Here is a 57,191-nt window from a genome sequence, read left to right on the forward strand (position 1 = left end):
CGGTCGGCTCGTCGAGGAAGAACAGCTCGGTGTAGCTGTTCGGCGCCATCAGCTCGCGCTTGCGCTCCTTGAAGGACAGCGCACAGGTGATCCACGGCTTGATCTTCCACGGGCTGACGATCTGCCGCTCGGCGTTGTGCAGTCGGCCGCGGTTGCCCATGAAGGTGCCGCGCGCGGAGACGGCATGCAGTTGGCTGTGGGGATCGACACGGTTTTGCAGGGGCATGACTAGCAAGTCCATTCAGTTGCGTTACGTTGTGGGCGAGCAAAGCGTTGGCGGTCCTGGTTGATGCGGGCGACCACATCGTGCAGACCATCACTCAACAGGCTTGCCTCGGTGTCCTGGCGCATTTGCACAAGCCAGGGCGAGTCGCCAGAAAAATGCCCCCAGAACTCGTGATCTGCCGCAAGCGGGTGCGGCTTGGCTTTCCGCAGCAACTCGGGGATCAGCCCCTGGCAGTGACTCAGCGTGTGCAGGCTCGCTGCTGGCATGACCGAGCGGCGCATGATTGCCCCATGGACATGCGCCAAGGCCAACATTTGCATCAAATGCAGCACGCCGGGAGGGTGACCGAAGTGCGAGCCCAGAGTCAGGTGGTAGTAGCGGCTCAGATAGTCGTCATCCACATCCAAAAACTCTTCGAGCACCACGGCGAAGTAGCCCGATGAGTCTGCCGTGATGACCGCGCTGTCGCTGGTGAGCAGATGCAGCTTGTAGCGGAGCCGCTGGTCAGCCTGTGAGGCATGCTCCCGAAACCACGCATGCAGCTTGCCGGGGTTCTTATAGCTGTCGATCAGCGTATGAGCTTGCTCGGAGATACCATCCAGCCAGTCTGGATTCAGGGCGAAAAAATCCGCCATCCAGTTTATGTGAGACGGCCTGATAACCCTCTTGAGCTCGTCGGCATTGGACAGCTCGAACTGCGTCGGCTGCAGATCGGCTGGCAACAGCCGGTTGATCTGCGTGCGCTCGATACCATGGGCCTCGAATGCCTGCAGGACACGTGCGGCCTGCAGGCGAACAGGATTGGCGCGATTCTGTAGCCAGCCGATTACTCGGAAAAGAGGGCCGAACAACGATTGGGCAATTTGCAGCAAATCCATGGGCGATCCTTGCGTCTGCAGGGTCCAGTAGTGGCTCAGGCGTTCTCTTTCGTCTTGCGTCCGCGCCTGGCTTTGAGTGCACTCGTACGCTGAGCCTGAATGCGTTCCAGCAGAACGCTGGCCGGTTCGTCGTTCGGGTCCTGCGGCACCAGTTCGCCGCGGAAGGCCTTGGCGAGGATGCTCCGGGTCAGGCGGTCGATGCGTGTTTTCGCCTCGTTGACCTTGGCTTCCAGCTGGTCGGCGAAGGCGAACAGTTGCTCGACGCGGCGGACGATTTCGGTTTGTTCGGCAGGCGGCGGAATATGAACAGGGATTTCGTTCATGTTTTTCTGATTCAGCTTCGGCTGGGCTGATCCGCTAACCCACGGCGTGATATCGAGAGTATTCAGGTAGATCGCCAAGTAAGCATTTGAATGCCCGGGTGGGCTGGCAATGACGTGGGCGTGATTGTTCACCCAGATCTGCCCTTTGGCGAGGAAGGCAATAGGTTTGGCACGAGTCAGAAGGTTCGCACCATCTTCACCAACCAGCACAAACTCGCCGTCGTGCGTATAGCCGTCAATGCTATCGATCTGCCCCGTCGCACCGAAATAGGGATACCCGCCCCTCCGAGACTCGCGCTCTTTGGCCGAGATAGGCTTGCGAGCACCATCATGGTTGATGGCGTAGCGCCCCAAAGGAACTACAGACCAGCCGGTAGGCAAGTCGGCACTGTCACACTGCAGCTCACCACCCGATTGGACTCCACGCCATTCCTCCGTCAACCGCCCGGAAACGGCGGCGGCGAGGACGGACTGGCGGAAGCGTTTGAGCAGCGCGGGGATGCCGTCGATGCGGGCTTTCAGGGTATTGACCTGGGCCAGCAGTTCGTCGAGCTTGGCGGCGATGCGGGTTTGTTCGGCGAGCGGCGGCAGCGGTATGCGAATTTCTCTCAGCGCTTGCTGGGAAATGTTGCGCATTGACAACTGATTGCCTGTAGCGAGATTTTCGATCTGCTTTCGGCCAGCCTGCGAACGCAGACAAACCAGCAGCCATGACTTGGCCTCGTCGGGAAGCACAAGGCGCAGAACCTTGTCGCTGAGGTAGAGACTCTTCGAGATCTTCTTGACTAAAACGCAGGAGCCAACAAGCTCAAGCGTGTTGGCCCGCGAAATCAGGAAGTCGCCGAGCTGAATCTTTTCTTCTGGCTTGAGGTGGCTCGAATCAAACAGCGTCTTGCTTTCCTGCTCATCGAACTCCCCCCAAGTAACCGCACTGATTTTTACCAGCCCATTTTCATCGCCCTGCGGTGGCCGCTCTTCGCACTTGACGCTCTTGCCTGTCTCGATGCGCTCGACAATGTCGCCAAGCGTGCAGGCAGCCCAGCCACTCGGCAACTCACTCATCCCCAGCCCCTTCTGCAACCACTTCCAACCCCATCACCTCCGCCAGCATGCGCTTCTGCGCTGTAGCCTCGTCCCCCGCGCCCAGCGCCTGCATCAGCGCATCCAGCTCGCGCAGCGCCTCGGTCAGTTCGGCCATGGCTTCGCCGGCAAGCACTTCCGGGGTGGGCAGGTCGGCGGCGTCGATGCTGCTGTCGTCCTTCAGCCAGCTGATGTCCAGCGAGTCGCCGCGCTCGGCGATCTCCTTGCGGGTGAAGCAGCGGAAGCGGCTGGCCTCGCCGATGCCCTCGACGTTCTCGGCGCGCAGGCTGTTGCCGTTGGGGTCCTCGCCGTAGGCGTCCTCGAAGGGCTTGAGATGCGCGGCGCCGAACGGGGTGCGCTTGCCGAAGCTGGGCATGTTGCTGCGCAGATCAAAAATCCACACGCGCTTGGTGCAGCCCTCTTCCTGCCGGGGATCGTCCGCCGTGCCCTTCTGGAAGAACAGCACGTTGGTCTTCACCCCCTGGGCGTAGAAGATGCCGGTGGGCAGGCGCAGGATAGTGTGCAGGTTGCACTTGTCCATCAGGTCGCGGCGCACTTCGGTGCCGACCCCGGCCTCGAACAGCACGTTGTCCGGCAGCACCACGGCGGCGCGTCCGCCAGGCTTGAGGCCACGGTAGATGTGCTGGAGGAAGGCCAGCTGCTTGTTGCTGGTGCGGTAGGTGAGGTCGTCGCGGGTCGGCCCACCGCCGCCCTTGGCGGTGCCGAAGGGCGGATTGGAGAGGATGACATCGACCTTCGGCAGCCCGGCGCCGGTCTGGCCGAGGGCGTTGCCCAGGTGCACCACGCCCTCGGCGTCGCCTTCCATGCCGTGCAGCAGGCAGTTCATCAGCGCCAGCCGGCGGGTGCCGGGCACCAGCTCGATGCCGACGTAGGCCTGGGTGCGCTGGAAGCGGCGGGCCTTGTCGTCGAGATCGTAGAGGTCGTCGGTGTGCTGCTTGATGTAGGCGTCGGCGGCGATCAGAAAGCCCGCGGTGCCGGCGGCCGGGTCCTGGATGGTCTCGCCCGGCTGCGGACGGATGCAGCGGATGATGCTGTCGATCAGCGGGCGCGGAGTGAAGTACTGGCCGGCGCCGGACTTGGTCTCGCTGGCGTTCTTCTCCAAGAGGCCTTCGTAGAGATCGCCGAGGCCGTCCTCGCGGGCACTGAACCAGTCGATGCCGTCGAGGCTTTTGATCAGTTGTTCGAGGTGGCGCGGCTCCTTGAGACGGGTCTGAGCGTCGGCGTAGATGGCGGCGATCAGCGGGTCGCTGTTCTGGCCGAGGTCGAGGAGCATCTGCCGGTAGTGGTTGAGCAGGTTGAGCCCGGACTTGCCGGCCAGATCCGGCCAGCGCGCGCCGGCGGGCAGCTTGTGGCCGAAGTCGTCGTTGTTCTGCACCTGCTCGTATTCCATCTTGATGAACAGCAACAGGACCAGCTCGGTGACGTAGTCGCTGTAGTTGATGCCGTCGTCGCGCAGGACGTCGCAGAGGTTCCAGAGTTTCTGGACGATGTCGGAATTGGTCATGGGGTACTCGTGGCCAAACAGGTGTTCGGAAAGCCGGCGTCAGTGTGGCGCCTGCCAGAAGGGGTCTTGCTGCCAGTCCTGCGGGAAGCCCATGGCGCGCAGGTCGACCTCGGGAAACTCGGCCAGCAGATCATGCAGGCGTCGGTCCCAGCTGGTGTGCGGGCTGACCTGACGCATCAGGTGGTTGAGGATGCACAGCACCGGGAACATGCGATTGTGCGCGCCGGGCCTGCGCAACTGTTCGGGCCAGGGGAAGGCGGGCTTCTTCGGCAGCTCGGGGCGAATGCCCAGCTCGCGGTTCCACAGCCGGGCATGGTGGGCGCAGATGTTGCGGACGGTGGTCAGGGTGTGCAGCCAGGATTCCAGCAGCGGTGCGACCAGACCGAGGCGCCTGGCGATGGCCTTGCGGTCGGCGTCATGCGCCAGCCCCGCATAGAGGTGGGACAGGTCGCCCAGCGTCAGCTCTTCCATCATCGCCCAGCCGGGCATCAGCTCAGGCTCGCGGTAGGTCAGCGGGTAGTGGCGGGCGTAGCTTTCCCGGGCGCGCTGCTGCTTGAGCTGGGCCTTGCGCTGCTCGTCGGGGAGCCGGTCGATGCGCCGGCAGTCCCGTTCGTAGTCGTGCAGGGCTCGCTGCTGCTTGTCACGCACGCTGCCGAGCAGACGCTGGTGGTCGTACTGGCGCTGGAAGCAGGCGGCCTGCAGATACCAGTGGGCGCCACGGTTCGGCCCCATGTGGTTGCTGATCGCGGCGCGGGCGGCCACTTCCACCCGCTCGATGGCGTCCATCGCCAGCAGGCGCAGGCGGCGGTCGAAGTCGTAGAGGCGGGTCAGGCTGCGAAAGCCGGTGCCGGAACGGAAGCCGTGCTGCGGATCGTCGGCGAGCTGGAAGGGCCGCATGTAGGGCGTCAGGCGGAAGAAGCTGACTGCCTCGAGGAAGTGGCGGGCGCGTGCTTCGTCCTGGATCTGCAGGCCGCGCGCCTTGAGCAGGGCGATCTGCCCGGCGATATCGATGGCGGGCTTGTCGAAGACCCTCATGCGACACAATCTCCAGGCATAAAAAACCCGCTCAATTTGTGCGTAGCTGCCGAAGCAGCCATAGGCATGGCGGGTGTATTGCGCGCAAGCCTATTCACAAGCGTCCGGTTTTGCAAGGACTCTGGCTCCATGTCGATGGGCGGGCGCTTCAGCTCGCCACCGGCCACAGGTTATCGTTCAGCGCTTCCAGCACCACGGCCAGGTGGCCGCCGAGGCGCTTGTCGAGCTGCCGGCTACCGCCGTCGTTCTTGAAGGCCTCGCCGATCTGCCTGTCGTCGATCACTACCTCATGCACCAGCTGCTTGGCGAGGCGCTCCAGCCACTTGCGCTGTACCGGCGTCCACGGCTGCAGGGCGTAGATCGTCTGCATGGCGTTAGCCACCCGCTGCTCGAACGGCAGCAGGGCTTCGCCGAGGGCGGCGCGGCGGATGAAGCCGATGATGCTGGCGGCGATTTCCTGGTTGGTCTGGTTGCGCCAGGCGCTCTGCAGGCTGGCTTCGCTGAAGCCGTGCCCATCCAGCAGCAGGCGCACCTCGCGCAGCTGTTCGCGGGTCAGGTCCTGCGGGCGGTTGACCACCACGCCGAGGGCCACCGACTGGTTGAGCTGGTTCCTGATGAAGTCGTTGAAGCTTTCCAGGTAGTCGACCGGCTTCTGGTTGGCGCCGTAGTTCTGTTCGCGCACCAGCAGCTCGTCGCTGTGGGTAGAAATGACCGGGTAGTTTTCCGAGCCGAGCAGCGCGTTGACCGCGGCGAGCTGGTCGAGCAGCTGGGCGTGCTGGCGGACGAACTGCGCAGCCTGCTGCGGACCGAGCTGGTGCAGGTGCTGGTGCAGCTTGTCCGGCGCCACGCCCCAGGCGTCTTCCAGTTCGGCGAGCTTGTGCTTGAGCGTCGGCTTGTCCTCGGCCTTATGGCTGGCCTTGCGCAGGATGCGCATGACCCGCTGGCTGAGCTGGTCGAGCACGTCGTGGGCATGGCTGCTGTCCGGCTGGCTGCCGGGAGCGTCGAGGCTGGCCGGGTTGATCAGCTCGTTGACCAGTTGCTCGAGGCTGACGTTGGGATCCTTGACCAGCGGCTTCATGGTGTCCACCGGCTCGAGGCTGGCGTAGAGGTCGACCGGGTCGTAGATGCGGAACACGGTCTTGCCGATTTCATCGCAGCGGCGGGTGGCGCGGCCCTTCATCTGTTCGTAGAGGATGCGCGAGCGCACCCGGCGCATGAACACCAGGTGGCAGATGCGCGGCACGTCGATGCCGGTGGTGAGCAGGTCGACGGTGATGGCGATGCTCGGGTAACGCTCGTTCTTGTACTGACGGATCAGCTGTTCGACCTTGTCGCTCTGCCCGGTGATGATCTGCACGGCGGCCTGGTTGTACTGCTCGCCGTGGACTTCCTTGAAGGCCTCGTCGAGCAGGTTCTTGACCCGCTCGGCGTGGGCCTGGTTGACGCAGAAGATCATCGCCTTCTCGTCGCCCAGCGGGTCGAGCTCCTGGGCCAGCTGCTCGCAGATCACCTGGTCGAAGCCGGGGGTGATGACCCGGCGGTTGAAGGATTCGATCTCGAAGTCGAGTTCGTCTTCCAGCTCCGCCACGTCCACCTCGCCGGTGGCGGTGTTGATGACGCTGACGCTGTCGCCCTTGGCGAAATGGATGCCGTTCTGGCTGAGCAGGGTCTTGTAGCGGATCGGCGGTTCGTGGTCGATCAGCCAGTCGTCGGCCACCGCCTCGCGGTAGCTGTAGGTGAACACCGGGGCGCCGAAGATCTCGCTGGTGTGCTTGGCCGGGGTGGCGGTGAGGCCGATGCGGCAGGCGTCGAAGTACTCCAGCACGCGGCGGTACTGGGACAGGTACTGGCTGTGGTCGCGCACGGCCAGCTCGCCCTCGGTCATCTCCTGGTCGAGGGTGTAACCGCGGTGCGCCTCGTCGACGATGATGCAGTCGAAGGCGTCGATGGGCGGCGGCTGGTCGGACTGGAAGATGCGCCGCACCATGGCCTGCACGGTGGCGACCTGGATGCGCGTTTCGGCCTCGGCGGCCATGTCGCCGAGCTGCTTGATGTCATAGATCTGCGCCAGGGTGTGGTTCTGCTCGAGGGCCGCCTCGTTGAAAGCGTCGAGGGCCTGCTGGCCGAGGGCGCTGCGGTCGACCAGGAACAGGATGCGGCGGAAGCGCTCGGCTTTCAGCAGCCGGTACATCAGGCCGATGATGGTGCGCGTCTTGCCGGTGCCGGTGGCCATGGCCAGCAGGCACTGGCGGCGGTTGGCGGCCAGCGCCTGCTCCACCGCTTTGATGGCGTTTTCCTGGTAGTCGCGCAGCCGCAGGTAGGCGAAGCCTTCCTGCTGGAGCCTGGCCTCGGCCTCGGCGCGGCTGCGCTTGAGCAGGTCGAGCAGGCCCTCGGGGGTGTGGAAGTCCTGCAGCGGGCGGCGCAGATTGGCCGGGCTGCGCAGGTCGCGGAACCAGATGCCGGACTGTTCGGCGAGCTGCTTGATGTACGGGCGGCCATTGCAGGCGAAGGCGAACGGCACGCGGAACTGGCCGCCCTGCCCGTCCGCCCAGCCGTCGCCCTCGCCGCTCAGCAGCCAGGCCGGCTGCAGCTCGCCCTGGAGCACGAACTGGCGGGCGTAGCGCTCGGCCTGATGGATGCGGTCGGCGATGTTGATGCGCTTGCGTTTGGCCTCGACGATGGCCACCGGGGTGAGGCCGGCGAACAGCACGTAGTCGGCCGCCTCGCCCGGCTTGCTGGTCGGCCACTCGGCGATGGCCTTGTGCTTGCCCTTTTCCGGGCGGGCGCCCTTGCGCCAGGTGAGGTCGAGCGAGTCGGCTTCCCAGCCGGCATCGTTGAGCTGCTGGTCGATGAGGATGCGGGTCAGGTCTTCGTTGAGGTCGAACTGGCTGCTGGCCTGCTGCGTCCTGTGCATGACCTGCTGGGCGGCCTGCGGCTGGCTCTCCAGCTGCTGGTGCAGCGCCTGCAGACGCTCCTCGAACTCGGCGCGGGTCCTGGCCAGCGCGGCCTCGTGCTCCAGGGCGAGCTGCTCGTAGGTGCGCGCCTCCTCGTCCATCTGCCCGGCGAGGCTGGCGTACTCGTCATTCTCCCGTGCCAGCAGCTCGGCCATCTGCTGGTTGCTCTCCAGCTGCTGACGGCTGTCGCCCAGCTCGGCGCGCAACTGCTCGATCTGCTCCTGCAGCTCGCGCAGCGGGGCGCTGGGGTCGGCGGGGGTGACGAAGGGGCCGGGCCTGAAGGCGCCACCGGCCTTGCCGAACGACTGGTGATACCAGATGGCCAGGGCGCGGGCGACCTTGAGCCCGTCCAGCGCCTCGCGGTGCTGGGTGCGGAATTCGTGGGTGGCCTTGTTGCCCTCGATGCGCAGGGTGTGGAACAGGTTGCGGATGTTGCCGTCGAGCTGGATCTCGCGGCTCAGGCGGTACAGCAGATCAGCCTGACTGAGGGTGGCATCGAACTCGATGCCGGCGCGTACCGCCAGATCCTGGGCCAGCGCCTCGCCGAGCTGGCGCAGCTTGATCAGCGTGGTGTTGGGATCGCTGGCGAATACGCGCTCGGCCGTGCTGGCGAGCTGGAAGAAGACTGGGTCGTGCTCCTTGAGGAAGGCGAAGTTACTGCTCTCTGCCATGCTCTATCCCTTGAAATCGTCCCCCGGCTATCCGGAGATGGTGGTGTCGTGGGGAGGATGATGCCAGACAGATGGCACCCGGGAGTACTCGAACAGAGCCGCAGGCTTGCGGCGTTGCGGGGGTCAATCGCTGGTACGCACGGAACCCGGACGATCGGCTCGTTGCCACCGACGCGGAAACCACCGAGTGCCTGGCCGAGTGGGCTGTATTGAGGGGGGCGTTGCGGTCCTGGTGTCACCCCAGTGATAGCCCACCCCGAAAACGAAAAAGGCCCGCATCGCTGCGAGCCTTGATTTTTCTGGTGCCGGTGAAAGGAATCGAACCCTCGACCTTCTCATTACGAATGAGCCGCTCTACCGACTGAGCTACACCGGCGGAAAACGCCGCACATTATTCAAATTCGGCCGCGTCAGCTCAAGCCCCGCAGCGGCGAAAGCAGCAAATTTTTTCCGCGTATCAGGCAGTTGGCCGCATCAGCGGCGTTCGATGCGCTCGTCGTGGATGGCGATCAGACCCTGCTTGTAGAGGCCGCCGATGGCCTTCTTGAAGCTGCCCTTGCTGACGCCGAACAGGCGGGCGATCAGTTCCGGCGGGCTCTTGTCGCCGAGCGGCAGCACGCCGCCCTCCTCGTCCAGGCGCGCAAGGATGCGCTCGGCCAGCTCGTCGCGGGCGGCCTGGCCGGCCGGCTGCAAGGTCAGGCTGATCCTGCCGTCGTCGCGCACTTCCTTGATGTAGCCCTGCTCGCGCATGCCGCCGCGCAGGAGCTTGAACACCTCGTTCTTGTGGATCAGCCCCCAGTGCTGGCCGTCGATGATGGCCTTGAAGCCCAGCGGGGTCGGCTCGACCACCAGCAGGTCCACCGCCTGGCCTGGCTGGTAGCGGGCCGGGGTCTTGTCCAGGTAGCGGTCGAGCCGCGCGGTGGCGACGATGCGCCGGGTGCGCGGGTCGAGGTAGGCGTGGACCACGCAGTAGTCGCCGACCTGCAGCGGGCGCTTCTCTTCGGAATGGGGCAGCAGCAGGTCCTTGGGCAGGCCCCAGTCGAGAAACAGGCCGACGCGGTTGATCTGCACCACCTTGAGACTGGCGAAGCCGCCGACCTGGATCTTCGGCCGCAGTGTGGTGGCGATGAGCCGGTCGTCGCTGTCCAGGTAGACGAAGACGTTCAGCCAGTCGCCGACCTCGCTCGGCGAATCCTTGGGCACGTAGCGCCGGGGCAGGAGGATCTCGCCGTCCGCACCGCCGTCGAGATAGAGGCCGAAGTCGGTGTGCTTGACCACCTGCAGGGAATTGAACCGCCCAATGAGTGCCATCTTGAATACCTTGCTTGCCGGGGGCGGCATTCTACTCGCCGGGCAGGCCCGGTTGGGGGCGAATTCGCCCGCCCGATACCCGGCGGCCTGTTCAGGGTGCCAGGCCGAGGCGCAACAATTTACCGCTCGTCTCGTCGGTCAGCACGTAGAGGTAGCCGTCCGGCCCCTGACGGACGTCGCGGATGCGGGTGTCCAGGTCCTCGAGCAGGCGCTCCTCATGGACGATGCGGTCGCCGTCCAGCGCCAGGCGGATCATGCAACGATCGACCAGGGCGCCGATGAACAGGCTGTGCTGCCAGGCGGGGAAGCGTTCCGCGTCGTAGAAGGCCATGCCGCTGACCGCCGGCGACTTCTCCCAGACGTAGTGCGGCGGCTCGGTGCCCGCGACGGTCTTGCCGCGGGCTTCGGGGATCGGCAGGAAGGAATAGTTGATGCCGTGGGTGGCCAGCGGCCAGCCGTAGTTCCTGCCCGGCTCCGGGATGTTGATCTCGTCGCCGCCGCGCGGCCCGTGCTCGTGGGTCCAGAGGCGGCCGGTCCAGGGGTTGAGCGCGGCGCCCTGCTGGTTGCGGTGGCCGTAGGACCAGATCTCCGGGCGTGCGCCCTGGCGGCCGACGAAGGGGTTGTCCTCGGGCACACGGCCGTCCGGATAGATACGCACCAGCTTGCCCTGCAGCTTGCCGAGATCCTGGGCGGTCGGCCGCTGGTTGTTCTCGCCGAGGGCGATGAACAGATGGCCGTCACGGTCGAACACCAGCCGCGAGCCGAAGTGGATGCCGGTGGAGAGCTTCGGCTGCTGGCGGAAGATCACCTGGAAATCCTCCAGCCGGCGCATATCCCCGGACAGCCGGCCGCGGCCCACGGTGGTGCCGGCCTGACCGTCGTCCCCGGCCTCGGCATAGGACAGATAGACCAGCCGATCCTCGGCGAATTGTGGTGACAGCGCCACGTCGAGCAGCCCGCCCTGCCCGCGGGCGAAGACCCTGGGCATCCCGTCCAGGGGCTCGGACAGGCGGCCATCGGCGAACAGCCGTAGGCGGCCGGGTCGCTCGGTGATCAGCATGCCCCGGCCATCCGGCAGAAAGGCCACTGCCCAGGGATGCTCCAGGCCGTCGACCACCGGGTCGACCTGCACGACCCCCTTTTCACTGGGGTACTGGGCCGCCTGGACGGCCGGGATCAGCAGCATGGGGCAGAACAGGGCAAGCAGGCAGAGAGGACGCATGTTCGAGTTCCTTTCGTGAAAGAGGGACGCGGCCAGTATTACTGTAGGAGCCCGCTTGCTGGCGATGCCTTTCGCGGCTACGAATCGCCGGCAAGCTGGCTCCTGGGCAATCGCATGAAATGCCCGCCGGATAGCGGACTGGCAAGATTGTGCGTCGAGCTGTCTGGTGTCTTCTTCGGCTCTTGTGCTGTAGCTGCTTGCCGAAGTGGTTCGGCATTCCCTGTTTCGGCCTCCCGGCCGAGTCACTTTTTCTTGTTCTGGCCAAGAAAAAGTGACCAGAAAGAAGGCCACCCCCTCATCCGGTCCCGGCTGCACCGGGCTTCCCTCCCTGCGTCGTCGCTCCAGGGGCTCGTCCCGAAGGGGGAATGGGTATAGCCCCCACCTTCGCGAACAAAAAGCAGAAAGCCTTTCAAGACTGAGCCCTCATCTGCAGGCAACTCTCCCGTCCGAGGCCGAGCGCAGGTGTCGCGCAGCGGGGCGAGCCGCAGGAGGCGGCGACCCTCGGAGCGGCACCGGAGCGAGGAAGCCCCGGCGCAGCGGGGGCCGGATGATCGGGCGCGCTTTCTCTTTGGTTACTTTCTCTTTCGCGCAAGCAAAGAGAAGTGGCTCGGCCGGGGAGCCGAAACAGGGAGTGTCCATGTACTCGGCAAGCAGCCATGCCAAGGCTCATACACTCTTGCCAGTTCAACCCCAACCCTCTCGCAGTTTCATGCGATCGTCATGAATTTAACGTTAACAATCATTACATGAGATGCTAGCATCGCGGCCGCTTTTAAAACGAAAGGAAATATCATGTTACTCATCGACCAACGCATTCGGCGCTCTCTGGTCAGCGGGATCGCTGCGACGGCGCTGTTCAGCAGCGCCACGGCAGTCATTGCGGCTCCCCATCTGGAACCCGGCCCCGAGCCCACCTTGCACACGCAGGAGGCATTCGCGCCCGAGGGCAACTTCACAGCGAAGTGGACTCGTGCCGACGCGCGTCAGATCAAGCGGATGTCGGACCCGAGGGCTGTCTCGCGTCAGAGCTCGATGCCTGCGGAATACACCATGCCCAACGTCCCGCAGGACTTCCCCGACATGTCGAACGAGCAGGTCTGGGTGTGGGACTCCTGGCCCCTGACCGACGCCAACGCGAACCAGTACAGCGTCAACGGGCAGGAGATCATCTTCTCCCTCGTCGCCGACCGGAACCTCGGCTTCGACGACCGCCACGTGTACGCGAAGATCGGCTACTTCTACCGCCCGGCCGGCATCCCTGCCGAACAGCGGCCGGCGAACGGCGGCTGGACCTACGGCGGTCTCGTCTTCGACGAGGGCGTCACCGGCCAGATCTTCGAGGACCAGTCGTTCAGCCACCAGACGCAGTGGTCGGGCTCGGCGCGCATCTTCCCGGGCGGCGAGGTCAAGCTGTTCTTCACGGATGTCGCGTTCTATCGTGATGCCTCGGGCAAGGACATCAAGCCGTACGACCCGAAGATCGCGCTCAGCGTCGGCAAGGTGCACGCCAACAAGGAGGGCGTGAAGTTCACCGGCTTCGACAAGGTCATTCCGCTCCTGTCGGCCGACGGTACCTACTACCAGACCGGTGAGCAGAACCCGTACTTCAACTTCCGCGACCCGTTCACCTTCGAGGACCCGGCCCACCCGGGCGAGACCTTCATGGTCTTCGAGGGCAACTCGGCCATGCCGCGAGAGTCCGCCGCGTGCAACGCGGAGGACCTCGGCTACCGGGAGGGCGACCCCTACGCCGAGACCGTCGAGGAGGTGAACGCGTCGGGTGCGCCCTACCAGATCGGCAACATCGGTTTGGCGAAGGCGAAGAACGCCGACCTTACCGAGTGGGAGTTCCTGCCGCCGATCCTCTCGGCGAACTGCGTGACCGACCAGACCGAACGGCCGCAGATCTACATGAAGGACGGCAAGTACTACCTCTTCACCATCAGCCACCGCGGCACCTACGCGGCCGGCCTTGATGGCCCCGAGGGCGTGTACGGCTTCGTGGGCGACGGTATCCGCAGCGATTACCAGCCGATGAACCAGGGATCCGGGCTGGTGCTCGGCAACCCGACGAACCTCAACTTCAACGGCGGGTTCCCCTTCGCTCCCGACTACAACCAGCCCTTCGGCCACTTCCAGTCGTACTCGCACTACGTAATGCCGGGCGGCCTGGTGCAGTCGTTCATCGACACGATCGGCACCGAGGGCAACTTCCGGCGCGGCGGCACCCTCGCACCGACCGTGAAGATCGACATCGAAGGGGCGTCGTCGGCGGTCGACTACTCCTACGGTGCCTACGGCGGCGGGCTGGGTGGCTGGGCCGACATCCCGGCGAACCTCAATGTGAACCCGGGCGGTCAGATCAAGCCGCTGAAGTAACGGATCTCACGAAGAGGCGAAGAGGCGCCCGGCTGGATTTCCAGCCGGGCGCCTCGCTGTGTGTGCCTGGACTTGAGAAGGGCGGGATGCGGCGTCAACAGTCGCCGCATCCCGCCCGCTCCTATCACTGACAAGCTCGGGAGCTACGCGGTGACGAACCGGGAAAGGGGACTGAACCTCGAACACCGCCAGCACAAGGGATTGAACAACCGGGCGGAGAACTCGCACCAGCCGACCCGAGTACGCGAGAAGGTGATGCGCCGCTTCGAGTCGGCGCGCCAGTTGCAACGGCTCCAGTGGCAACAGTTCGCTTCGATCCACGCCCAGGTCGCCAACCCGTTCATGCCCTGCCGCTACCCCTCGAACGCATAGCAGAAACGAGCGGTACGCACCCAAGCCTTTGCGGCTCGAGAAAAGGGTGACGTGCGCCCCGATGCCCGGACGGTTCGCCGCGTGAGTTCTTCATCCTCGCGCTACGTTCTCGGTCGGCCGCCCATCAACAACGTGACAGTGCCGCTTGAACAGCGCCACCGCCTCGTCTTCGGACAACGCCAGCACCTGCACCAGCGCCATCGTCCGGGCTTCGGCCTTCAGCAGGAAATGGAGCGACGTGGCACCGGTTCATGAGGATTCGTCATGCGCTCAGTCTGCGGGCGCCACTGGCTCACCAGGTGAGCCACCGTTGCCTTGGGGTGCCTGCTCCATATGCCGCTCAATCGGCGCGATCGCGAGCGGCGTGAGTCGGAAGGAGCGCAGTTCGGTGTCGCCGCCGAGCGACTCGACCGAGAGCCCGTTCGCGCCGGAGGCCCCGAACGCGAGATTCGAGAGCACGGCCTCGCCGTCGTTCACGAAGACCTCGACCGAGGCCGCATCGACGATGATGTCAAGGGTGACGACGCCGTCGCGCGCCGGCGCCGGGGCCGTACGAACCTCGCGGTAGACCTCGGGCATCCGCTCGGCCGCGGCATCCGCGGCGCGCGCGACGAAGGCGACGCCGTGCACGAAGTCGTACCCGACGGTCGTGAAGTGCCCGCCGCCCTCCTTGACGCGGAACCGCACCTCGTTGGCGCCCGAGGCCGCATCGAGCTCGGCCCGGAGTCGGTAGGCATCGGATTTCGGCTGGGGGAGCGTCGTCCCCGAGGCTGCCGTCACCCGTACCTTGGAGCGCACCTCGGCATTACCCGCGAGCTTGTCGAGCGCGTCGACGGGCTGCGAGACGAGCAGCGGCTCGCCGTCGACCGAGCGCAGCTCGATGCGTCGCACGATCGAGTCGGCGCCGCCGTGCCAGTCGTCGGTCGGCAGCTTGGTGGCGTAGGCCCAGTTGTTGAGCCAGCCGATGGCGTAGCGGGAGGCGAGGCGTTCGGCGTCGTCCTGGCGCGGGTCGTCCCACGTCACGGTGGCGTAGAAGTCGGCGCCCGAGTCGAGCCAACGCGGTTCGTCGCGATCCGCGGTGAAGCGCTCGCCGTCCCAGTCGCCGGTCCAGTACACGGTTCCCGTGGTCATGCCCTTGCTGGCGCCGTTCCCGCCTGCCGCGAGCACCCATCGCGTGTTCGCCGGGTCACCGTCGACCGACATGCGGAACAGGTCGGGGCACTCGAGGATGCCGAGGTCGTCGCGCTCGAAGCCCGATCGGTACGTCCAGCGCTTCAGGTCGGGCGAAGTGTAGAAGCCGATCTTGTCGCCCTCGGCGAGCGCCATGAGCCACTCGTCGCGGGCGTCGTCCCAGATGATCTTCGGGTCACGCCAGTGCTCGGCGCCCGGGTTGTCCATGACGGGGTTGCCGTCGTACGCCTCGAAGCGGTAGCCGCCGTCGGTCGAGACGAAGAGCGACTGCCGTTGCACGCCCTCGTGCTGCTGGGTCATGACGGCGATCACCGCGCCGGCGCCGAAGCCCGCGGTGTTCTCGGTGTCGATCACGGCGCTGCCGGTCTCGATGTCGCCGAGGCCGTTCTTGTACTTGTCGATCGCGACGCCGTGATCCTGCCAGTGCACGAGGTCGGTCGAGGTCGCGTGGTACCACTCGGTGCCGTTCCCCTTGGGGTAGTCGGCGTTGTAGAGGTAGTAGTAGTGCCAGACGCCGTCGATCAGGATCGGGCGCTGGGGATCGTTCATCCAGTGCTTGGCGGGGGTGAGGTGCACCGCGGGCCGGTAGGGCGACCAGTCGGCCGGCCGCGAGAACCTGGATGATTCGGTCGGCGGCGGGCTCGACGGCTCGGGGACTGGCGGGGTCGCCGGACCGAGCGCGAACACGAACACCGCCACGGTCGCGGCGACGAGCAGCGCGGCGAGCGCGCAGACCGATGCGCGCCGAGCTGCGCGCCTCGAGGTGGGATTGCAGTTCATGATTCTCCGTGTTGGGTGTCGAGCACCGATCAGAGCTTGTCGCCGAGGCGTTCATCAAACCCTCATGCGTCTTCGCAGCAGGACTTGGGGAGCGGATGCGTCACTCGAGGAATTCTCGGCCACGCAGGCCAACTCCAAATCGATTTGCAAAAGGAGGGGCTCCGCTCTCGATGGATCGGATTCCGCTGAGCGCGCAGAGCACCTGCGAGCAGATGCGGATCCTCGGAATTCCGCGGACTCTCGCGGAGGGCGAGCGCTTCGAGACACCCGTCGCCTGAAATCGAATCCGTGCGCCGCCATGGAAACAGCGGGGTGTGCCCTCCCCCACTCATATGAAAGAAGTACTTTATTCACGTGAAGGACCACGTTCCGACACGTTCGATGGATGGCCTGGAACGGGTTCGGAGGGGAGCAGTTGCCGCCAAAGTTAACGTGAACATCAGTATGGGCCCACCCAGAATGCGGGTCAAGTCGTCATCTGGAGGAGGTACTGTCACGTTCGTTATTGATGGGTGGCCGTCCGAGAACGTAGCGCGAGGATGAAGAACTCGCGCGGCGAACCGTCCGGGCATCGGGGCGCACGTTACCCTTTCCCATTTCCCGAGCCGCAAAGGCTTGGGCGCGTACCGCTCGTTTCCGCCGTGCGTTCGAGGGGTAGCGGCAGTGCATGAACAGGTGGGCGACCTGAGCGTGGATCGAAGCGAACTGTTGTAACTGGAGCCGTTGCAACTGGCGCGCCGATTCGAAGCGGCGCATCACCTTCTCGCGTACCCGGGTCGGCTGGTGCGAGTTCTCCGTCCGGTTGTTCAATCCCTTGTGCTGGCGGTGTTCGAGGTTCAGTCCCCTTTCCCGTTTCGCCGCCGCGTAGCTCCGAGCTTGTCGGTGACCAGTACTCGCGGAGCGCGCTCTGCAGTCACGCCGGCGAGTACAATGGCCGCCCGATTCCGAGTGCCTTCGCCATGACCGAACCCATCCGCCTGTCCAAACGCCTGGTCGAGCTGACCCACTGCTCGCGCCGGGAAGCCGAGCTGTATATCGAAGGAGGTTGGGTCAGTGTCGACGGGCGGGTGGTCGACGAGCCGCAGTTCAAGGTCGGTGATGAGGCAGTCGTGCTGCATCCGGATGCCGTGGCCGCGCCGGTCGAGCCGGTGACCCTGCTGCTGCACAAGCCGGCCGGCGAGAGCATCGAGCAGGCATTGCAGCGCCTCGGCCCGGCGACCCGCGCGGACAGCGACCACGGCCCGCAGCACCCGCTCGCCCGGCACTTTCGCAAGCTCACCGCGCTGTTGCCGCTGGAGCCTGCCGCCAGCGGCCTGCAGGTGTTCAGCCAGCAGCGCGGCGTGCTGCGCCGGCTGGGCGAGGACGGCGACACGCTGGAGCAGGAGTTCGTCGTCGAAGTCGCCGGCGAGCTGATCGACGGCGGTCTGGCCCGGCTCGGCCACGGCCTCGACTACCGGGGCCGGCCGCTGCCGCCGTGCAAGGTCAGTTGGCAGAGCGAAAGGCATTTACGCTTCGCCCTCAAGGCGCCGCAGGCCGGGCAGATCGCGCACATGTGCCGGAGCGTCGGGCTCGAGGTGCTGAGCCTCAGGCGCATCCGCATCGGCCGTCTGGCCATGGCCAGGCTGCCGACAGGCCAATGGCGCTATCTGGGCGAGCACGAGCGCTTCTGAATCATGGCGCCACGCTCTCTCACTGCGGATCGCGGTCGATGGCGAAAGGCGACCAGGCCTGGCGCACCGGCATGACTTCCAGACGATTGATGTTGATGTGCGCCGGCAGGCTGGCCACGTAGAAGATCTGCTCGGCGATGTCCTCGGCGACCAGCGGCGTGGTGCCGCGGTAGAGCCGGTCGGAGGCCGTCTGGTCGCCCTTGGTGCGCACCAGGGTGAACTCGGTTTCCGCCAGCCCCGGAGCGATGTCGGTGACCCGCACGCCAGTGCCGAGCAGGTCGCAACGCAGGTTGTAGCTGAACTGCTGGACGAAGGCCTTGGTCGCGCCGTAGACGTGGCCCCCCGGATAGGGCCAGTGGCCGGCGACCGAGCCGATGTTGACGATGCTGGCGCCCGCACCGGTGGCGATCAGGGTCGGCAGCAGTGCATGGGTGATGTTGACCAGACCGGTGATATTGGTGTCGATCATGGTGTGCCAGTCTTCCAGCGCCACCTTCTGCGCCGCCTCCGGCGCCAGGGCCAGGCCGGCGTTGTTGAGCAGCGCCTTGACCTGGCGGAAACCCTCGGGCAGCGCCGCGACCGCCTGGCGCACCGCCTCGGCATCGCGTACGTCGAGGGCGGCGATGTGTACCGGAACCTGGTCCTTCAGCTCCTCCTGCAGGGCCTGCAGACGGTCGAAGCGCCGGCCCGTCAGCACCAACGTCCAGCCGGCCTGGGCGAAACGGCGGGCGGCGGCGCGGCCGAAACCGGAGGTAGCCCCCGTGATGAAGACAATGTCGCTCATTCCTGAACCTCTTCGTTCTCGTGGAAAACACCGGCGCAGCCGGCATCGGCAAGGCCCCCGACGGGCCACTCGCGCAGTCATATTACCTCTTGGCAACCCTGTCCGCTTGCCAGCGGATCTGCACCCATCGCCGGCCCGGCTGCCATACTGTCGGCATGGTCAGCGCCACTTTCCGCTTCTACGAAGAGCTCAACGACTTCCTGCCGGCCGAGCGACGGCGGCAGGCCTTCACCTGCGGCTGCGCGCGGGCGGCGACGGTCAAGCACATGATCGAGGCGCTCGGCGTGCCGCACACCGAGGTGGAGCTGGTGCTGGTCAACGGCGAGTCGGTGGACTTCGCCCGGCTGCTGCACGACGGCGACCGGGTGGCGGTCTACCCCCGCTTCGAGGCGCTGGATATCAGCCCGCTGCTCAAGGTGCGCGACCATCCGCTCAGGGAACTGCGCTTCATCGCCGACGCCCATCTGGGCGGGCTGGCCAGCCTGCTGCGCATGTGTGGGTTCGACACTCTCTACGACAACCATTTCGAGGACAGCCAGATCGCCGCCCTCGCCGCCGAGCAGCACCGCATCGTGTTGAGCCGCGACCGCGAGCTGCTCAAGCGGCGCATCGTCACCCACGGCTGCTACGTGCATGCCCTGAAGCCGGCCCTGCAGCTGCGCGAGCTGTTCGAGCGGCTGGATCTGGCGGGCAGCGCGCGGCCGTTCAGCTTGTGCCTGCATTGCAACCTGCCGCTGCACGAGGTCGCCGCGGAACAGGCCCGCCCTCGCCTGCCGCCGCGGGTCGCCGTCCTCTACTCGCGCTTTCTGGGCTGCGATGCCTGCCAGCGGATCTACTGGGAGGGCTCCCACTGGCGCAGCATGTGCGCGCTGCTCGCCCCCCTGCTGGACAGCTGGCCGCCTGACTGAGTCTTATATTGAACTGCCATCGGTGAAAGACACGCTTTTTGCCTGTCTGAAACGGAGATCCTTTCCAAGCGCAGGGAGCCACCCATGTTCTTTCGTTCGCGCAACAACCGCTCGACCGTGAGTCTTGCCCTGCAGGGCGGCGGCGCCCATGGCGCCTTCACCTGGGGCGTTCTGGATGCGCTGCTGGAGGACGGCCGGCTCGATTTCGCGGGCATCAGCGGCACCAGCGCCGGCGCGATGAACGCGACCGTACTGGCCCACGGCCTGCTGCAGGGCGGGCGAGACGGCGCGCGGGAAGCGCTGGCCGGCTTCTGGCAGGCGGTGGCCAGCAGCGCCCCGCTGCTCAATGCCGGCGCCAACATCCGCAGCGGCTATCCGGCGACCGGCCTCAAGCTGATGCTCTACTGGACCCAGTTGCTATCGCCGCGCCAGCTCAATCCGCTCAACGTCAATCCGCTGCGCGACATCCTCGTCTCGCTGGTCGATTTCGAGCGCCTGCGCGCGGACTGTCCGCTCAAGCTGTTCATCGCCGCGACCAACGCCAATACCGGCCGCCTGCGGCTTTTCCGCAGCCACGAACTGAGCGAGGACTGCGTGCTGGCCTCGGCCTGCCTGCCGACCTACCACCACACCGTGGAGATCGACGGCGAGCCCTACTGGGACGGCGCCTTCTCGGCGAATCCGGCGGTGTTTCCGCTGGTCTACGAATGCGATGCGAACGACATCCTGCTCGTCCTGCTCAGCCCCATGGCCCACGGCAGGACGCCGCAGAGCGTCGAGGAGATCCGCCGCCGCACGCAGGAATTGGCGTTCAAGTCCACCTTCCTGCGCGAGATGCACAGCCTCGCCCACGCCCGCGAACATGCCGCCCGCACGCTGCTGCCCCTGAGCAAGCTGGAGCGGCGCCTGACCCAGACCCATCTGCACATGATCGCCGACGACGCGCTGATGGGCCGGCTCGCCGCGGAATCGAAGATGACCACCAGCCAGCCCTTTCTGGAAATGCTCCGCGACCAGGGCCGTTCACAGGCCCTGGCCTGGCTCGAAAGCCATTACCGGGCAATCGGCAGACGTTCCTCGGTGGACATCGCCACCGTGTTCCTCTGAGCCACGGCCATGAGGGGCGTCCCGGCAGGTCCCCTGCGGCGCGGCGCTTCTCTTGCGGGCGGCCCACTTGCGCACGGAAGGCGCCAGCTCCAGCTGGTAGCGCTGGAAGATGGCGGGGACCGTGCCATCGGCGATCAGCGCCTGGAGGCCCCGCTCGAAGGCTTCGAACTTTTCCGGCGAAACCCGCTCGCGGGAGAAGGCGATGGCGTAGCCGACTTTCTTGAACAGGCCGACCTCGCGGACGTTGTTCAATTGGTGCTGCTCGATCAGGCGGCGGGCGATGATGGGGTTCATGATCACCATGCCATTGCCGAAGCGTCCCGCATTGAGCTTGCGCATCAGGCGCAGATTGTCGGACTCCAGGTGAATATTCGCCGAGGGAATATCCTGCAGGCGCTGCCTGACCACATTGGCCGTTCCCGAGGGCCCCAGCGTGTAGAAGTCGCGACGCTCCCCGCTCTCCGGGCGCCAGCTCTGCAGGGGATTGGAGCGATGGGCGTAAAGGTTGAGGCTGGAGTCGATCAGCACCGGACTGAAGCGGAGTTCGATCGCCCGCTCGTAGATGGGAATGATGGCGAAGACGGCATCGGTCTGTCCCTGTTCGAGCATCGCCAGGGAGCGGCGCCAGGGCACCAGGCCGATCGGACAGTCGTAGCGGATATGGGCACAGACCGCCTGCACGGTTTCGACGAAAGGACCACGGGGGACCGGAGCCGTCCCGCTGGGCATGTCCCTGGAGGAAAAGTCGAAGGACAGGAATTCACCGGTCACGAAGCGCAGCTCCATGGCCTTGGCCGGCCAGGGCAGCAACAGCATCCAGATCATCAGGAACACACGTATCGACATCGACTGACTACCCACCATGAACCGGATACAGGGAGTCTACTTTTTCTGCGGGCAAAAAAAGAGGCGAGGATAACCTCGCCTGCTCTTCAGTCCTTTTTTTCCCTTTTTTCCTGACTCATCGTCCTGATGATTCGTCGTCCTGCGAAGTCCCTGGCTGTCATCCGCGGCAGCCCGTGTCACTCCGTCGAGTCGGGTAGGGATTGGCCATTACTGGCCCATCCCCCCCTAAGAACCGTGCGTGCGATTTTCACCGCACACGGCTCAAGCCTACATGAAGCCAAAGCTTGGCCGGCAACGCACGGAGTGTTGCGGGCGACTATACCACTATAAGCCGCTGTGGAGCAGTTCTACCTGTCTATCCTGGCTGTGGACCAGTGCATGGCAGTTCGGGTGAAGCAGCACGCGATTGCTCCGGGTATCTGGCCCGCCGTCCACCCGCCTGATGACGTGGTGATCGTGCCAACCGGTCTCCTTGCTGATCGCATGCCCACACAGGGCGCATTGACCCTGCTGTCGCCGGAAAAGCCCGAGGATCTGTCCCCGATAACGCAGCTTGTGCTGCATCCGTTGGACTCTCAGTTTCTCCCACTTCAGCTCCTGCGCCGCGTCGTAGGGCTGGTAGTCTCCCGGAAGACGCTTGTGGCGCACGATCGTGGTGTCGGCCAGCGCATATAGCCGACGGTACTTCACCTCTGCCTTGCTGTTTCTGTATGGGAACGCGAACACCCAGTTCCGTCCGTTTATGGAGTGAAAGTATTTCTTCCGAATCCACACCGCGGACTTCTTCGGATGCCTGCGTTTCGCCCACCTCCAGAGTCGCCAGTGGATCAGGTGATCCAGCGTGCTGAAGGTTTTTTGCGCTACTGCCGAGGCATGGTAGTGCGCCCATCCCCGTAGCACCGGGTTCAGCTGGCCGATCAACGCTTCCTGCGTCAGGGTGCCGCTGCCTTTGATGATCTCCCGCACCTTCCGATAGAACGCCGAGACGTTCTCCTTCGAGGGTTTGATCAGCAGCTTGTCCTTTCTGTAGGGCGATTTCGGCACGTATTTCCTGAAGTTCCACCCCAGAAAATCGAAGCCCTGGTGGATATGCGTGATCTGCGTTTTCTCCCGGGACAGCTCGACCCCTCGTACCGACAGGAATTGCTCGACCCAAGGTTTGACCTCGTTTTCCAGCAGCTCCTTGGAGGCTGCCGTAATCACGAAATCATCCGCATAACGCACCACTTGGACTTTCGTCCTCTCGGCCTTCTTGACGCCCAGCTTCTTTGCCAGATGGCGTTTCAGCTGGGTTTCCAGGCCATTCAGGGTGGCGTTCGCCAGACAGGGAGAGATGATGCCTCCCTGTGGCGTCCCGGCTTCCGTGGCCATGATTTGTCGCCGGTCGATCACTCCGGCACTCAACCACTTGCGCAGCACCGTCCGGTCCATGGGGACATTCCGGCACAGCCAGTCGTGGTTGATGTTGTCAAAGAACCCCTTGATGTCGCCCTCCAGCATCCATTGCGGACTGTCCTGCCGTGACAGCAGGGCAAAGAGTTCGACCATGGCATCGGCGGTCGAGCGGTCTGGGCGGAAGCCATAACTTTTCGGATCGCTGGTGCTTTCTATGACAGGTTCCAAGGCGAGCAGATAGAGCGCCTGCATGGCCCGATCCAACATCGTCAGGATACCCAGCGGGCGTTTTTCCTGCTTGCCGGGTTTCGGTATCCACACCCGCCGAAGCGGTTGCGGCCGATACCCTCTCTTTTCTGACAAACGCATCACGGCCTGGAACTTCGAGCGGGGCGTTGCCCATTTCTCTCCATCCACGCCCGGGGTCTTGCGACCCCGATTCTCCGTGACTCGCCGCACGGCCAGACAGCGGCCGTGAAACGAGTGGGTCAGCATCCGTTGCAGGCGTTTAACCCTGCGCCAGTCGCCTTCCCCTGTTGCCTGCGCAATCTTCAACTGCGTTTTCCGAACGGAGGTCTGGATTCTGGCCCAGTCGAGACTGTGCCAACCCGTCACCCCGCCGAAGGACGCAGACTTTGCCGGTGTTGCTGGCTGCGTTTTCATACAGTCCTCCTCAAGGTCGCGAACTCTCGAGGCGGACTGCCCCCAAGGGGTGGAGTCCGCCCCTCGGGTCGTTTTCATGCTGGAATCAGCGGTTTTCATTGCGCCTGTAGACCAGGTGCACGTCAGCCAGGGTTATCCCCTGCCGATACTTTTTCAACCGGTATACGACCCATTACAGGTCGCCCTTCGCTTCTTGCACCGTCCCATTCCCCACACCCCTCAGCGCCCCTTGCGGGTCGCCTGCCCGTGCCGTTGCCGGCCGTTGGCGGGTGGTCGGGATTACCACGTTCCCCGGAACGCATCGATTCCCCGTTTAGGCTCCGTCTTTCCCCCGGCAGGTGTCTGGTACCGCATCGCATCCGGTGACTGCGATGACCACCTGCGGTGCCGTTTTTGGCTGAGGCCGATAATTGCCGTAGGCCCCGTTATCTTAACGAGGGTTCGATCGACGATTCACATGCGTTAGCCATGCGGGTTGGGTCACTAGCCCCCCTGTGCCCGTGCAATTCGGACACAGCGCGCGCTCCGTCACCGGATCGCGCTTCTCTGACGAGAGGAGACATTGTTGATCGGGCTTCACACCCCGGGGTTGGCCCCCGACGCATGCCGATCTAGTGAACTGGCGGGTACACGCCAGGCTCGGTACTCCCTGAACCAGCGGAGCTGAGCAATGCAATCCGGAGCTGTCGCTCCGTGCTTGGTTGAAAACACCTCCGGCGTCTCACGACGGGGGCGAAGGCCAAAACAGCCGAGTCGCTCCGAAGGTGAATTCTGCCCCGGAGGGCCTTATTCACCCTCAGGGGTTCTCGAAATATTTTTGAAACGGATTCGAATGGTTCGAACCGTTCTTTCTCAGGCGTCCAGATCAAATTTTGACCGTTTCCGGTCAAATCTGAGGCGCATTTACCCCGTCAGACGGGGATCATGCCTCCCCGCAGGCGGGTCTTTTTAGCCTGGGCAAGCCAGGTGTTTTTAGGCTTATTTAGGCTTCAGCTCCTTGAATATCAAGAAGTTAGGTGCCACAGGGAGCTACCCCAACCAAGCGATCGACACGAGCATACGTGTCGCACCACGGGGAAGATATTAGCGCGCGCGCCGGGCCGGACAAGGGGACAAAACCCGCCCCTTGTGCCATGGGCGCCTCTTCAACCGAAATAAAATCCCAATCAATTCAATTAATTAAATACTACTCGACAGCCTGCCCGGCACGCAGGCAGCTACCCTGCCTACACCGCATGTAGGTAATGACTTACACGCCGCCGGGCAATCGGGACGATTTCGACCGGGGAAAACCGTGCAACGCCTGCAGCGGGGCTGTCCCGCGAACACGTGCCGGCCCGTCGTAAGAGTTGTCGGGCCGCAAGCGGGACGCCGCGGCTTCGGCGATGGGCGGCCGTCCTCAGCTCGGCACTCGACGCGGCTCGGCCCCCGTCTCAACCGCGGCTTCGGCCGCATGCGGTCGCGTCAGACGCTCCACATAAAGCCCGGCCGCGAACAGGGCAGCGCCTGCAAGCGTGAGAAGAAACATGGTGTCTATCGACATGGGACGCCCTCCGTGGCGACGTGGTGGAGCTGCTCCGCCGATCAGGCTCGACGGATAGCCGGTTGGCTGCACAGCGGCCCGGGCGGAGCCGGGTTTTCCTTGCGTGCCCCGCATCGCCGCCAGGCCATCCGGCCGTGGACGAACGGGCGAGCGGAACGGGATTTCAGAAGAGCAACCCCAGAAAGGCCGTGCCGTACACCAGAAGCATCCCTACTTCCAGACAGCGCGTGAAGACGTCTTTCCGGCGGTTGTGCCTGTTCGCCTCATTCTCTTTCCTTGCCTCAAGGCAAGGATCGCACTCGTTGATCTGCCGCATGCACAAATCCCTCTTTCTTTTTTTATAGCTTCCCGGCCAGCGGCCTGCCGAGCTACAAGGCCTCTCCAGCGCATTTCGTGAAGCACTGGACAAAAGAGGAACGACCATCGGCCTGCCCTGCATCTAAGTAAGGTGAGGCACTGCACAACGGTCAAGGCCGGCACGCAAAAACAACCCATGCCCCGGCGGCCTACCCGACGGAGTGGCGTCTGCGCCCCGTCCGGCATCTAGACTGCCTGGCGACGACGGGGCCCCGCCGCAAGCGGAGCGCCATCCCCCCTACCCAACCCATGAGGAAAGACATGAGCATCCGCACCCTGCGCGTACAGCCCGGCGGCGGCTTCGAGCGCGTCACCCTGGAAACCAGCGAGCCGGTCGAGCCGAAGACCGGCGAGATCGTCGTGCGCATCCGCGCCAGCTCGCTCAACTACCACGACTACCTGGTGGTCAGCGGCGCCTGGGGCCCGGGCGAGCTGCGCATTCCCCTGTCGGACGGCGCCGGCGAAGTCCTGGCGGTGGGCAGCGGAGTCAGCGAATTCGCCCCCGGCGACCGGGTGGTCAGCACCTTCTTCCCGACCTGGCAGGACGGCGAGCCCGAGGTCGAGGGCTTCGCCACGGTGCCGGGCGACGGCATCGACGGTTTCGCCCGCGAGCAGGTGACCATGCCGGCGACCGCCTTCACCCATGCGCCCAAGGGCTGGAGCCACGCCGAGGCGGCGACCCTCACCACCGCCGGGCTGACCGCCTGGCGCGCGCTGATGGAAGATGGCGCCCTCAAGCCCGGCGAGACCGTGCTGGTGCAGGGCAGCGGCGGGGTCTCGGTGTTCGCCCTGCAGTTCGCCAAGCTGGCCGGGGCGACGGTCATCGCCACCTCCTCGAGCGATGACAAGCTCGCCCGCCTCGAGGCCCTGGGCGCGGACCAGTTGATCAACTACCGCAAGGACCCGCAGTGGGGCGACACGGTCCGTCGCCTGACCGGCGGACGCGGCGTCGACCACGTCATCGAGGTGGGCGGACCGGCTACGCTGGAACAATCGATGATCGCCGCACGCATCGGCGGGCACATCGCGGTGATCGGCATCCTCGGCGCACCTGCCGCTGGCAACGGCCTTGACCCGGCAACTGCGCCTGCAGGGCCTGATCGTCGGCAGCCGCCGCCAGCAGCGGGACATGATCCGGGCCATCGAGGCGACGGGCATGCGCCCGGTCATCGATCGCCACTTTTCCCTGACGGAAATGGTCGAAGCCTTCCGGCACGAGGAAAGCGGGCAGCATTTCGGGAAAATCTGCCTGGATATCTGAGGAGATGCCATTGACCCCGGGAGACGAGCCTTGAACCTGACCACCACCTATCTGGGCCTGTCCCTGCGCAATCCGCTGATCGCCTCGGCTTCGCCGCAGAACGCCGAGCTCGATCACCTGCGCCGGCTGGACGACGCCGGGATCGGTGCGGTCGTGCTGCCCTCCGTGTTCCAGGAGCAGCTGGAGGCCGGCACCAACGACTACGCCAGCATCGGCGCCGCCTGCAGCGACGTGCCGGCGTTTCTCCCGCCGGTCGACGGCGGCCCCTACGGGATGATTCCGGAAAGCCACCTGGCGCTGATCATGCGCGCCAAGGCCGAGCTGTCGGTACCGGTCATCGCCAGCCTCAACGGCGCCTCGGCCAGTCACTGGACGCGCTACGCCGCCCTGCTGGAGGAGGCCGGCGCCGATGCCCTGGAGCTCAACCTGTACTTCGTGCCGGTCGATCCGCTGGAGCCCGGCACGGCGGTCGAGCAGCGCTACCTCGACGTGCTGGCCGCCGTGCGCCAGGCCGTGAAGATCCCGGTGGCGGTGAAGATGCCGCCCTACTTCAGCTCCATCGGCAACATGGCCAGCCGTCTGCTGGAAGGCGGCGCCGACGGCCTGGTGATCTTCAACCGCTACCTGCAGCCGGACATCGACCTGCAGCGCCTGGAGCTGTTCAGCACCCTGGAGCTGAGCAGCCCCGGGGAAATGCGCCTGCCGCTCCAGTGGATCGCCCTGCTGGCCGGGCGGGTCAAGGGCTCGCTGGCCGCCTCCGGCGGCGTGGAGGACGTCGAGCAGGTGGTGAAGTACCTGCTGGCCGGCGCCGATGCGGTGATGACCACCGCCGCCATCCTGCGCCACGGCCCCGCCTACGCGCGCACCCTGCTCTCCGGCCTGGAGGCCTGGCTGCTGAGCCAGCGCAGCCAGTCGCTGGAACAGATCCGCGGACAGATGAGCTGGACGCGACTGCAGAAGCACGACAACTACGTGCGCGCCAACTACATGCACCTGCTGGAGAGCTACGGCGGTCCGCGGCCGGATTGAGCCGCGCCCCGGCGGCAGGCGCCAACCGGCGGCGCAGAGCGGCCCGGCCCCGGCGCAGATCAATGGGAGGCGAACCAGCCCGTCGTTATACTCGCGGCAGACACGCCCGCGCCCGCCGACCGGGTCTCCGGGCGCCTCCCATGCAGTCAGGAATCCACACCCCATGAAGCAGGAAGGCAAGAACCGTCTCGTCCGGGGCCTGTTGGCCATCGCGCTGCTGACCGGCGCCGCCGGCCTGGCCTGGCTGGAGCTGCGCCCGACCGGCCTCGGCGAAGGCTTCGCCAGCGGCAACGGCCGCATCGAGGCGACCGAGGTCGACGTGGCGACCAAACTCTCCGGCCGCATCGCCGAGATCAACGTCGACGAGGGCGACTTCGTCCAGCCGGGCCAGATCCTGGCACGCATGGACACCCAGGTGCTGGAGGCCCAGCTGGGCGAGGCCCAGGCCCAGGTGAGCAAGGCCGAGAGCGCCATCCTGACCGCCCGTGCGCGGGTCGCCCAGCGCCAGAGCGAACAGGCCGCCGCCGAGTCCGTGGTGCGCCAGCGGCAGGCCGAACTGGTCGCGGCGGAGAAGCACTTCCAGCGCACCGATGCCCTGGTCAAGCGCAATGCCGTGTCGCGCCAGCAACTCGACGACGACCGCGCCAGCATGCTGAGCGCCCAGGCGGCGTTGGCCACGGCACGCGCCCAGGTGCTTTCGGCCGAAGCCGCGATCAAGGCCGCCGAATCCGAGGTGATCGAGGCCGAATCCACCCTGGAGGCCGCCAGGGCGACGGTCAGGCGCCTGCAGGCGGACATCGACGACAGCCAGCTGAAGACCGACCGGGTGGCCCGCGTGCAGTACCGGGTGGCCGAGCCGGGCGAGGTGCTCGCCGCCGGCGGCAAGGTGCTCAACCTGATCGACCTGACCGACGTCTACATGACCTTCTTCCTGCCCACCCGCCAGGCCGGCCGGGTGGCCCTGGGCAGCGATGCCCACCTGGTGGTGGACGCCGCGCCGGACTACGTGATCCCGGCACGGATCAGCTACGTCGCCAGCGTCGCCCAGTTCACCCCCAAGACCGTTGAGACCGAGAGCGAGCGGGAGAAGCTGATGTTCCGCATCAAGGCGCGGATCGACCCGCAGCTTCTGGAAAGGCATCTCGAGCACGTCAAGACCGGCCTGCCGGGCCGGGCCTACGTGCGGCTCGACCCGGCGGCCGAATGGCCCGCCCACCTGCAGGTCAACCTGGCCCCATGAGCGGCGTCGCGCAGCTTGCCGGGGTCGGCCTGCGCTACGGCCGGACCCGCGCCCTGGACGCACTCGATCTGGCGATCCCGGCCGGCTGCATGGCCGGGCTGATCGGCCCGGACGGCGTCGGCAAGTCCAGCCTGCTGGCGCTGCTCGCCGGCGCCCGGCAGATCCAGGAGGGCAACGTGCAGGTGCTGGACGGCGACATGGCCGACCCGGCCCACCGCCGCGCGGTCTGCCCGCGCATCGCCTACATGCCCCAGGGGCTGGGCAAGAACCTCTACCCGACGCTGACCGTGTTCGAGAACCTGGAGTTCTTCGGCCGCCTGTTCGGCCAGAACGCCGCGGAGCGCCGGACGCGCATCGCCGACCTGGTGCGGAGCACCGGTCTTGCGCCCTTCGTCGAGCGCCCGGCGGGCAAGCTCTCCGGCGGCATGAAGCAGAAGCTCGGGCTGTGTTGCGCGCTGCTCCACGATCCCGACCTGCTGATCCTCGACGAGCCGACCACCGGCGTCGATCCGCTGTCGCGCAACCAGTTCTGGGAGCTGATCGAGCGCATCCGCCACAACCGCCCGGGGATGAGCGTGCTGGTCGCCACCGCCTACATGGACGAGGCGCAGCGCTTCGACTGGCTGGCGGCGATGGACGGCGGCCGGGTGCTGGCCAGCGGTGCGCCGGCCGAGCTGCTGGCGCGCACCGCCAGCGTCAGCCTCGAAGAAGCCTTCATCGCCCTGCTGCCGGAGGAGCGGCGCCACGGCCACCGTGCGCTGGTCATCCCGCCGCGCACGCACAGCGCCGAGGTGGCCATCGAGGCCCACGGGCTGACCATGCGCTTCGGCGACTTCGTCGCGGTCGACCATGTGAACTTCCGCATCGAGCGCGGGGAGATCTTCGGCTTTCTCGGCTCCAACGGCTGCGGCAAGACCACCACCATGAAGATGCTCACCGGCCTGCTGCCGGCCAGCGAGGGCGAGGCGCTGCTGTTCGGCCGGCCGGTGGACGCCGGGGACCTGCAGGTGCGCCAGCGGGTCGGCTACATGTCGCAGGCCTTCTCCCTCTACAACGAGCTCTCCGTGCGACAGAACCTCGACCTGCACGCCCGGCTGTTCCACGTCCCGGCCGCAGAGCGCGAAGCGCGCATCGCCGCGCTGGTCGAACGCTTCGGCCTCGCCGGCGAGCTCGACAACCTGCCGGACGACCTGCCCATGGGCATCCGCCAGCGCCTGTCGCTAGCCGTGGCGGTGATCCACCGGCCCGAGCTGCTGATCCTCGACGAGCCCACCTCCGGCGTCGACCCGATCGCCCGCGACGGCATCTGGGAGCTCCTGATCCAGCTGTCGCGCGAGGAAGGGGTGACCATCTTCATCTCCACCCACTTCATGAACGAGGCGCTGCGCTGCGACCGCATCTCGCTGATGCATGCCGGCAAGGTGCTGGACAGCGACAGGCCGCAGGCGCTGATGGAGAAACGCGGTCTGCCGACCCTCGAGGAAACCTTCATCGCCTACCTCGAGGAGGCCGGCGACAGCGCCGCACCGGCGGCCCCGACCGCGCCGGCCCCGGCGAAGGCACCCGCCCGGGACATCGCGGCTCCTCCCCGCTTCAGCCTGCGCCGCCTGCTCAGCTACAGCCGGCGCGAGACCATGGAGCTGCGCCGCGACCCGATCCGCGCCACCCTCGCCCTGCTCGGCACGGCGTTCCTGATGTTCATCATGGGCTACGGGATCAACATGGACGTGGAGCACCTGACCTTCGCCGTGCTCGACCACGACCAGACCACCACCAGCCAGAGCTACGCCCTGGACGTATCCGGCTCGCGCTACTTCATCGAGAAGCCGCCGCTGAGCGACTATGACGATCTCGAGCGGCGCATGCGCAGCGGCGAGGTCAGCCTGGCGATCGAGATCCCGCCCAATTTCGCCCGCGACCTCAAGCGCGGCGCCCGGCCGCAGGTGGCCTTCTGGATCGACGGCGCCATGCCGACCCGCGCCGACACCATCCAGGGCTACGTGCAGGGCATCCACGGCAACTTCCTGCAGCGCCTGGCCCGCGAGTCGCCCCAGGCCACCGGCGGCGCCCAGGCCGAGGTCGCCGTGCGCTACCGCTACAATCCCGACGTGCAGAGCCTGCCGGCCATGGTGCCGACGATGATCCCGATCCTCCTGATGATGATCCCGGCGATGCTCACCGCCCTCGGCGTGGTGCGCGAGAAGGAACTGGGCTCGATCACCAACTTCTACGTCACCCCAGTGACCCGCCTGGAATTCCTGCTCGGCAAGCAGTTGCCCTACGTCGGCCTCGGCATGCTCAACTTCGTCATGCTGGCGGCGCTCGCCACCCTGTTCTTCGGCGTGCCGCTCAAGGGCAGCCTGCCGGCCCTGACTATCGGCGCGCTGCTCTACGTGATCTGCTCGACCGGCCTGGGCCTGTTGATATCCTCGATACTGAAGAGCCAGATCGCCGCCATCTTCGGCACCACCATCGCCACCCTGCTGCCGGCCATCCAGTTCTCCGGGCTGTTCCAGCCGGTATCGGCGATGGAGGGACCGGGCGCGCTGATCGGCCAGCTCTATCCGACCACCCACTTCATCACCATCAGCCGCGGCGTGTTCAACAAGGCCCTGGGCCTGACGGACCTCTGGCCCTACTTCATCCCCCTGCTGCTGGCCATTCCGGTGCTGACCCTGATCAGCGTTGCGGGACTGCGCAAACAGGAGAAGTGACGTGCGCAAGCTCACCAACATCCTGCAGCTCGGCATCAAGGAACTGCGCAGCCTGTACCGCGACCCGGCACTGCTGCTGCTGATCCTCTACTCCTTCACCCTGGGCGTGTATTCCAGCGCCACCAGTCTGCCGGAATCCCTCTATCGCGCCACCCTGGCGGTGGTCGACGAGGACCGCTCGCAGGCTTCCCACCGCATCGTCGACGCCTTCCGTGAGCCCTACTTCCTGCCGCCGCAGTACATCGACAGCGCCGCGATGGACAGCGGCATGGACGCCGGGCGCTATACCTTCACCCTGAACATTCCGCCGAAGTTCCAGCAGGACCTGCTGGCCGGACGCACCCCGACCATCCAGCTCAACGTCGATGCCACCCAGGTCAGCCAGGCCTTCACCGGCGCCGGGCACATCCAGCAGATCGTCGACGAAGAGGTCGCCGAGTTCGTCCGGCGCTACCGCAGCGCGGAGATCCCGGCGATCGACGCGGTGGTGCGCATGGAATACAACCCCAACCTGGTGAGCGCCTGGTTCGGCGCGCTGAACGAGGTGGCCAACCAGATCACCATGCTGGCGATCATCCTCACCGGCGCGGCGCTGATCCGCGAGCGCGAGCACGGCACCATCGAGCACCTGCTGGCGATGCCGGTCACCCCGTTGGAGATCATGCTGGCCAAGGTCTGGTCCATGGGCGCGGTGGTGCTGGTCGCCTCGATCCTCTCCCTGCAGCTGGTCGTCCGCCGCTGGCTGGAGGTGCCGCTGCAGGGCTCGATGGCGCTGTTTCTCGCCGCCACCGTGCTGCACCTGTTCGCCGTCACCTCGATGGGCATCTTCTTCGGCACCCTGGCCCGCTCCATGCCGCAGCTGGGACTGCTGATCATCCTCGCGCTGATACCGCTGCAGATCCTCTCCGGCGGCCGTACCCCGCTCGAGAGCATGCCCGAGGCGGTGCAGGACATCATGCTGGTCGCCCCCACCACCCACTTCCTCAAGCTGGTCCAGGCCATCTTCTTCCGCGGCGCGGACCTGGCCATCGTCTGGCCGTCGCTGCTGGCGATCGCCGTGATCGGCGGCCTGTTCTTCGCCGGCGCCCTGGCCCGCCTGCGCAAGTCGTTGCAATAGCGAACAACAGTTTCCCATGGCTGGGACGACGTTCGTGGATAGTTTGTAGGGTGGACAACGCCGCAGGCTTGTCCACCATGGTGGATGGCTTCGGCCATCCACCCTACCAACTGATCGGCGGCCTGTTCCCACGCCGGCAGGCGGCGCATTCGTGGATAGACTGGAAGCAGGACAGCAACTCCAGCGGGGCTCGCCGCCCCTTTCGTACGTCACTACCCCGGGTGCATCGTCATGAAGACACGCAACGTCCCCAGCGTTGTCCTCCTGTTGTCCGCCATGCTGCTCGCCGGCTGCTCCGGCCCGGCCATCGTCACCCTCAAGGACGGGCGCCAGCTCAAGACCACGGATACGCCGGAGTACGACGAAGAAACCGGCTTCTACGAATTCGAGCGCTACGGCCGGCGGATGCGGGTCAGCGAGGATGCCATCCTGAACATCCGCGATGCGGACTGAGGCCGTTCAGCCGAAGGTGATGTACATCTTGTAGGCCACGGTCGAGAGCATGCACAGCCAGCCCAGGGCGATCAGCGCGACGCCCCAGCCCTTCGCCCGGTTGGCGAAGCCGACGCCGAGCAGCAGGAAACCTGCCGCGATTACGAGCAACATGGTATCGAGCGAGGTCATGGGATCGTCCTGTTCCGTCGAATGGAGCACCCGGCGGCAGGGCCTGCCGGATGGCTGCAGACTCTACCGCCAGCCCTCGGCCGAACCCAAGGAAATTCCTGCCGCGGGCGCAGTCTGAAGACGGCTCGCCACGGCGCTCCGGTTTCCTCGCCGGTTCGCCGCGGCGATACTGCCGATGCTGGAAAACTCCAGCGGACCACCAAGGAACCGAAAAACATGATCGAAGTAAGCGTCTCCGTAAGCATCGCCCGTCCGGCCGAAGAGGTCTGGTCGATCCTCGGCGGGTTCGACTTCCTGCCGCGCTGGGTCGGACCGATCGCCAGCAGCCGGCTCGAGGACGGCGGTCGCCTGCGCCGCCTGGAGACGGTCGACGGCGAGGTCATCGTCGAACGCCTGCTGGAGTTCAGCGAAAGCGAGCGGCAGTACAGCTACGCCCTGCTCGAAAGCCCCTTCCCGGTGTCCGAATACGTCGGCCAGGTGGCGGTCCGCGAGGATGGTGCCGGCAAGTCGCAGGCGGTCTGGTCCAGCCGCTTCCGCTGCCACGGCGTCGATGGGCTGGAGATCGCCGCGGACTTCGAGGGCTTCTATCACGCCGCTCTCGAGCGGCTGAAGGCGCTCGTCGAGGAGCGCTAGCCGGTCACGGGTTCCTCATGAAGGCCTGCAGACGCGGGACCATGAAGTCGAGGAATGCGCGCACCCGCTGGGGCAGGTGCCGCCCTCCCGGATAGAGGGCGTGGACCTCCTCGCAGTCGTGACCGCTCTCGGCGAGCACCTCGACCAGCGACCCGGCGGCGATGTCGCGGTCGATGTGGAAATCGGCCAGCCGGGCGATGCCGGCTCCGGCGATGGCCAGGCGGCGCACCGTCTCGCCGTTGTTGGCCAGGAGACTGCCGCGCACCATGCGGTCGACGATGCGGCCGCCCTGGCGCAGCGGCCAGACCGGGCTGGCGCGGCGGAAGTTGAAACCCAGGCAGTTGTGCCGGTCGAGATCCTCGATACCGGCCGGCACGCCGTGTCTTTCCAGATAGGCCGGAGCGGCGACCATCCGCCGCCGGGCGACGCCGATCCTGCGCGCGCGCAGCGTCGAATCGCCCAGCGCGCCGATGCGAAAGGCGATATCGGTGCGCTCCAGATAGAGATCGACGAGATCGTCGGACAGCGACAGATCCACCAGGATATCCGGATTGGCCTCCCAGAACGCCGGCAGCAGCGGCTCGATGCCCCATGTGCCGAACCCCACCGAGGCATTCACCCGCACGGTGCCGCGGGCATGGTGCGCGCCCCTGGCGAGCGCCTGCTCGATGTCGTCCAGCTCGGCGAGCAGCGCCTGGCTGCGCTCGTAGTAGAGGCGGCCCTCGTCGGTCAGCGCCAGCCGGCGGGTGGAGCGCTCGAACAGGCGCACCCCGAGCCGCTGCTCGATGCGCAGGACCAGCTTGCTGATGGTCGAAGGGCTGGCCAGCAGCTGGCGAGCGGCCTCGGAAAAGCTGCCGGTCTCCACCACCCGGACGAATACCTGCATCTCGCCGGCCCGGTTGTCCATGATGCCTCGCGCTCGACCATCCCCGAAAGCCGGAACGGTAGCACACGAACAGGAAAGCGGCGGCTACGGCTTTCAAGCAGCGTGCCGGCGATCAGTCTGCAAGGGACATCGCCAGCACGCTGGCGCCTGCGGATCGAAGCTGTCCTTGCCCACCGAGAGGCAGGACCGTCCCGGCAATCGCCCGCAGATTTCCGCCATGGGTAATTGAATGGGCTGCGGGAGCGCCCTCTCCCGCACACGGGAGAGGGCGCGCTGCGACGCCTTGGCTTCAGCCGGCGGCCAGCATGTGGCCGCGCCGCTCCTGGTTGATATGCCAGGACAGCGCCTCCTCCAGCACGTGCGGCGTCTGGCCGCCGCGGGCGCAGGCGCGCGCGAAGTAGTCCGCCAGGGCCGCGCGGTACTGCGGATGCACACAGTTGTCGATGATCGCCCGGGCCCGCTCGCGCGGTGCCAGGCCGCGCAGGTCGGCCAGCCCCTGCTCGGTGACCAGGATGTCGACGTCATGCTCGGTGTGGTCGACATGGCTGACCATCGGCACCACGCTGGAGATGGCCCCGTCCTTGGCGATGGACTTGGTGACGAAGATCGCCAGCTGGGCATTGCGGGCGAAGTCGCCGGAGCCGCCGATGCCGTTCATCATCCGCGTGCCGCCGACGTGGGTGGAGTTGACGTTGCCGTAGATGTCGAACTCCAGGGCGGTGTTGATGCCGATGATACCGAGGCGGCGGGCCACTTCCGGATGGTTGGAGATCTCCTGCGGGCGCAGCACCAGGCGCTCCTTGTAGCGCTCGAAGTCGTCGAACACCTGGGCGCCGCGGGCTGCGGAGAGAACGATCGAGCTGCCCGAGGCGAAGTCCAGCTTGCCGGCGTCGAACAGCTCGAAGGTGGAGTCCTGCAGCACCTCGGAATACATGCTGAGGTTCTCGAACGGCGAGTTGATCAGCCCCGCCATCACCGCATTGGCGATGGAGCCGACCCCCACCTGCAGCGGGCCCAGATTGTGCGGCAGGCGCCCGTTCTCCACCTCGTTGACGAAGAAGCCGATCAGGTGGTCGGCGATCGCCTGGGTTTCCACATCCGCCGGCAGCACGTTGGACGGCGAGTCGCTGTATTCGCTGATGACGATGGCGGCGATCTTCGCCGGATCGACCGGAATGGCCGTGCAACCGATGCGCTCGTCCACGCGCATCAGCGGAATCGGCGGGCGCTCCGGGCGCTCCGGCGGCACGTAGATGTCGTGCAGGCCTTCCAGGTTGGTGCCGTAGCGCAGGCTGATCTCGACGATCACCTTGTCGGCGAACAGCGCCAGGTTGGCCGAGTTGCCCACCGAGGCGGTCGGCACGATATGGCCTTCCTCGGTGATGGCCACGGCCTCGACCACGGTGACGTCCGGCCGCTTGAGCTGATGGCTGCGCATCTGCTCGACGGTTTCGGAGAGGTGCTGGTCGACGAACATGACCTTGCCGTCGTTGATCGCCTTGCGCAGGGCCGGGTCGGCCTGGAACGGCATGCGCCGGGCCAGCAGGCCGGATTCGGCCATCAGCTTGTCGAGGCCGTTGCCGATGCTGGCGCCGGTGATCAGGCTGATGCGCAGGGGCTCATGGCTGGCGCGCTCGACCAGCGCGAAGGGCACGGCCTTGGCGTCGCCGGCGCAGGCGAAGCCGCTCATGCCGACAGTCATGCCATCTTGGATCAGGGAAGCGGCTTCGGCTGCGCTCACGACCTTGTCGAGCAGGGAAGCCAAGCGGATACGCTCGGAGTGCATGGGGAACCTCAGGATTGTAATTATTAGTAAGAGGAGTGCGGAGTACTGCCACCGTCCCGGGGGCTTATACAAACTTTCGCCTGCCCTCCCCACTAGACCAAAGCATGAAGGCCCGGCCGACCAGTCAGGAACGCGCCTGCCCGCCCGGTCGCCCACGCCAGGCTGCGGAAGGCGACGGCGCTGTCATGCATCTTGCAAAGCGGACTGGCGCAACGGCATGGGGCGGGAGATAAAAAAGGCCGGACCGGGAAAACTCCCGATCCGGCCGAGGCACCGGTACCGGCCATGGCTTGGAGGGGTCCACGGGCCGCAGCCGGATCGGTGGTGCGAGGAAGGCCTTGCCCGCTCAGCCGGCCTTCAGCATGTGGCCGCGCTCCTCCAGGTTGAGGTGCCAGGACAGCGCCTCGCCCAACAGGTGCGGGGTCTGCCCGCCGCGCGCGCAGGCGCGCGCGAAGTAGTCCTCCAGGGCCGCGCGATACTGCGGATGCACGCACTTGTCGATGATCGCCCGCGCCCGCTCGCGCGGCGCCAGGCCGCGCAGGTCGGCCAGCCCCTGCTCGGTGACCAGGATGTCGACGTCGTGCTCGGTATGGTCGACGTGGCCGACCATCGGCACCACGCTGGAGATGGCCCCGTCCTTGGCGATCGACTTGGTGACGAAGATCGCCAGACGCGCGTTGCGGGTGAAGTCGCCGGAGCCGCCGATGCCGTTCATCATCCGCGTGCCGCCGACGTGGGTGGAGTTGACATTGCCGTAGAGATCGAACTCCAGCGCGGTGTTGATGCCGACGATGCCGAGGCGGCGAGCCACTTCAGGATGGTTGGAGATTTCCTGCGGGCGCAGCACCAGGCGGTCGCGGTACTTGCCCAGATCGGCGAAAACGCGCCGGCCGCAGTCTTCCGACAGGGTGATCGAGCAGCCGGAGGCGAAGCCGAGCCGGCCGGCGTCGAACAGCGCGAAGGCCGAATCCTGCAGTACCTCGGAATACAGCGTCAGATCGCTGAACGACGACTCGATCAGGCCGTGCATCACCGCGTTGGCGATGGAGCCGACGCCGACCTGCAGGGGCCCCAGGTTGCGCGGCAGGCGCCCGCTCGCCACTTCCCGTTCGAAGAAGCCGATCAGGTGGTTGGCGATGGCCTGGGTCTCGTCGTCCGGCGGCAGCATCGGGTAGGCCGTCTCGGGGGTATCGCAGATGACGATGGCGGCGATTTTCGCCGGATCGATCTCGATGGCCGGCGTACCGATGCGCTCGTCGACCCGAACCAGGGGAATCGGCTGGCGATCCGGGCGATCTTCCGGGATGTGGATGTCGTGCAGCCCTTCCAGCAGCGGATTGCAGCCGAGGTTGAGCTCGACGATCACCTGCCTGGCCATCAGGGCCAGGCTGGCCGAATTGCCCACCGAGGAGGTCGGCACGATATGCCCTTGCTCGGTAATGGCCACCGCCTCGATCACGGCGATATCCGGTGTCGGGATGTGACCGTCGCGTATCTGCTCGACGACCTCCGACAGATGCTGGTCAATGAACATGACGTCGCCGGCGTTGATGGCCCGGCGCAGGGCGGGGTCACCCTGGAAGGGCATGCGCCGGGCGAGCAGTCCGGCGTCGGCCATCAGGCCGTCCAGCCCCCTGCCGAGACTGGCGCCGGTGATCAGGTTGATCCTGAGGGGCGCGCCTCCTGCCCGCTCGACCAGCGCCAGGGGAATGGCCTTGGCGTCGCCCGCCCCGCCGAAGCCGCTCATGCCGACGGTCATGCCGTCCTCGATCAGGGCCGCCGCCTCGGCCGCGCTCATGATTCGGTCGTGCAGGGAAGTCAGGCGAATACGCTCGGAATACATGGGAAACCTCGGAGGATTGTAGTTATTCGAAGGAGGATATCGGCCGTACCGGATCCGCCCCGGACGGCCTTGTGGAAACGATCATGCAAGCCGGTGACGCGTCCTACATGTTCGGGTAATTGGGTCCGCCGCCTCCCTCGGGCGTCACCCAGACGATGTTCTGCGACGGATCCTTGATGTCGCAGGTCTTGCAGTGCAGACAGTTCTGCGCGTTGATCTGCAGGCGTGGCTCGCCCTGCTCCGCCCCCAGCACCTCGTACACCCCGGCCGGGCAGTAGCGCTGCGCCGGCTCGGCGTAGCGCGGCAGGTTCTCGCGCAGCGGCAGCGCGCCGTCCTTGAGAACCAGGTGGCAGGGCTGGTTCTCTTCGTGATTGGTGTTGGAGAGGAACACCGAGGCGGGCTTGTCGAAGCTCAGCACGCCGTCCGGCTTCGGATAGACGATGGGCGCGCAGTCCGCCGCCGGGCGCAGCCGGGCATGGTCGGCCTCGCGGTCGTGCAGGGTGATCGGCAGCCGGCCGGCGAAGACATTCTGCTCGACGAAGTTGAAGGCTCCGCCGGCCAGCGGCCCGAGCCGGTGCAGCGCCGGGCCGAAGTTGCGCGAGCGGTACAGCTCCTCGTGCAGCCAGGAGGCCTCGAAGGCGGCCTTCCAGCGCGGCGCCCAGGCGCTGTCGGCCAATTCCTCGGCCAGAGCGGCGAATACCGTCTCGGCGGCGAGCATGCCCGACTTCATCGCCGTGTGGCTGCCCTTGATCTTGGACACGTTCAGGGTACCGGCGTCGCAGCCGAGCAAGAGGCCACCGGGGAAAGCCATCTCCGGCAGGGCGTTGAAGCCGCCCTTGGCGATGGCCCGCGCACCGTAGGCCACCCGCTTGCCGCCTTCCAGGTACTGCTTCAGCACGGGGTGGTGCTTGAGGCGCTGGAACTCGTCGAAGGGGCCGAGCCAGGGATTGGCGTAGTTCAGGTCGACGATCAGGCCGACCACGACCTGATGGTTCTCCGCGTGGTAGAGGAAGAAGCCGCCGCCGGTGTCCTTGTCCAGCGGCCAGCCGGCGCCGTGGATCACCAGTCCGGGCCGGTGACGGGCCGGGTCGATGTCCCACAGCTCCTTGATGCCGAGGCCGTAGTGCTGCGGGTCGGCATTGCGGGCCAGGTCGAAGCGCGCGGCGAGCTGCTTGCCCAGATGCCCGCGGCAGCCCTCGGCGAACAGGGTGTAGCGGGCGTGCAGCTCCATGCCCGGCATGAAGCCGTCCTTGGGCGAGCCGTCGGCGGCCACGCCCATGTCGCCGGTGGCCACGCCCCTGACCCGACCGTTCTCGTCGTAGAGCACCTGTGCGGCGGCGAACCCCGGGAACACCTGCACGCCCAGGGCCTCGGCCTGCTCGCCCAGCCAGCGCACCAGGTTGCCGAGGCTGACGATGTGGTTGCCGGCGTTGTGCAGGCTTTTCGGCAGCAGCGCATCGGGTAGCTTCACGGCCTGCTCGGCGTTCTTCAGCAGGTAGACCTCGTCCGCGCTCACCGGCGTGTGCAGCGGGGCGCCAAGTGCCTTCCAGTCGGGGAACAGCTCGTCGAGGGCGCGGGACTCGAACACCGCGCCGGAGAGGATGTGCGCCCCGACTTCGGAGCCCTTCTCCACCACGCAGACCTCCAGCGGCCGGTTCTGCCCGGCGGCCAGCTGCATCAGCCGGCAGGCGGCGGACAGGCCCGCCGGACCGGCGCCGACGATGACCACATCGAATTCCATGGCTTCGCGCATGACGCGTTCCTCCACATCAAAGGCCAAAAGGCTTGTTGTTGTCGTAGGGTGGGAAACGGCCGCAGGCCTTTCCCACCGGGCAGGCACGGTGGAAAACCGCTGCGCGGGTTTTCCACCCTACCCGGGCCGGTTCAGAGGGCCTTTTCCAGCTCGGGCACCGCCTCGAACAGATCCGCTACCAGGCCGTAGTCGGCGACCTGGAAGATCGGCGCCTCGGGGTCCTTGTTGATGGCGACGATCACCTTGGAATCCTTCATCCCCGCCAGGTGCTGGATGGCCCCGGAGATGCCGACGGCGATGTACAGCTCGGGCGCGACGATCTTGCCGGTCTGCCCCACCTGCATGTCGTTGGCGACGAAGCCGGCGTCCACCGCCGCGCGCGAGGCGCCCACCGCCGCGCCCAGCCTGTCGGCGAGCCTTTCCAGCAGGGCGAAGTTCTCGCCGCTGCCCAGCCCGCGGCCGCCCGACACCACGATGCGCGCGCTGCCCAGTTCCGGGCGGTCGGACTTGGCCAACTCCTCGCCGACGAAGCGCGAGGTGCCGGCGTCGTGCACGGCACTGAGGCTCTCGACGACGGCGCTGCCGCCCTCGGCCGGCAGCGGGTCGAAGGCGCTGGCGCGCACCGTGACGACGATCACCGGGTCCAGCGACTGCACGGTGGCGATGGCGTTGCCGGCATAGATCGGCCGGCGGAAGGTGTTCGGCGAGACGACGCCGACGATGTCGGAAAGCTGGGCCACGTCCAGCAGCGCGGCGACCCGCGGCATCAGGTTCTTGCCGGCCGAGCCGGCCGGCGCGAGCAGGTGCGAATAGGTCTTGCCCAGCCCGGCGACCAGGCGGGCGAGGTTTTCCGCCAGCTGGTGCTCGTAGACGGCGGCATCGGCGACCAGCACCTTGCTCACCCCGGGGATGGCGGCAGCCTGGGCGGCGACGGCTGCGCAGGAGCGGCCGGCGACCAGCAGATGCACCTCGCCGCCCAGCAGCGCCGCGGCGCCCAGGGTGTTCAGGGTGGCGCCCTTGAGGGTGCGGTTGTCGTGTTCGGCAATGACAAGAATGGCCATCAGATCACCTTCGCTTCGCTCTTCAGTTTTTCCACCAGCTCGCTCACGCTGCCGACCTTGATGCCGCCCTGGCGCTCGGCCGGCGCCTCAACCTTGAGCAGGCGGGTATGGGCCTTCAGCGCCACGCCGAGTTCGGCGGGGGTCTTGACCTCCAGCGGTTTCTTCTTGGCCTTCATGATGTTCGGCAAGGAGGCGTAGCGCGGCTCGTTCAGGCGCAGGTCGGTGGTGACGATGGCCGGCAGGGCCAGCTCCAGGGTTTGCAGGCCGCCGTCGATCTCGCGGATGACCTGAAGATGGCCGCCCTCCAGGGCGAGCGCCGAGGCGAAGGTGGCCTGCGGCCAGTCCAGCAGCGCGGCGAGCATCTGCCCGGTCTGGTTGTTGTCGGCGTCGATGGACTGCTTGCCGAGGATCACCAGGTCGGGCTGCTCCGCCGCGACCACGGCGGCGAGCAGCTTGGCCACCACCAGGGATTCGGGCGGCTCGGCGGTGTCGACCTGGATGCCGCGGTCGGCGCCCAGGGCCAGGGCGGTGCGGATCTGCTCCTGGCAGGCCGCCGGGCCTACCGAGACGGCGATGATCTCGCTGGCGAGGCCGGCCTCCTTGAGGCGCACGGCCGCTTCCACGGCGATTTCGCAGAAAGGGTTCATGGCCATCTTGACGTTGGCCAGATCGACGTCGCTCTGGTCGGCCTTCACCCGCACCTTGACGTTGTAGTCGATCACCCGTTTGACGGTTACCAGTATTTTCATTGCGCAAGTCCCCGCTGGGGCGGCCTTCGGGGCCGCCCTCTCTCTTGTTGTCGCGTTCAGCAGCGCCCGGACGGGACGCCGTTCCCGTGGCGCGGAATCAGAACTGCTCGTCGGCCAGCGCCATGATGCTGGCGCTGCCGGCGCGGATCGCCGCCAGCAGGGCCTGGGTGCGCGGTAGCAACTGCTCGGCGTAGAAGCGCGCGGTGACCAGCTTGCTCTCGAGGAACGCGCGGTCGCCGTCGCCGGCCTCCAGCAGCGCCTGGGCGCGCAGCGCCGAACGGGCCATCAGCCAGCCGCCGCACAGGTAGCCGAACAGCATCAGGAAGTTCACGCTGACGCTGCCGGCCAGCGCCGTATCGGCATCGGCGCCTTCCAGCAGCAGGCGGCGCGCCTCGCGGCCGGCGGCGAGGGCCTCGCCGAGCGCCCGGGCCTGGGCGGCGAAGGGACCGGCGCTCTCCAGCCGGGCGACGGTTTCGCCGATCTCGTCGAGCAGGCCGCCGAGCAGTTCGCCCTTGTTCGAGAGGGTCTTGCGCCCCACCAGGTCAAGCGCCTGGATGCCGGTGGTGCCCTCGTAGATGGTCAGGATGCGCGCATCGCGGTAGTGACGGGCGGCGCCGGTCTCCTCGATGAAGCCCATGCCGCCGTGGATCTGCACGCCGAGGGAGGTCACCTCCTGGGCCAGCTCGGTCAGCCAGCCCTTGACGATCGGCGTCAGCAGGTCCACGCGCCCCTGGTGGCGCGCTGCGGCGTCCGCATCGGGCGCATGGGCGGTGCGGTCGACCTCGGCGGCGGCGACCAGCGCCAGGGCGCGCATCGCCTCGATGGAGGCCTTCATCTGCAGCAGCATGCGGCGCACGTCGGGGAACTCGATGATCGGGAAGCGGCTGCCGTCCTTGCGGGTGCCCTGCAGACGCTCCCTGGCGTACTGGCGGGCCTGCTGGTAGGCGCGCTCGGAGATCGACAGGCCCTGCAGGCCGACGCTCTGGCGGGCGTGGTTCATCATGGTGAACATGCAGGCCAGGCCCTTGTGCGGTTCGCCGACCAGGTAGCCGACGGCGCCTTCCTTCTCGCCGAAACTCATCACGCAGGTCGGGCTGCCGTGGATGCCCAGCTTGTGCTCCAGGGAGACGCACTGGGCGTCGTTGCGCGCGCCCGGCCTGCCCTGCGCATCGAGCAGGAACTTGGGCACGACGAACAGCGAGATGCCCTTGACCCCGGCGGGGGCGTCCGGCAGCCGCGCCAGCACCAGGTGGACGACGTTGTCGGTCATCTGGTGGTCGCCCCAGGTGATGAAGATCTTCTGCCCGCTGATCAGGTAGTGGTCGCCGTTGGGCACGGCCCTGGCCTTGATCGCCGCCAGGTCCGAACCGGCGTCCGGCTCGGTGAGGTTCATGGTGCCGGTCCACTCGCCGCTGACCAGCTTGGGCAGCCAGGCGGCCTGCAGCTCGGCCGAGCCGTGGTGGGCGAGGGCCTCGATGGCGCCCTGGGTGAGCATCGGGCAGAGGGCGAAGGCCATGTTCGCCGAGTGCCAGATCTCGTTGACGGCGGTGCCCACCACGTTCGGCAGGTTCTGCCCGCCCCAGGCCTCGGCGGCGGTCAGCGACGGCCAGCCGCTCTCCTGGAACTGCCGGTAGGCACCGGCGAAGCCCGGGGTCTCCTCGACGCCCCGCTCGCCCAGGCGTGCGCCCTGGGTGTCGCCGACGGCATTCAGGGGCGCCAGCACCTCGGAGCCGAGCCGGCCGGCCTCGGCCAGGATGGCGGAAACCAGCTCGCCGTTGACGTCGTTCAGGCCGGCCCCGGTGCAGAAGCGCTCCAGCTCGACCAGCTCGCCCAGTACGAATTCCGTGTCGCGGTAGGGATGGACATAGTCACTCATTGATTCTTTCCTCTTTATTGTTCGGTGAGCGCCGCCTTCGGCACACAGGCTCAGAAGTAGCTCCGCCCCGCCTCGAGACGGGCGCGGAAATCCTCGGTCAGGCGGTAGAGGCCGCCATGCCGGGCATGGGCCTCGGCCTTGCGGGCGAAGACCGCCAGGCCCTGGGTGTCGATGTAGCGCAGGGCGCCGCCGCGAAAGCGCGGGAAGCCGATGCCGAGCAGCAGCCCCATGTCGATTTCCTCGGGCGTCTCGACGATGCCGTCCTCCAGGCAGCGCGCCGCCTCCAGGCACAAGGGGATCATCAGCCGGTCGACGATCTCCTCGTCGGAGACCTCGACCCGCTCCAGCACCCGCTCGGAGATCAACGCGCGGGCGGCCGCCGCCGGCTGCCGGCTGCGCCGGCCGGAAGCATCCTGGGTGTACTCGTAGAAGCCCTTGCCGTTCTTCTGGCCGAGCGCGCCGCTGGCCAGCAGCGTATCCATGATCGGCTCGCCGTCGTGGCCCATGCGCTCGGGAAAACCTTCCTGCAGCACGTGGTCGGCGTGGACCATGGTGTCGATGCCGATCACATCGGCCAGGTAGGCCGGCCCCATCGGCCAGCCGAAGGCTTCCATGACCCGGTCGATCCGCTCGAAGTCGACGCCGTCCCTGAGCAGGCGGTTGAAGCCGTTGAAATAGGGGAAGAGCACGCGGTTGACCAGAAAGCCCGGGCAGTCGCCGACCACGATGGGGGTCTTGCCCATGGCGCTGGCGTAGGCCACGGTGCGGGCGATGGTCGCCTCGCTGCTGCGGCTGCCGCGGATCACCTCGACCAGTTGCATCAGCTGCACCGGGTTGAAGAAGTGCATGCCGCAGAAGGATTCCGGCCGCTTGAGGCCCTGCGCCAGCAGGTCGATGGAGATGGTCGAGGTGTTGGAGGTCAGCACCGCGTCCGCCGGCACCTGGTCCTCCACCTCGGCCAGAACGGCAGCCTTGATCCTGGGATTCTCGACCACGGCCTCGACCACCAGATCGACCCCGGCGAAGTCCTCATAATCCAGCGCCGGCTGGATGTTCTCCAGCACCCGCTGCTTGCCGGCCGCATCCAGCCGGCCCTTGTCGATCTGCCGGTCGAGCAGTTGGTTGGCGGTTTTCAGGCCCAGCTCGAGCGCCTCGCCGCGGATGTCCTTCATGACGATGGGAACGCCCGAGGAAGCCGACTGGAAGGCCACGCCACCGCCCATGATGCCGGCGCCGAGCACGGCGCTGCGGCGCACCGGCGCGGCCTTGCCGCTCCAGGCCCTGGCTTTCTTCCTGACCAGTTGATCGCCGAGGAACAGGCCGATCAGGGCGCGGGCGACGTCGGACTTGGCCAGGACCGCGAAGGTGCATGCCTCGATCTCCAGCGCCTCGTCCAGCGGCAGCGTGGCGTGCCGGACGAGCGCATTGAGGATCGCCGCCGGCGCCGGATAGTGACGGTCGAGCTTGCCGCCCAGCTGCTGCTGAAGAGCGGCCAGCCGCCCGCGCGTCTCCGTAGTGTCGGCCAGGGGCTGCTGCTTGCGGACGCGGTGGGCGGCGAACGGCAGCTCGCCGCTGGCGGCCAGGCGCAGCAGGTTCAGCGCGGAATCGCGCAGTTCCCCGGCGGCGACCACCCGGTCGACAGCGCCCAGCTCCAGCGCCCTGGCCGCGGCCTGCGGCTTGCCGGCGAGCATCCAGTCGAGCGCCGCCTCGGCGCCGATCAGCCGGCTCAGGCGCACGGTGCCGCCCCAGCCCGGGCAGAGGCCCAGGCTCACTTCCGGCAGACCGATCCGGGCGTCCGCCGCCAGGACCCGGAAGTCGGCGGCCAGCGCCAGCTCGCAGCCGCCGCCCAGCGCCAGGCCGTTCACCGCGGCCACGGTCGGGAACGGCAGGGCTTCCAGGGCGCCGAACAGCAGCTGTCCCTGGCCAATCCACTCCACCACCTCGCGCTCGCTGCGGGCGAAGGCCGCGGTGAATTCGGTGATGTCGGCGCCGACCACGAACGCCGGCTTGGCGCTGGCGATCAGCAGGCCCTCGATCTCGTGGCCGTGGCGCTCGAGCAGCCGGACGACCTCGGCCAGCTCGCCCAGGGTCAGGCTGTCCAGCTTGTTGACCGAGGAGCCCTGCAGGTCGAGGGTCAGCTCGACCAGTCCCGCCTCCAGAGCCTTGAGGCGCATCGCCTTGCCGTTGTACATGCCGTGAACTCCTTGTTGTTCTCGATCGGCCACGCAGGCCGCACGCATCCGGACCGTCGCCGCGCGGAGCAACAGTCGGGTCGAAAAAGTCGGAAAGTGGGCGCGGCCACGCCGGACCGCGCCCGGCCGGTCAGTCGCGCTGCAGCAGCACCGCGATGCCCTGGCCGCCGCCGATGCACAGGCTGACGATGGCGTAGCGGCCCTGGAGGCGGGCCAGCTCGTAGACCGCCTTCACCGTGACGATGGCACCGGTGGCGCCGATCGGATGGCCCAGGGAGATGCCGCTGCCGTTGGGGTTGAGGCGCTCGCCCGGCAGCTCCAGCTGCTGGGCGACGGCCAGTGCCTGGGCGGCGAAGGCCTCGTTGACCTCGAAGACGTCGATGTCGCCGACGCCCAGGCCGTTGCGCTCGAGCAGCTGGCGGATGGCCGGAACCGGGCCGATGCCCATGATGCTGGGGTCGACGCCGACCACCGCGTAATCGACCAATCGGGCCAGTACCTGGCGGCCCTCGGCTTCGGCCTTGGCGCGCGCCATCAGCACCAGGGCGGCGGCGCCGTCGTTGAGTCCGGAGGCGTTGCCGGCGGTGACCGTGCCGCCCTCCTTCTTGAAGACCGGCTTCAGCGACTTGAGGTCGTCGAGGGTGCAGTCGTGGCGGATGTGCTCGTCGGTGTCGAACAGGGTCGTGCCCTTGCGGCTCTTCAGCTCGATGGGCAGGATCTGCTCCTTGAAATGCCCCTGCTCGACCGCACGCTGGGCGCGGTTGTGGCTCTCGACGGCCAGCGCATCCTGCTGCTCGCGGGTGATGCCGTACTTCTCGGCGACATTTTCCGCGGTCACGCCCATGTGGTAGCGGTTGATGGGGCAGGTCAGGGCGCCGACCATGGGATCGACGATCACCCCGTCGCCCATCCGCTGGCCGAAGCGCGTCGTGGGCAGGTGGTAGGGCGCGAGGCTCATCGACTCGGCGCCGCCGGCCACCGCCGTGTCGCAGAGGCCGAGCTGGATCTGCTGGGCCGCGCCGATCACCGCCTGCAGGCCGCTGCCGCACAGGCGGTTGACGGTCAGCGCCGGAGTCTGCTCGGACAGGCCGCCCTTGAGCGCCGCCACCCGGCTCAGATACATGTCCAGCGGTTCGGTATGGATGACGTTGCCGAACACGCAGTGGCCGACGCTGGCCGCCTCGATCCCTGCCCGGCGCACGGCCTCGGCGACCATCAGGCCGGCCAGTTCGCTGGGACGGTGGCTCTTGAGGCTGCCGCCGAAATCGCCGATGGCCGTGCGTACCCCGCTGACGATGACCACTTCTTGTACTTGTGCGCGCATGGATGGTTTTCCTTGGAGAGTGCCGGGAGCGGACCGCCTTCCGACGAATCGGACGGGAGTCCGCGAATGGCCGTTAGCTTCCATCCATGGGCGGGGCGCCGGCAATAACGAAACCAGCCTCAAAATTGACATTAACGGACAGCGGTAATCCGGCCGTTTCGATAGACTTCCGCTGCTGGGATACACCTCTTCAGGACAGGCCATGAGCGTCGAGCGCTACTCCATCTCCATGCATTTCCCGCGGGTGCTGATGAATGCCGCGCGCCGGCGCGGCCTCGACGAGGACGTGCTGCTCGCCGAGGCCGGCATCAGCCGCCGGCTGCTCGACAACCCCCACCTGCGCATCACCCCCGACCAGTTCAGTCGGCTGATGCGCGGGGTCTGGCGCCTGGGCGACGACGAGTTCCTCGGCATGGGCGCGCAGCGCTGCCGGCAGGGCATCTTCGCGCTGATGGCCAAGCAGGTGGTCCGCTCGCGCAGCCTGCACTCTGTCTATTACAAGCTCGGCCACTTCTACAATCTGGTGAACGACTCGCTGCGCCTGGAGCTGAAGGTCGAGGGCGACGAGGCCGTCTTCTCGATGGTGCTGGCCGATCCGTCCCAGGACCCGGACTACCTGCTGCGGGAGTTTCTGCTGCTGCTCTGGCACCGCTTTCCCAGCTGGCTGATCGGCCAGCGGATTCCGCTGAAGTACGTCGCCTTCGACCACGCCGCCCCCGAGCACCTGGCCGAGTACCGGCTGATGTTCCCCTGCCCGGCGAAGTTCGAGCAGCCGACCACCTGCCTGGTGTTCGAGGCGCGCATGCTCGAAGCCCCGGTGGTGCAGACTCCCGAAGCCCTGGCCAACCACCTGCGGCGGGCGCCGATCGACTGGTTCACCCGGCCGGCCTATTACCCCGTGTATACCCGGCGGGTACGCGATCACCTGGAAAGATCCGGCGACCTGGCCGGCGCGACCATCCAGAGCACCGCCGCCGCCCTGCTCCTGACCGAGCGCACCCTGCGCCGCCGGCTCAGCGCCGAGGGCAGCAGCTTCCAGGGCATCAAGGACGGCATGCGCCGGGACATGGCCATCCACTACCTGACCCAGCCCTCCATGCCGATCAGCCAGGTCGCCCGGCAGTTGGGCTTCTCCGAGCCGTCCGCGTTCACCCGGGCGTTCAAGCAGTGGACGGGCGAGCTGCCGAAGACCTATCGGGATGCGGCCCGGAAAATGTAACTTTTCATGTCAAATATCTTCTGCGGGCATCCGCCCTGCCGGTACGGGACAGCAGCGTCATGGGCAGGAATGCATATAAATTATTTATTTCAAAATAAATTAAATGGGATTTTCATTCCGAAGCCATGGAGTGCCCCGACGGCAGGACTACCTGATTCGAGGGCTCCGAAAGGGCAGCCCCCTCGTTGCAGTCCGTGTTCGCGAACCCCGCCGTGCTCTTCCGGATGCCCGCTCGAAAGCCGCCAAAGGCACGGCTGGCACCGCCTGCAGCGTCCGGCGGGGATGCCGGCGGCGCTCCTTCCCGGGCCGATGACCGCAGCCTGGAAAAGCCCTGCTCCGGCCGAAACCGGCCATCTCTCTGAAACCGCGTCCTTGAGCGGCTACAGCAGTTTTCTCGGAGCACCGATGGGGGAATAATGAAGACGCTTTCTTCCCTCCCTTGCCTTGCGTTCCAACCTATTCATCTCGAGGTTCACATGACCGAGCACGCTCCAGCGGGCACGCCGCCGCTTTCCGCTCGCGCTGTTTTATTGATCGAACTGGCCCTGGCGATGGGCGGTTTCGGCATCGGCACCGGCGAATTCGCCATCATGGGCCTGATGCCGAACGTGGCCCAAGACCTGAACGTCAGCGAGCCCCAGGTCGGGCACGTGATCAGTGCCTACGCCCTCGGCGTGGTGGTCGGCGCGCCGCTGCTGGCCATCCTCGGCGCCCGCCTGCCGCGACGCATCCTGCTGATGCTGCTGATGCTGTTCTTCGCCGCCGGCAACTTCGCCAGCGCCCTGGCGACGGATTATCACGCCCTGATGCTTAATCGTTTCATCGCCGGCCTGCCACACGGCGCCTACTTCGGCGTCGCCTCGCTGGTGGCCGCCTCCATGGTTGCGCCGGACAAGCGCGCCAACGCGGTCAGCCGGGTGATGCTGGGCCTGACCGTCGCCATCCTGATCGGCAATCCGCTGGCCACCTGGCTCGGCCAGTGGCTGAGCTGGCACAGCGCCTTCGCCCTGGTCGGCGCCATCGCCCTGCTCACCGTGGCCTTGGTGTTCATCTACCTGCCGGCGAGCCGCCAGGAGGAAACCAGCAATCCGATCCGCGAGCTCCGCGCCTTCAACCAGCCCCAGGTGTGGCTGGCACTGGCCATCAGCTCGGTCGGTTTCGCCGGCATGTTCTGCGTGTTCAGCTACCTGGCGCCGACCCTGCTGGAAGTGACCGGGGTGCACGAAAACTGGATTCCGTTCGGCCTGGCGGCCTTCGGCCTTGGCACCATCGTCGGCAACATGGCCGGCGGCTGGCTGTTCGACCGGCTGAAATTCAGGTCCGTCGCCCTGGTGCTGCTGTGGAGCACCGCCGTGCTGCTGCTCTTCCCGCTGTCGGTTCACTCGATCTGGACCATCCTGCCGGCGATCTTCGCCGTGGGCACCATGGTCGCCCTGTCGCCGCCGCTGCAGACGCACCTGATGGACGTGGCCGCCGAGGCGCAGACCCTGGCAGCCGCCTCCAACCACGCCGCCTTCAACATCGCCAACGCCCTAGGCCCCTGGCTCGGCGGCCTGGCGATCAGCGCCGGCCTCGGCTGGACCGTCACCGGCTACGTCGGCGCGGTCACCGCAGTCCTCGGCCTGCTGATCTTCCTCCAGGCCTGGAAGCTGCAGACTGCCCCGGCGGAAACAGCGCCGGCCGGGCGGGCCGTGACGGAGAACTGATCCGCCATCCGTGCCCGGGCGGCCGAGGCTCGCCCGGGCATCGGTCGATGGCGCAGGCCCGCTACTCGACTTCGAACTGGATGCCCGCCTCGACCAGCGGATCGATCTGCCTGGCCACCCGCGCCACCGCATCGACCCGCGTCGTCTTCACCAGTACCCGTCCGTGGCCGTTGAAACGCAGCCCCGCATCCTTCGACGCCGATTCGCCGGTCGGCCGGTCCTGAACCTGCAACGGATGGACCTCGATTTCGTCAGCCGTGAAGCCTTTCTCGCGCAGGAAGACCACGATCCGGTCGCGATCCAGGTTCAGATTCCGCTGCACTTCGTCGAACCTGTCGCTAGCGCGCTGAAAGGCCAGCGTCCAGACCGCAACCTCGTTCTTCACCTCCAGTTCGGTGAGCCCCTCCACCGCCAGCGCACGGTTTCCCGTGTGAAGGTGCTCCACTCCCTGCCCCACCGCCCAGCCGGAAAAGACCAGGGCACTACCGATGATCAGGGCAGGAATCCATCCAGTACGCATCGTGCTGTCCATGGCTATCCTCCCGGAACCCCCCGAACAGGCTAGCCCATGCCAGGGCGGCCAGCGGAGCGCTTGTCGCCGGCTTTGGCGCTGGATTATGGTGCCGCCTCCATCTCCCTCAGGCGGCAGCTTCCCATGTCCATGCCATCCCCCCGGCTCGGCCGCTATGCCCTCGGCGGCATCATCGCGAGCATCCTGCTCAACCTGCTGCTGCGCACCTTCGTCAAGGTCGGCGGCCTGTTCGCCACCCTGCTGATCGCCGGCCTGATCGCCGCCGGCATGGCCCTGGTCTTCGCCTGGTGGAACCGCCGGGCGCCCTGGCCCGAAGAGCGCCGGGGCATCGTCCTGCGCTACGGCCTGGGCCTCGGCGTGCTCTACCTCGGCCTGCTGGGCATGATGGAACAGCAGTACGAACACGGTCCGGTCGGGCTGCTGCTGTTCGGCCTGCACTACGCCTGCTATCCGGCACTGGCCTGGGTGGCGCTGGGGCGGCGCTTCGGGGGCAAGGCGTGATGGCGGCACCCCGTGTCGCCGCCCCCGCCGGCTTCCGCCCTACTCCAGCGCGTACTCGAAGGTACTGACCACCCGCAGGCGCTTGCCGATGGTGCGGCCGCTGTCCTCCTCGCCGCCGTCGCTGTCGAGCACGCGGATCACCCCCTGGTTGGCATTCTTCAGCCGACCGAGGGTCGCCCCGGCATCCGCGGCGAACTTCTCCGCCTGCGCCCGGGCATTGAGGGTGGCCTCCTCCAGCAGCTTCGGCTTCACTTCGTTGAAGCCGCGCAGCTGATAGCGCAGGCCGGGCTGGCCCTGCTGCTCGGACTCGAGCTGGACACCTGCCTGGATCAGGGGATCGACCCGGTTGACCGTTTGTGCCACCACGTCGACCCGCGGCGACTTAACCAGCACCACGCCCTGGCCGTTGAAGCGCAACCCCACCTCCCGCGGCGACCATTCGCGGGCCAGCAGGTCCTGGACCTGCAACGGACGGACCTCGATTTCCCCGGCCTCGAAGCCCTGCTCGCGGAGAAAGGCCAGAATCTGCTCGCGGTCCTCGCTCAGCAGCCGCTGCACGCCGCCGAACTCGTCGCCGCCGCGCCGAAAGGACAGCGTCCAGATCGCAAAATCGCTCTTCACATCCAGCTCGGCCAGCCCCTTCACCGTCACCGTGCGGTCGCCCATGCGAAAGCGCTCCACGCCCCGCCCCACCGCCCAGCCGGCGAAGGCCAGGGCCAGGCCGACGATCAGGGCGGGAAGCCATCCAATACGTACTGTGTTTTCCATCGCCATCCTCCCGGAAACCCCCGAACAGGCTAGCCCATGCCTCGTCAGCCGCCAGCCACGTTCCATGGCCACTACCGAGGCTTGCCGCAGGCTTTGGTGGCTGGATCATGGTGCAGCCACGTCCCCCCCACCTCCTCCTGTCCATCCCGGCCCCCGGCCCGGCCACTACACCGTCGGCGACATCATCGCGATCTGTAGCCTCCCCGTGCCCCCTGCAGGGCAGCCGCTGCTCCTCGCCGATACGGCGTGACCGGAAACCGCTGAGGTTGTGCCTCAACGGCTCCGGCTTGCCCTTCTGAGGGTTATCGACAATCCAGCAGAGTCCGCGGACCGCGAACCGAACAGTGGCCCGGCCGCAACCGCGACACCAGAACACCGGCTCAGCAAACGCCCATCCCCAGCTGCAGCAGGGCCAGGCCACCCTGCCGCCAGCCCCACCAGGCGAGCGCCAGCAGCAGGCCGAGCAGCGCGACGACTCCCAGGCGCATCAGCCAGCCGCTCATGCCGCCCCGGCCGTGCGCAGGCGCGCCACCGGCTGCTCGCGCACCGGCCAGTTGAGCAATGCAGCCATCAGGCTGAGAGCGATGGAGATCTGCCAGACCAGCTCGTAGCTGCCCGTGCGGTCGTAAAGCCAGCCGCCCAGCCAGCCGCCGAGAAAGGCGCCGAGCTGATGGAAGAGGAACACGATGCCGCCGAGCATCGACAGGTTGCGCACGCCGAACAGGGTCGCCACCGTGCCGTTGGTCAAAGGCACCGTGGACAGCCACAACAGGCCCATGGCCATGCCGAAGGCGTAGGCGCTCCACTCGCTGAGTGGCAGATAGACGAAGGCGGCGATCACCACGGCGCGCAGCAGGTAGAGCGCGCTCAGCAAGGGCGGCTTGGGATGGCGTCCACCAAGCCAGCCGGCGAGATAGGTGCCGAACACGTTGAACAGCCCGACCAGCGCCAGTACCGTGGTGCCGACCTGGGCCGGCAGCTGCTGGTCGACCAGATAGGCCGGCAGGTGCACGCCGATGAACACCACTTGGAAGCCGCAGACGAAGAAACCCAGCGCCAGCAGCCAGAAGCCGGCGTGACCGGCCGCCTCGCGCAGCGCCTCGCCCAGGCTCTGCTCGTCGGCCTGCGGCGGCTGCGGGCGATCCCTCAGCAGCCCCACCAGCGGCACGATCAGGGCGACCAGGAGGCCCAGTGCCAGCAGCGCCGACGACCAGCCGAGCCAGCCGATCAGCCCGAGGGTGCCGGGCAGCATGGCGAACTGGCCGAAGGAGCCGGCGGCCGCGGCGATGCCCATCGCCATGCTGCGTTTCTCCATCGGCACTGCCCGGCCGACCACGCCGAGAATCACCGAGAAGGAGGTGCCGGACAGGCCGATGCCGATCAACAGGCCCGCGCTCAGCGACAGGCTCCAGAGCGAGTCGGCCAGGGCCATCAGCGCCAGTCCCAGCGCATAGAGCACGCCACCGACGATCACCGTCCGCGCCGCGCCATAACGGTCGGCCAGCGCGCCGGTGAAGGGCTGCGTCAGCCCCCAGATCAGGTTCTGCAGGGCGATGGCGAAGGCGAACACCTCCCGCCCCCAGCCGAATTCGGCGCTCATCGGCGCCAGGAACAGGCCGAAGCCGTGGCGGATGCCCAGCGACAGCGCGAGGATCAGCGAGGCCCCCAGCAGGACCCAGCCACTCGTGCGCCATACCGTCGAAGTCATGAGAAATCCTTTACGGGTATATACCCGTTTATCCGCGAAAAAATCAGCCGAGACTTTCCAGCTCGTCCAGCAGCGCCAACAGCGTCGCCCGTTTTTCCGGGCCGAGACGCTGCCCCAGCTGCTCCTGCACCCGGACCCAGGCCGCCTTCGCCTCGTCGAGGCAGGTCCTGCCCGCCGCCGTCAGGCATACCAGGCGGCTGCGCTGATCCTCGCCGCCCCCCAGCGCCAGCAGCCCCTTGCCCTCCAGCACCCGCAGATTGCGCCCGAGCGTGCTGCGATCCAGGCCCAGCGCCTCGGCCAGCTCCGTGATGCTCGGCCGCCCCAGCCGCTCGAGGTGGCGCAGCAGCGCATACTGCGCGGCATTCAGCCCGACACCGGCAAGGGCATCGTCGTACAGCCGGTTCACGCTGCGCGTGGCCCGGCGGAGCTTGGTGCAGAGGCAGGGGGTGGGAAGCATGAGGGGTGGGCATATACTCGGGATTGCTCGGCAGTCAACTATAAGCTTCCTCTAGCTTTAAGGAAATCCTGAAAAAGACTTCCCGATTCTGGTGAAATACACCCGCTCCCTTGTCCGAGTTTCCCGATGAAGCAACTGTCCTTCGCCGATGCCGAGTATGCCGGCAAGCGCAAGCAGACCCGCCGCGAGCGCTTCCTGCTCGAGATGGACCAGGTGGTGCCGTGGCAGGGGCTGATCGCCCTGATCGAGCCCTACTATCCCAAGGGCGAAGGCGGTCGGCCCGCCTACCCGCTGGCAGCCATGCTGCGCGTGCACCTGATGCAGAACTGGTTCGGCTACAGCGATCCGGCGATGGAGGAAGCGCTGTACGAAACCACTCTCCTGCGCCAGTTCGCCGGCCTGAGCCTGGAGCGCATCCCGGACGAAACGACCCTCCTCAACTTCCGTCGCCTGCTGGAGAAGCACGAACTGGCCGGGGGAATACTGGAGGTGATCAACGGCTATCTGGGCGAGCGCGGACTGTCGCTGCGCCAGGGCACCATTGTCGACGCCACCCTGATCCATGCGCCGAGCTCGACGAAGAACAAGGACGGCAAGCGCGACCCGGAAATGCACTCGACGAAGAAGGGCAACCAGTACTACTTCGGCGCAAAAGCTCACATTGGTGCCGACGCTGAGTCGGGTCTGGTGCACAGCGTGGTGGTCACGGCAGCCAACGTGGCAGATGTCACCCAAGTCGACCAACTGCTGCATGGCGAGGAAAACGTAGTGAGTGCCGATGCGGGCTATACCGGCGTAGAGAAGCGCCCCGAGCATGAAGGTCGGCAGGTCATCTGGCAGGTCGCGGCCCGGCGCAGTACCTACAAGAAGCATGGCAAGCGTAGCGCCTTATACAAAGCGATCCGCAAGATCGAGAAGGCCAAGGCCCAGGTACGAGCCAAGGTCGAACATCCGTTCCGCGTGATCAAGCGCCAGTTTGGCTACACCAAGGTGCGCTTCCGGGGATTGGCCAAAAACACGTCACAGTTGGTGACGCTGTTCGCCTTGTCGAATCTGTGGATGGCGCGCCGATATTTACTGGCGAATGCAGGAGAGGTGCGCCTGTAATGCGGGAAACGGTTGCTGCGACGTGCTCGCGGCAGCTAAAAAACGCAGAAACGAGCGGGTGATCTGATCGTTTTTGATCGATTCTCCGCTTTCAAAGTCGGCGGGGGGCTGAAGTCAGCCAGAAATACATGACTACTTCAGACCATCCTTAAGGCTGCATACAGCCCTGCGACAGTAAGTATCCCCCGGCAAAGCCGGGGGCTTTATTCTGTTAGCCCCTCAAAGGGGCAAGTAGTTGGGCCGCCTGAAGGCGGCTATCGCTACAGGCCAAATTTGAGCTGGTCGTACTGCTCGTCTTCCTTTTCCTGGCTCCGGATGTATGCACGTACCACCTCCTCGTCCAGCCCCACGGTTGAAACGAAATATCCCCGAGCCCAGAAATTCTCACCCGTGAAGTTCTTCGTCTTTCCCATAAAACGCCGAGCTATCGAAATCGCACTCTTGCCCTTGATGTAGCCCACCACATACGACACCGAGTGCTTGGGCGGGATGCTGATGCACATGTGGACATGGTCAGGCATCAAATGGCTCTCCACTATCCGGCACTCCCTCTGCCTCGCCAACTCATGCAACAGTTCGCCAAGGTGCTTGCGAATTGCCCCGAAGATCGCCTTTTTGCGCCTCTTCGGGATGAAAACAACGTGGTACTTACAGTCCCACTTCGTGTGCGCGAGACTCTGATAGTCTCTCATCGGGTACCTCCTATCTCTTGGTCGAGACAGAAGGCTCCCGATGACCGTATCACACGGTCAAACCTCAAGGAGTCCCCCGGCTTAGCCGGGGGATTACCTTATTTATTTAAGCCCCTGAAGGGGGCTTTTAAAAAATGACTGTCAACTTTGACTCAGCCGCATGCCGCAACTTTATGAGTAACGTTTTGTCGCCGAGTCGCTTCCAGCCTTCGACGACGTCGTCACTATCGAGGTGGGCCACCTCCACAAGCGCCCGGCCGTCCACTACCACTCCGCGGGACGTGGGAAGGCCCACTACCATGAGCTGCGACGTGGCACCATCATAGAAACGGAGAGTCGCCGACAGATCCTCGGCCCCCCATGCCGCGTTCGACACGGCAGCGGCAGTGCTGAATTGGACGACCTTCCCCGCCCTTTGCAGCAAGACGGTCTGGACGTCGGTCGGGTAGCCCATGAGCATGATCGCTGGCTTAGCCACGAGCTCCGGGTTGATGTCCATGTTCTTGCCTGGGAAGTTCTCTCGTAGATCCCACACATCCGGATACCCACCCTTCGCAGGCTCTTCCGTACGCTGCTGGTACATCGCGCTGACCACGAGCCCTTCCGCCAGTTTCTGCCACGGGAAATTCAGCGATGGCCCAGCGGCCTCAAGCAGATCGAGAAGGAAGTACGCAAAGACCAAACCGTTCCACTGCACGGCTCGGCCGAACCACGGCATCAGGAACGACGTCGCACCGAATACCGGGACCGACGCATACGGCAGCATCGGACGCTCCGGATCGGTCCAAGCGGACAGGAAGGGAAGACCGGTGCGTGCCCAATACTCTGCCCGGCGCAAATACTCAGGGTTGCCTGTGAGCCGGTAGCCCTCAACAAAGGAGCCCACGCCGTAAGCCGAGGCGAGGACATCCGGACTGTGTACCGGTACCTCCCAAGTCTGGGCTGCGCGCGGCACGTTGAACTTTCCCATATACGTAAGGGCTCGCAACCCAGCGTCCAGCGCCCTAGCATCGCCAGTGAGCCGGGCATACCGCAGCAGCAGCTGGGCCGGCACTGCAGTCAGCCCTAGCCCTTCGGCACCTAGCTCTCCAAGCTGACGTCGCACAGAACTGTTACCCGGGTCGAACCGCCAGCTCCCGTCACTCTTCTGACCGGCCAGCAGAACTGCTATCTGTTTCTGCCAATGCGGCAGC

General features: G+C 66.4%; 45 protein-coding genes, 1 tRNA gene and 3 pseudogenes (2 of these 49 running past the window's edge). 16 read left to right on the top strand and 33 right to left on the bottom strand.

Annotated elements, in window-relative coordinates; genetic code table 11:
* The 9 genes from GCU53_RS05235 to GCU53_RS05275 form a co-directional block, all read right to left on the bottom strand.
* Nucleotides 1–226 carry the 5' portion of a hypothetical protein gene (locus tag GCU53_RS05235; RefSeq protein ID WP_152386680.1) on the bottom strand. 407 nt of this gene lie to the left of the window's left edge, so the window shows 226 of its 633 coding nt (coding positions 1–226); the start codon lies at nt 224–226; its stop codon lies beyond the left edge, outside the window.
* A gap of 2 nt (nt 227–228) precedes the next feature.
* Nucleotides 229–1,104 carry a hypothetical protein gene (locus GCU53_RS05240; protein ID WP_152386681.1) on the bottom strand — a complete coding sequence of 292 codons (876 nt, stop codon included), beginning with the start codon at nt 1,102–1,104 and terminating at the stop codon, nt 229–231.
* 35 nt (nt 1,105–1,139) lie between these two features.
* Complete coding sequence (locus tag GCU53_RS05245) at nt 1,140–2,489, bottom strand: restriction endonuclease subunit S (RefSeq protein WP_152386682.1); 1,350 nt, start codon at nt 2,487–2,489, stop codon at nt 1,140–1,142.
* A complete protein-coding gene (locus GCU53_RS05250) occupies nt 2,482–4,032 on the bottom strand; it encodes a class I SAM-dependent DNA methyltransferase (RefSeq protein WP_152386683.1) in 1,551 nt (516 codons plus the stop codon). Before GCU53_RS05250 ends, GCU53_RS05245 begins: the two co-directional genes overlap by 8 nt.
* A 39-nt stretch (nt 4,033–4,071) precedes the next feature.
* A complete protein-coding gene (locus tag GCU53_RS05255; RefSeq protein WP_152386684.1) occupies nt 4,072–5,067 on the bottom strand; it encodes an Abi family protein in 996 nt (331 codons plus the stop codon).
* Between the two features lie 148 nt (nt 5,068–5,215).
* Nucleotides 5,216–8,692 (bottom strand): type I restriction-modification system endonuclease, encoded by a 3,477-nt coding sequence (gene hsdR / locus GCU53_RS05260; RefSeq protein ID WP_152386685.1) that lies wholly within the window; start codon nt 8,690–8,692, stop codon nt 5,216–5,218.
* 300 nt (nt 8,693–8,992) lie between these two features.
* Nucleotides 8,993–9,068 (bottom strand) — tRNA-Thr (locus GCU53_RS05265).
* A gap of 98 nt (nt 9,069–9,166) precedes the next feature.
* Entirely contained in the window at nt 9,167–10,003 is an 837-nt protein-coding gene (locus tag GCU53_RS05270; RefSeq protein ID WP_152386686.1) for a CvfB family protein, read from the bottom strand.
* Nucleotides 10,004–10,094: 91 nt separating this feature from the next.
* Complete coding sequence (locus GCU53_RS05275; protein WP_152386687.1) at nt 10,095–11,225, bottom strand: PQQ-dependent sugar dehydrogenase; 1,131 nt, start codon at nt 11,223–11,225, stop codon at nt 10,095–10,097.
* A gap of 792 nt (nt 11,226–12,017) precedes the next feature.
* Here GCU53_RS05275 and GCU53_RS05285 point away from each other — a divergent pair.
* Both GCU53_RS05285 and GCU53_RS05290 read left to right on the top strand, forming a co-directional pair.
* The gene (locus tag GCU53_RS05285) at nt 12,018–13,604 is read left to right on the top strand and encodes a glycoside hydrolase family 68 protein (protein WP_152386688.1); all 1,587 of its coding nucleotides are present in this window, start codon (nt 12,018–12,020) and stop codon (nt 13,602–13,604) included.
* Nucleotides 13,605–13,715: 111 nt separating this feature from the next.
* Nucleotides 13,716–13,946 (top strand): annotated as a pseudogene (locus GCU53_RS05290) (DDE-type integrase/transposase/recombinase); the annotation flags it as partial.
* A gap of 300 nt (nt 13,947–14,246) precedes the next feature.
* On the opposite strand, the gene GCU53_RS05295 reads toward GCU53_RS05290, so the two are convergent.
* Entirely contained in the window at nt 14,247–15,947 is a 1,701-nt protein-coding gene (locus GCU53_RS05295; protein ID WP_152386689.1) for a glycoside hydrolase family 32 protein, read from the bottom strand.
* Nucleotides 15,948–16,553: 606 nt separating this feature from the next.
* A pseudogene (locus tag GCU53_RS26755) lies at nt 16,554–16,849 on the bottom strand (DDE-type integrase/transposase/recombinase); the annotation flags it as partial.
* A gap of 57 nt (nt 16,850–16,906) precedes the next feature.
* Between GCU53_RS26755 and GCU53_RS05305 the strand changes: the two are divergent.
* Nucleotides 16,907–17,617 (top strand): rRNA pseudouridine synthase, encoded by a 711-nt coding sequence (locus GCU53_RS05305; RefSeq protein WP_152386690.1) that lies wholly within the window; start codon nt 16,907–16,909, stop codon nt 17,615–17,617.
* A 19-nt stretch (nt 17,618–17,636) separates the two neighbouring features.
* Here the strand turns inward: GCU53_RS05305 and GCU53_RS05310 are convergent, their stop codons facing one another.
* A complete protein-coding gene (locus GCU53_RS05310) occupies nt 17,637–18,401 on the bottom strand; it encodes an SDR family NAD(P)-dependent oxidoreductase (RefSeq protein ID WP_152386691.1) in 765 nt (254 codons plus the stop codon).
* A gap of 155 nt (nt 18,402–18,556) precedes the next feature.
* Here GCU53_RS05310 and GCU53_RS05315 point away from each other — a divergent pair, with 155 nt between their 5' ends.
* Both GCU53_RS05315 and GCU53_RS05320 read left to right on the top strand, forming a co-directional pair.
* Nucleotides 18,557–19,309: a Mut7-C RNAse domain-containing protein gene (locus GCU53_RS05315; protein WP_152389795.1), complete on the top strand. Its 753-nt coding sequence runs from the start codon at nt 18,557–18,559 to the stop codon at nt 19,307–19,309.
* A gap of 84 nt (nt 19,310–19,393) precedes the next feature.
* Complete coding sequence (locus GCU53_RS05320; protein ID WP_152386692.1) at nt 19,394–20,416, top strand: patatin-like phospholipase family protein; 1,023 nt, start codon at nt 19,394–19,396, stop codon at nt 20,414–20,416.
* Here the strand turns inward: GCU53_RS05320 and GCU53_RS05325 are convergent.
* From GCU53_RS05325 to GCU53_RS25430, 4 genes are all read right to left on the bottom strand, one after another.
* Nucleotides 20,333–21,262 carry a substrate-binding periplasmic protein gene (locus tag GCU53_RS05325; protein WP_152386693.1) on the bottom strand — a complete coding sequence of 310 codons (930 nt, stop codon included), beginning with the start codon at nt 21,260–21,262 and terminating at the stop codon, nt 20,333–20,335. The two genes, GCU53_RS05320 and GCU53_RS05325, sit on opposite strands and share 84 nt — an antisense overlap.
* 324 nt (nt 21,263–21,586) lie before the next feature.
* The gene (gene ltrA / locus GCU53_RS05330) at nt 21,587–23,320 is read right to left on the bottom strand and encodes a group II intron reverse transcriptase/maturase (RefSeq protein ID WP_152386694.1); all 1,734 of its coding nucleotides are present in this window, start codon (nt 23,318–23,320) and stop codon (nt 21,587–21,589) included.
* A 1,399-nt stretch (nt 23,321–24,719) separates the two neighbouring features.
* Nucleotides 24,720–24,863 (bottom strand): hypothetical protein, encoded by a 144-nt coding sequence (locus GCU53_RS25425; RefSeq protein ID WP_167520036.1) that lies wholly within the window; start codon nt 24,861–24,863, stop codon nt 24,720–24,722.
* Between the two features lie 163 nt (nt 24,864–25,026).
* Nucleotides 25,027–25,179: a hypothetical protein gene (locus tag GCU53_RS25430; protein ID WP_167520037.1), complete on the bottom strand. Its 153-nt coding sequence runs from the start codon at nt 25,177–25,179 to the stop codon at nt 25,027–25,029.
* A 302-nt stretch (nt 25,180–25,481) separates the two neighbouring features.
* On the opposite strand from GCU53_RS25430, the pseudogene GCU53_RS05335 reads away from it, so the two are divergent.
* The 6 genes and pseudogenes from GCU53_RS05335 to GCU53_RS05360 all read left to right on the top strand — a co-directional run bounded on the left by GCU53_RS05335 (nt 25,482) and on the right by GCU53_RS05360 (nt 33,034).
* A pseudogene (locus tag GCU53_RS05335) lies at nt 25,482–26,481 on the top strand (zinc-dependent alcohol dehydrogenase family protein).
* Between the two features lie 30 nt (nt 26,482–26,511).
* Nucleotides 26,512–27,510, top strand: coding sequence for a dihydroorotate dehydrogenase-like protein (locus tag GCU53_RS05340; protein WP_152386695.1), 999 nt, complete (start codon nt 26,512–26,514; stop codon nt 27,508–27,510).
* A gap of 163 nt (nt 27,511–27,673) precedes the next feature.
* Nucleotides 27,674–28,750 (top strand): HlyD family secretion protein, encoded by a 1,077-nt coding sequence (locus GCU53_RS05345; protein ID WP_152386696.1) that lies wholly within the window; start codon nt 27,674–27,676, stop codon nt 28,748–28,750.
* Nucleotides 28,747–31,464 (top strand): ribosome-associated ATPase/putative transporter RbbA, encoded by a 2,718-nt coding sequence (rbbA, locus tag GCU53_RS05350; protein ID WP_152386697.1) that lies wholly within the window; start codon nt 28,747–28,749, stop codon nt 31,462–31,464. Before GCU53_RS05345 ends, rbbA begins: the two co-directional genes overlap by 4 nt.
* Nucleotide 31,465: 1 nt before the next feature.
* Entirely contained in the window at nt 31,466–32,581 is a 1,116-nt protein-coding gene (locus GCU53_RS05355; RefSeq protein WP_152386698.1) for an ABC transporter permease, read from the top strand.
* Nucleotides 32,582–32,812: 231 nt separating this feature from the next.
* Complete coding sequence (locus tag GCU53_RS05360) at nt 32,813–33,034, top strand: YgdI/YgdR family lipoprotein (RefSeq protein WP_152386699.1); 222 nt, start codon at nt 32,813–32,815, stop codon at nt 33,032–33,034.
* A 6-nt stretch (nt 33,035–33,040) separates the two neighbouring features.
* Here GCU53_RS05360 and GCU53_RS25435 read toward each other — a convergent pair whose 3' ends face one another.
* Nucleotides 33,041–33,205, bottom strand: coding sequence for a hypothetical protein (locus GCU53_RS25435; protein WP_167520039.1), 165 nt, complete (start codon nt 33,203–33,205; stop codon nt 33,041–33,043).
* A gap of 216 nt (nt 33,206–33,421) precedes the next feature.
* On the opposite strand from GCU53_RS25435, the gene GCU53_RS05370 reads away from it, so the two are divergent.
* A complete protein-coding gene (locus GCU53_RS05370; protein ID WP_152386701.1) occupies nt 33,422–33,838 on the top strand; it encodes an SRPBCC family protein in 417 nt (138 codons plus the stop codon).
* Nucleotides 33,839–33,842: 4 nt separating this feature from the next.
* On the opposite strand, the gene GCU53_RS05375 is transcribed toward GCU53_RS05370, so the two are convergent.
* From GCU53_RS05375 to bktB, 9 genes are all read right to left on the bottom strand, one after another.
* Nucleotides 33,843–34,745 (bottom strand): LysR family transcriptional regulator, encoded by a 903-nt coding sequence (locus tag GCU53_RS05375; protein WP_152386702.1) that lies wholly within the window; start codon nt 34,743–34,745, stop codon nt 33,843–33,845.
* Nucleotides 34,746–35,013: 268 nt separating this feature from the next.
* Nucleotides 35,014–36,510, bottom strand: a complete 1,497-nt coding sequence (locus GCU53_RS05380; protein WP_152386703.1) for a succinate CoA transferase — start codon at nt 36,508–36,510, stop codon at nt 35,014–35,016.
* A 346-nt stretch (nt 36,511–36,856) separates the two neighbouring features.
* Complete coding sequence (locus tag GCU53_RS05385; RefSeq protein WP_152386704.1) at nt 36,857–38,353, bottom strand: acetyl-CoA hydrolase/transferase family protein; 1,497 nt, start codon at nt 38,351–38,353, stop codon at nt 36,857–36,859.
* Nucleotides 38,354–38,456: 103 nt separating this feature from the next.
* Entirely contained in the window at nt 38,457–40,106 is a 1,650-nt protein-coding gene (locus GCU53_RS05390; RefSeq protein ID WP_152386705.1) for an electron transfer flavoprotein-ubiquinone oxidoreductase, read from the bottom strand.
* Nucleotides 40,107–40,237: 131 nt separating this feature from the next.
* Complete coding sequence (locus GCU53_RS05395) at nt 40,238–41,167, bottom strand: electron transfer flavoprotein subunit alpha/FixB family protein (RefSeq protein WP_152386706.1); 930 nt, start codon at nt 41,165–41,167, stop codon at nt 40,238–40,240.
* The gene (locus tag GCU53_RS05400) at nt 41,167–41,916 is read right to left on the bottom strand and encodes an electron transfer flavoprotein subunit beta/FixA family protein (protein ID WP_152386707.1); all 750 of its coding nucleotides are present in this window, start codon (nt 41,914–41,916) and stop codon (nt 41,167–41,169) included. The genes GCU53_RS05395 and GCU53_RS05400 overlap by 1 nt, the downstream gene beginning before the upstream one ends.
* A gap of 97 nt (nt 41,917–42,013) precedes the next feature.
* Nucleotides 42,014–43,792, bottom strand: coding sequence for an acyl-CoA dehydrogenase family protein (locus tag GCU53_RS05405; RefSeq protein WP_152386708.1), 1,779 nt, complete (start codon nt 43,790–43,792; stop codon nt 42,014–42,016).
* 50 nt (nt 43,793–43,842) lie between these two features.
* A complete protein-coding gene (fadB, locus tag GCU53_RS05410) occupies nt 43,843–45,984 on the bottom strand; it encodes a fatty acid oxidation complex subunit alpha FadB (protein ID WP_152386709.1) in 2,142 nt (713 codons plus the stop codon).
* 130 nt (nt 45,985–46,114) lie between these two features.
* Nucleotides 46,115–47,308: a beta-ketothiolase BktB gene (gene bktB, locus GCU53_RS05415; protein WP_152386710.1), complete on the bottom strand. Its 1,194-nt coding sequence runs from the start codon at nt 47,306–47,308 to the stop codon at nt 46,115–46,117.
* 202 nt (nt 47,309–47,510) lie between these two features.
* Between bktB and GCU53_RS05420 the strand changes: the two genes are divergently transcribed.
* Both GCU53_RS05420 and GCU53_RS05425 read left to right on the top strand, forming a co-directional pair.
* Nucleotides 47,511–48,527: an AraC family transcriptional regulator gene (locus tag GCU53_RS05420; protein ID WP_152386711.1), complete on the top strand. Its 1,017-nt coding sequence runs from the start codon at nt 47,511–47,513 to the stop codon at nt 48,525–48,527.
* A gap of 476 nt (nt 48,528–49,003) precedes the next feature.
* Nucleotides 49,004–50,233, top strand: a complete 1,230-nt coding sequence (locus GCU53_RS05425) for an MFS transporter (protein ID WP_152386712.1) — start codon at nt 49,004–49,006, stop codon at nt 50,231–50,233.
* Between the two features lie 61 nt (nt 50,234–50,294).
* Here GCU53_RS05425 and GCU53_RS05430 read toward each other — a convergent pair whose 3' ends face one another.
* The gene (locus GCU53_RS05430; RefSeq protein WP_152386713.1) at nt 50,295–50,765 is read right to left on the bottom strand and encodes an SIMPL domain-containing protein; all 471 of its coding nucleotides are present in this window, start codon (nt 50,763–50,765) and stop codon (nt 50,295–50,297) included.
* A gap of 123 nt (nt 50,766–50,888) precedes the next feature.
* Between GCU53_RS05430 and GCU53_RS05435 the strand changes: the two genes are divergently transcribed.
* Complete coding sequence (locus GCU53_RS05435; protein WP_152386714.1) at nt 50,889–51,266, top strand: hypothetical protein; 378 nt, start codon at nt 50,889–50,891, stop codon at nt 51,264–51,266.
* Between the two features lie 39 nt (nt 51,267–51,305).
* On the opposite strand, the gene GCU53_RS05440 is transcribed toward GCU53_RS05435, so the two are convergent.
* The 4 genes from GCU53_RS05440 to GCU53_RS05455 all read right to left on the bottom strand — a co-directional run bounded on the left by GCU53_RS05440 (nt 51,306) and on the right by GCU53_RS05455 (nt 54,199).
* A complete protein-coding gene (locus tag GCU53_RS05440; RefSeq protein WP_152386715.1) occupies nt 51,306–52,034 on the bottom strand; it encodes an SIMPL domain-containing protein in 729 nt (242 codons plus the stop codon).
* A gap of 380 nt (nt 52,035–52,414) precedes the next feature.
* Complete coding sequence (locus tag GCU53_RS26490; RefSeq protein WP_280115868.1) at nt 52,415–52,537, bottom strand: hypothetical protein; 123 nt, start codon at nt 52,535–52,537, stop codon at nt 52,415–52,417.
* Nucleotides 52,534–53,742 (bottom strand): MFS transporter, encoded by a 1,209-nt coding sequence (locus GCU53_RS05450; RefSeq protein ID WP_152386716.1) that lies wholly within the window; start codon nt 53,740–53,742, stop codon nt 52,534–52,536. Before GCU53_RS05450 ends, GCU53_RS26490 begins: the two co-directional genes overlap by 4 nt.
* A 43-nt stretch (nt 53,743–53,785) precedes the next feature.
* A complete protein-coding gene (locus tag GCU53_RS05455) occupies nt 53,786–54,199 on the bottom strand; it encodes a MarR family winged helix-turn-helix transcriptional regulator (RefSeq protein WP_208845446.1) in 414 nt (137 codons plus the stop codon).
* Between the two features lie 126 nt (nt 54,200–54,325).
* Between GCU53_RS05455 and GCU53_RS05460 the strand changes: the two genes are divergently transcribed.
* Complete coding sequence (locus tag GCU53_RS05460) at nt 54,326–55,306, top strand: IS5 family transposase (RefSeq protein WP_152385958.1); 981 nt, start codon at nt 54,326–54,328, stop codon at nt 55,304–55,306.
* 260 nt (nt 55,307–55,566) lie between these two features.
* Here GCU53_RS05460 and tnpA read toward each other — a convergent pair whose 3' ends face one another.
* Entirely contained in the window at nt 55,567–55,998 is a 432-nt protein-coding gene (gene tnpA, locus GCU53_RS05465; protein WP_152386717.1) for an IS200/IS605 family transposase, read from the bottom strand.
* A gap of 127 nt (nt 55,999–56,125) precedes the next feature.
* Nucleotides 56,126–57,191, bottom strand: the final stretch of a protein-coding gene (locus GCU53_RS05470) for a hypothetical protein (RefSeq protein WP_208845447.1). Its footprint extends 2,207 nt past the window's final position; only the last 1,066 of its 3,273 coding nucleotides appear in the window; the start codon falls outside the window, past its right edge; it ends in the stop codon at nt 56,126–56,128.

Origin of the sequence: Azotobacter salinestris (assembly GCF_009363155.1) — a bacterium.
Taxonomy (GTDB): domain Bacteria; phylum Pseudomonadota; class Gammaproteobacteria; order Pseudomonadales; family Pseudomonadaceae; genus Azotobacter; species Azotobacter salinestris.

Excerpts from the sequence above, each read along its gene's own strand:
- GCU53_RS05270 (WP_152386686.1), bottom strand. The coding sequence starts at position 10,003 with ATGGCACTCATTGGGCGGTTCAATTCCCTGCAGGTGGTCAAGCACACC.
- GCU53_RS05315 (WP_152389795.1), top strand. The coding sequence starts at position 18,557 with ATGGTCAGCGCCACTTTCCGCTTCTACGAAGAGCTCAACGACTTCCTG.
- GCU53_RS05425 (WP_152386712.1), top strand. The coding sequence starts at position 49,004 with ATGACCGAGCACGCTCCAGCGGGCACGCCGCCGCTTTCCGCTCGCGCT.
- GCU53_RS05295 (WP_152386689.1), bottom strand. The coding sequence starts at position 15,947 with ATGAACTGCAATCCCACCTCGAGGCGCGCAGCTCGGCGCGCATCGGTC.
- rbbA (WP_152386697.1), top strand. The coding sequence starts at position 28,747 with ATGAGCGGCGTCGCGCAGCTTGCCGGGGTCGGCCTGCGCTACGGCCGG.
- GCU53_RS05370 (WP_152386701.1), top strand. The coding sequence starts at position 33,422 with ATGATCGAAGTAAGCGTCTCCGTAAGCATCGCCCGTCCGGCCGAAGAG.
- GCU53_RS05375 (WP_152386702.1), bottom strand. The coding sequence starts at position 34,745 with ATGGACAACCGGGCCGGCGAGATGCAGGTATTCGTCCGGGTGGTGGAG.
- GCU53_RS25425 (WP_167520036.1), bottom strand. The coding sequence starts at position 24,863 with ATGTCGATAGACACCATGTTTCTTCTCACGCTTGCAGGCGCTGCCCTG.
- GCU53_RS05440 (WP_152386715.1), bottom strand. The coding sequence starts at position 52,034 with ATGGAAAACACAGTACGTATTGGATGGCTTCCCGCCCTGATCGTCGGC.
- fadB (WP_152386709.1), bottom strand. The coding sequence starts at position 45,984 with ATGTACAACGGCAAGGCGATGCGCCTCAAGGCTCTGGAGGCGGGACTG.
- GCU53_RS05430 (WP_152386713.1), bottom strand. The coding sequence starts at position 50,765 with ATGGACAGCACGATGCGTACTGGATGGATTCCTGCCCTGATCATCGGT.
- ltrA (WP_152386694.1), bottom strand. The coding sequence starts at position 23,320 with ATGAAAACGCAGCCAGCAACACCGGCAAAGTCTGCGTCCTTCGGCGGG.
- GCU53_RS26490 (WP_280115868.1), bottom strand. The coding sequence starts at position 52,537 with ATGAGCGGCTGGCTGATGCGCCTGGGAGTCGTCGCGCTGCTCGGCCTG.
- GCU53_RS05450 (WP_152386716.1), bottom strand. The coding sequence starts at position 53,742 with ATGACTTCGACGGTATGGCGCACGAGTGGCTGGGTCCTGCTGGGGGCC.
- GCU53_RS05255 (WP_152386684.1), bottom strand. The coding sequence starts at position 5,067 with ATGAGGGTCTTCGACAAGCCCGCCATCGATATCGCCGGGCAGATCGCC.
- GCU53_RS05385 (WP_152386704.1), bottom strand. The coding sequence starts at position 38,353 with ATGTATTCCGAGCGTATTCGCCTGACTTCCCTGCACGACCGAATCATG.
- GCU53_RS05305 (WP_152386690.1), top strand. The coding sequence starts at position 16,907 with ATGACCGAACCCATCCGCCTGTCCAAACGCCTGGTCGAGCTGACCCAC.
- tnpA (WP_152386717.1), bottom strand. The coding sequence starts at position 55,998 with ATGAGAGACTATCAGAGTCTCGCGCACACGAAGTGGGACTGTAAGTAC.
- GCU53_RS05320 (WP_152386692.1), top strand. The coding sequence starts at position 19,394 with ATGTTCTTTCGTTCGCGCAACAACCGCTCGACCGTGAGTCTTGCCCTG.
- GCU53_RS05345 (WP_152386696.1), top strand. The coding sequence starts at position 27,674 with ATGAAGCAGGAAGGCAAGAACCGTCTCGTCCGGGGCCTGTTGGCCATC.
- GCU53_RS05380 (WP_152386703.1), bottom strand. The coding sequence starts at position 36,510 with ATGCACTCCGAGCGTATCCGCTTGGCTTCCCTGCTCGACAAGGTCGTG.
- GCU53_RS05325 (WP_152386693.1), bottom strand. The coding sequence starts at position 21,262 with ATGTCGATACGTGTGTTCCTGATGATCTGGATGCTGTTGCTGCCCTGG.
- GCU53_RS05455 (WP_208845446.1), bottom strand. The coding sequence starts at position 54,199 with ATGCTTCCCACCCCCTGCCTCTGCACCAAGCTCCGCCGGGCCACGCGC.
- GCU53_RS05250 (WP_152386683.1), bottom strand. The coding sequence starts at position 4,032 with ATGACCAATTCCGACATCGTCCAGAAACTCTGGAACCTCTGCGACGTC.
- GCU53_RS05240 (WP_152386681.1), bottom strand. The coding sequence starts at position 1,104 with ATGGATTTGCTGCAAATTGCCCAATCGTTGTTCGGCCCTCTTTTCCGA.
- bktB (WP_152386710.1), bottom strand. The coding sequence starts at position 47,308 with ATGCGCGCACAAGTACAAGAAGTGGTCATCGTCAGCGGGGTACGCACG.
- GCU53_RS05420 (WP_152386711.1), top strand. The coding sequence starts at position 47,511 with ATGAGCGTCGAGCGCTACTCCATCTCCATGCATTTCCCGCGGGTGCTG.
- hsdR (WP_152386685.1), bottom strand. The coding sequence starts at position 8,692 with ATGGCAGAGAGCAGTAACTTCGCCTTCCTCAAGGAGCACGACCCAGTC.
- GCU53_RS05400 (WP_152386707.1), bottom strand. The coding sequence starts at position 41,916 with ATGAAAATACTGGTAACCGTCAAACGGGTGATCGACTACAACGTCAAG.
- GCU53_RS05360 (WP_152386699.1), top strand. The coding sequence starts at position 32,813 with ATGAAGACACGCAACGTCCCCAGCGTTGTCCTCCTGTTGTCCGCCATG.
- GCU53_RS05395 (WP_152386706.1), bottom strand. The coding sequence starts at position 41,167 with ATGGCCATTCTTGTCATTGCCGAACACGACAACCGCACCCTCAAGGGC.
- GCU53_RS25430 (WP_167520037.1), bottom strand. The coding sequence starts at position 25,179 with ATGCGGCAGATCAACGAGTGCGATCCTTGCCTTGAGGCAAGGAAAGAG.
- GCU53_RS05245 (WP_152386682.1), bottom strand. The coding sequence starts at position 2,489 with ATGAGTGAGTTGCCGAGTGGCTGGGCTGCCTGCACGCTTGGCGACATT.
- GCU53_RS05285 (WP_152386688.1), top strand. The coding sequence starts at position 12,018 with ATGTTACTCATCGACCAACGCATTCGGCGCTCTCTGGTCAGCGGGATC.
- GCU53_RS25435 (WP_167520039.1), bottom strand. The coding sequence starts at position 33,205 with ATGACCTCGCTCGATACCATGTTGCTCGTAATCGCGGCAGGTTTCCTG.
- GCU53_RS05310 (WP_152386691.1), bottom strand. The coding sequence starts at position 18,401 with ATGAGCGACATTGTCTTCATCACGGGGGCTACCTCCGGTTTCGGCCGC.
- GCU53_RS05460 (WP_152385958.1), top strand. The coding sequence starts at position 54,326 with ATGAAGCAACTGTCCTTCGCCGATGCCGAGTATGCCGGCAAGCGCAAG.
- GCU53_RS05405 (WP_152386708.1), bottom strand. The coding sequence starts at position 43,792 with ATGAGTGACTATGTCCATCCCTACCGCGACACGGAATTCGTACTGGGC.
- GCU53_RS05390 (WP_152386705.1), bottom strand. The coding sequence starts at position 40,106 with ATGCGCGAAGCCATGGAATTCGATGTGGTCATCGTCGGCGCCGGTCCG.
- GCU53_RS05435 (WP_152386714.1), top strand. The coding sequence starts at position 50,889 with ATGTCCATGCCATCCCCCCGGCTCGGCCGCTATGCCCTCGGCGGCATC.
- GCU53_RS05275 (WP_152386687.1), bottom strand. The coding sequence starts at position 11,225 with ATGCGTCCTCTCTGCCTGCTTGCCCTGTTCTGCCCCATGCTGCTGATC.